This is a genomic window from Proteus sp. G2669, assembly GCF_009915245.1.
Lineage (GTDB): Bacteria > Pseudomonadota > Gammaproteobacteria > Enterobacterales > Enterobacteriaceae > Proteus.
On the sequence record NZ_JAABLX010000012.1, the window covers coordinates 57,672 to 115,342 of the forward strand.

Here is a 57,671-nt window from a genome sequence, read left to right on the forward strand (position 1 = left end):
TTGACTACGACCACGTTGCCATTCATTGGTTGTTGCAAAAGGATCGATTAAATAGATATCACCGACAACGGTATATAGCTCACCTAAATAGCGAATTTTTTTTGTACTGCTATTTGAATAATGAGAAAACATAATTTGGTAGGTTTTATAGTGTTCAGGTTGACCATAAGGGCCATATTTCATTGCAATATAACGAATGCCTTGATGATCAGAGTGGTTTGTACCACCAGGAACAGGCATATCAGGGGTGATATTAAAAAGAGTATACCGAGAGCTTGCCGTAGGTTGTCTTAATGCTTGTCGATAGCTTTGTGTATCAAGCCCTGTGGCGTTCCATGTTCTGTCCACCAGTCCATTTCCTGCAAAACAGGAAACAGAGGATCCTAATAATGAAAGAATTATAAATAGGAACTTAGCAAACATAAATACTCCTTTATTGCCATTATGATGCCAGAAAATAAGGTATCTATTCCGTGAAACAGAGATGTAGAACCCGGTTATTTCTTGCTGTAACCCCTATCGATTCCAAATGGTTATTTAAAAGAAAAAATAAGTGATTGTATTTTGAGCAAAAAATACGTTTTTATAATGAGAGAATATGAGAGTTAATAGGTGAAAACGTATGAATACATTCCAAACATTGCGTGTCGCGACAGTACAGTTTCAACATAAGGCGAACGATAAAACTAATAATTTAGCGAAAATTCATCAGTTTATTGATAAAGCGGCGACTGAAAAGGTAAATATTTTAGTTTTTCCTGAAATGTGTATTACGGGGTATTGGCATGTTCCTAAATTATCAGATCAATCAGTGTATGCATTAAGTGAAAGAATTTCGGATAGTAGATCATTAGCATTAATAAAACAAAAAGCGATAGAGCATCAGATGGCGATCGGTGTTGGGTTAATCGAACGGGATGAAGATAACTCTCTTTATAATACATGGGTTGTTTGTATGCCTGATGGTTTATTACATAAACATCGTAAATTACATGCCTTCGAACATCCGATCATCAATAGTGGTGAGCAATACACTGTATTTGATACCCCTTGGGGGATCAAAATGGGGATACTCATTTGCTGGGATAATAATTTGGTTGAAAATGCGCGAGCTAATGCATTATTAGGTGCTGATATTTTGCTCGCGCCTCATCAAACGGGAGGCACAAATTCATGTAGCCCATATAGCATGAAGCCCATTCCTATGGCTCTTTGGAAAAATAGACATCAAGATCCACAATCATTACAAGATGCTTTTCAAGGAGAGCATGGACGAGGTTGGTTAATGCGTTGGTTACCAGCAAGAGCCCATGATAATGGGATGTTTGTGCTCTTTAGTAATGGAGTTGGGCGAGATGAGGAAGAAATTCGCACAGGTAATGCGATGATTATTGATCCTTATGGGAGGATCGTAAAAGAAAGCTGCGCCATTAACGATGATATGGTAATTGCCGATATTGACCTTACATTATTAGAAAACTCTACAGGAAGACGCTGGCTAACAGGGCGAAAGCCTGAACTGTATTCGATTTTGACAACGACATTTGGTAACGAGCAAGATCCTATTTCGGTGCGATTTGGTAAAGCATAATTTAATAAAAAAACAGCTCACATTTTGTTAGCTGTTTTTGTTTTGGCTAGAGAATAATCTCAAAGGAAGATAGAACACTTTATTTATCAGCTTGTTGGTCTTGGTTATTAATTTTATTTATTTATTCTATGATAGAATAATAAAAGGAAAAACTATGTGGGATTAATGATTAATCATGGACACTCGTTTATTGAATGCATTTGTTGTACTGGCTGAAACTGAACATTTTGGTGAAGCATCATCAAGGCTTTGTATTAGTCAGCCTGCACTCACTAAACAAATAAAAACATTAGAATCTCAATTGGGTATTACTCTTTTTCAACGTGGGCGCCAAGGTGCAAAACTTACCCTAGAAGGGCAATATTTACTCAATCAATGTCAATCAGTATTAAGAGAAGTTTATCTTTTAGAAAAACAGGCTCGCCAATTAATTGAGCCTCAAAAGATCGAGCTTTATGCTGGGTTTGGTTTGTCATCATTAAGCTTTATTACCCCTTTATTGGCTAAGTTTAAGCAAGATTATCCAGATATTACGGTTCATATTGATGATATGCCCTCTAATATAATGGAAGAGAAATTACTTTTAGGGGAATTGGATTTAGCTTTTTCACGTTTGCCTATTTCTGAGCCATTAAAAGGTCTCCAATTAGCACAAGAGAGACTAATGTTAGCTGTTCCAATACAAAATATTACGGTATTAGAGGTGGATGATAATCCATTACACTATTTTGAGACGCTTGGGCTTATTCAACTTGTGCCTGAAAAAGGAAAAAAGCTTTATCAGCAGATCCATGATTTTTTAAAATATCATCAAATAAAGCCTCGAGTATTACAACAATCACAAGATATTCAAACACAATTGGCGTTAGTTGCAGCAGGTTTGGGGGTAGCTCTTGTTCCTAAAAGTGCAGAACTTATCTGTGATAAACAAAAAGTAACACTATTACCGCTTTCTGGTTTATATACACAATGGGAAATAGGTATTATTTGGAATAATAATATTAAAAATAAAGAGCGTGATCTTCTTATAAATATAATTTCTTAGGAAATAAATAAAATCTTATGAATAATAATGGTTTTTAATTTTAGTGATGATTGTATTTTTAATATATAGCCTTATAGTAAAGATAAAACACCTAATAAATATTAATTAGTTTTAAAACAAAGTGATTTAATTAATTGCGAGATTGCTCACAAAAAATAACATAAAATAATAATGACTTTTTAACGTGTTTTAATAAAAAGTTAAATTAAAACATCATATTAAATTTATCTCCCTGACATAAATAAGGCTAATTAAAATCATTGTTATTAAAAAGAGTTATTTACAATGAAAGAAATTTATTTAATATAGTTCACCGACAACACAGCAAGCTTTATATTCGCCAGTGAAGTTGAAAAGATAAAATATAATTACCTCTGTAAGTGGCTACTTATTATTTTATTTATAATAAGTAGCCACACCCTCCAATGAATAATATGGAAATTATTATGAAAAAACTGAATAAAATAACTTGTGCGTTATTCGTATTAATGGGCACACATGCGGTGCAAGCTGAAATTCATTCTAATCAAAGTGGTCCTTTTACAACAATGGAAGTGGGAGCAAGTGATGCAGTTAATCGAGGTCCTCATCAATCAGTTGGTGGAGAACCAGGTGTTGGGATAAAAACTATTGGGAATGGTGCAAAACTTAGCTTTGCTTCGTTAACATCGCCAAGAATGAGTGGTGGGGCGGACAGTAATGGAATTTATACAGTCCAATCCAATCATCAACATAGTGATATGGGGGTTTTCCACTTTGCCAAAATTACTGATGCCAATGTCTATTTTGGTGACTGGGCAAAAACAACATCAGCAACGGATGCGACACATCAAACCTATTATATCGGTAAAGATGTCACAACCACATTACCAACAGATAGCGCTACTTATACCGTAACAGGTATTAGTCAATATAGTGGTAGTAACCTACTGACTGGTACATTTGATGTTGATTTTTCACAAAAGAAAATTGAAGGTTCATTGGTTAATAGTCAACGTACTGTTGAGTTAGCAGGTGGAAATCTTTATACCGCAAATAATGAAGTGACGTTTTCTGCAGATGCAAATGAAGGGGCAACATCAGGGGTTGTTGAAGGGGCTTTCTTTGGTGAAAGTGCAGAGGCATTAGCGGGTATTATGGTGTTCAGTTCTGACCATACAAAAGATATTAGTTTTGGTGGCACGAAAGATAGTAGTGATAGCGAATAAATGACAGCAGCATGGATGCTTCTTGATTTTTTCAAAAAAGATATTATAAATTTGTCTGGTAATACAATCGGTTAATTCTTTTAAAGTGGTATTAGTGGTCATTATGCTAAATGTTAGCAACAGATAATCTGGTATAGGGTTATCTGTTTTTTTTTATCTAAATTAAGCTGATTTAAAGGAATTATTTTCTTATTATCATAAGGATATGTCATGAATTATTATCAACTCTTAATAAGAGGGGTATTGGCTTTACTGCTCATTTTATTTTCATTTAATGGGAGTGCAAAAGAGAGGCGTGACAAGCCATTTTATTATTTTGAAACAACGAGTACAGCTAAAGTAGGTCAGCAACTTTATCACTATTTGCAACAACAACAGTGGCAAAAAGCAGAAAGTTCACTGCTTTATTATCAACAACAACCCCAACATGAAGTGTTACTTGTTAATTACGCAAAGGCGTTACTGGCACAAAATAGAGGTGATTTTTTAAATGCTGAATTTTATTATCAGCAACAACTTAAGCAAAAAGCCGATTTTATCCCAGCCCAAACCGGGCTAATTCAACTTTATTTTCATTTACGAGAATATAAAAAAGCACAGCAACAACTTAATCAACTGAGCAATATCGTTAATTTATCTAAAAATATTATCCAATCTATTGAGTTTTATAAGGTTAAGTTAGCCTCTTATTTTCAAGGCCAGCGTTTCTATCAACTTGGTTTTTTTTATGACGATAATATTAATCATGCACCTTACTTATCTGAAAAAATTGTCTCTCAATCCACTCAAGGAAAAACGACGCTAAGAGGTGCAAAACCTATTGCATCTACAGGAATTACTCATTATTTTTCTTTTTATCAACCTTTTATTATTTATTCTCACCATACTTTTTCTTCTTATACTTATGCTCGATATATAGATTATCACTCTCACCGTAACGCCAATTTTTTTGCATTATATACACAGCTGGGCTACCGCTATCAAAAACCGCAATATCAATGGTCAATAACACCTTATTACGAAATAAAATCATCACGGAAACAATATGAATATCAAGCATGGGGCAGTGAAACACAATTTTCTTATGTTATTAATAAAAAGCAAACTATTAATTTAAGTTTTGATTATAAAATAAAGAAGTATCAAAAGGCGTTAAATAATCTAAATAGTCAGAGAATTAATTATAATACTAACCATAACTATTATTTTAATAATAAAATGCAGTTAGTTAATCAATTAAATTATCAGTTAGATCGTAAAAAAAATACTTTATTAAATTATCAGCTGTATGGTATAAAAACTGGCGTTTATTATCCACTGTCAGTGAATTGGCATATCTCTCTCTTTTTACAGTATCAATTTAAATACTTTAATAACTATAACTCTTTATTAAAGAAGAGAAGAAAAGATAATGGTTTTATTTTTACAACCAACATTAAAAATAAATCACCTGTTACTTTAGGGTTTTATCCAACAATAGAATTACGTTATACCCGAAGATTAAGCAATGTGGATTGGTTATATCAATATCAGCAACATGAAGTGTTATTTAAATTAGAAAAACAATTTTAATTAAATAAGTTACTTCCTTTATTAATTGAATAGGTAAAACAATGCATGTAATGCTTTTTAGAAAGCGAAAAATTGTTTCAATCTTCGTTTCTCTATCGCTATTTTCTCCTTGCTTTTATCTGCAAGCCAAAGAAGATAAAACCGATCTTGGTCATATTCAGATTTCTGATAATAAAGAAAAAGATAAACAGGGTTATTCACAAGTTTATGAGAAAGATGTCTCTAATGTTTATTTAGGCAAAGAATTACTAGAGCGTTATCAAGGCGTTTCTCCCGCTGATTTACTAAAAAGCGCCATTGGTGTTTATAGTGGTGAAGCGCGTAATGGGGGAGCACTTGATCCTAATATTCGGGGTATTCAAGGGCAAGGTCGAATACCTGTTACTGTGGATGGGACAGAGCAGGCAATTACTGTTTATCGAGGTTATAGTGGTGCATCTAATCGTAACTATATTGATTCTAATCTGATTAGCAGTATCTATATTGAAAAAGGTCCCTCATTAACACCCGATATGAAAACCGGTATTGGCGGGGGTATTGCGGTAAAAACCTTAGATATTCGAGATATTGTGCCTATTGGCGATTCTTTTGGTATCAATTTTAAAGGGGATATCAGTAATAACTCCACACGATATAAAGAAGTCTATTTAGATATGCTTGGAGATTATCGCAATTATCCTTATTTCTATCATCATGGTTCAAGGGTCGTTGATCCTGCTTTAGAAATAACCCCTCAAAAAAATAAAGATTGGAATTTTCATGACCATTCATTTCGACTTGGGATTGGTTTTGAAGAAGAAAAATTTAATTTATTATTTGCTTATGCACTGCGAGAAAAAGGAAATTATTTAGCGGGAAAAAGAAATACAAAAGCTTATCTAGAAACGGATGATATGAAGGCAATCCATTCTATTGATTATAAATTAAGATTAACGCCTTATGTTCCTTTTATTGCTCATATTTATCGTCCTGGTAATGAAGTCCCTAATACCTCCAGTCGTAATCGTTCCTTTTTAGTAAAAGGAACATTATTCCCTGAATCAACACATCGTTTTTCAATTAACTATCGATACACAGACTTACTGTTTGGCGATATTATGCCTCTGAGATTAGAGTGGGCTCGTTACGAAAAAAATGTCGTGACTCAATGGCCACTAGCAACGATTAATCAACAGGCGGGAATATTAACTTATCAGTGGAAACCAGAAGATAAGCAAGCGGATTTACTGTTACGTTTATGGGGTAATTTAACTTCTGGGCATACGAATACTCGTGGTGGTGAACCCAGAGTCTCAATGGAGACTGATTATGACGAAAGGTATTTATCTAAATGGGATGCAAAAGTAGATACCCATTTTATTGATACAGCTTCTCTTTATCAAAAAAATAACCGCTATGGCGTGGATTTATCCTCGATATTTAAATTATCACCTCAATTTTCTATTTCATTTTCCAGTAATTATCAATTTGAAAAATTAGACAGTGATGAAATTAAAATTCCTGAAAATTTTGATTTTGTTACCGCAGGGCGAGCAGGGCAACGTCATGAAATTAATTTAGCCCTTTCCACAGATTGGAAGCCACTTTCTTGGTTAGCCATTACTGCTGGCGGCAAATATCATTACTATCATTTAACCGATACTTTTTTAAATAATAAGCGGCGGAATAACGTAAAAGGTTATGGGAAATCCCCATCAATAAGAGGTTTTATTCTTCCTTATCGACGAACTTTAACTGCTGAGGAATATTTATTATATAGAGCCTACCATAGTATTGATGTAGAGGGTTTACCGGAAGAACTTAAAAATTTTCGACATAATCCAGAAATAGACAAAAAAATACGTAAGTTTATGCAATCTAAGTTTGTTTATCCTGAATATGAAAACTTATCATTAGAAATAAAAGAAAAGACTATTAATAGAAATGAAATAAAAAGAGTTCAAGTTAATATGATGCAGGATGATTTTCTTCATGATGAACAAGGAAATCTCAACATAAAATCTTCTCAAAAACGTCCTATGATCACTGAATATACAGTCTTACTTTATGACAAAAATGGAGAGTTACCTAAAAGTAAAAACATCTTCTTAAATGGCTATGTTGATATTAATGAAAAAGTACCTGATCCAATTACAGGTAAAGCCGTTAATAAATATGAAATGGGTGTTTCTAATCCAATACCTATTTATCTTGATGATAAAGATAATTTTGCACCAGAGCCCAGCTATCATCATGGCGCATTTTCCCCTTTAGTGTCTGCGACGATTTATGCCAACGATATATTGCGTTTTTATGGGCGTTATACTGAGCAGCTACGTTTACCTAATTTATTTGAAGATACCAGTGGTTTTTCTGGGTCAAAAGCGCGTTATTACGGTTTTAAATTAAAACCCGAGCGTGCGAAAAGTACAGAATTTGGGGTTGTTTTCGATTTGACAAATTGGCTAAATGTGGAGCGCCATGCTGATATTAAAATAAATTATTTTCATACCAATATTGAAAATGTGTTTGATAGAGATTCGAATTGGCAAATTAGACAATTTGAAAAGCAAATATTAGAGGGATTAGAGGTTCAAGCTCGCTTTGATAATGGATTTATTTTTATGGATACGGCTTTAGTTTATAGCCATAAAAATAAAGTATGTGATAAAAATGCCTTTAGTCACTATGATCCCTTTGGTTTCTTGGGGATTAAAGAGTGTATGACGGGCGGTTATCCTGGTGGTTTTTTACGTACTTCTATCCAACCTAAATATTCGGTTAATTTACATTTAGGGACTCGTTGGTTCGACAATAAATTAGAAATTGGTAGTCGTTGGCTTTATTCATCAGAAGTGGAAAATAAAGATGAGAAATGGCTAAAAGAAAAATTACCACGAGAAATGTATGGCAGAAATAACAACCCAATGCGTTGGGCAAAAGTCTTTACCGTTGATGCTTATATTAACTATCAGTATAGCCCTAATTTATCTTTTGAAATAACAGGCAGTAATTTATTAAACGAATACTACATTGATCCTTTAACGCGATCAGGTATGCCTGCGCCGGGAAGAACATTCCGATTAGGTGTGACTGCACAATTTTAATTAAAAGAGAGTAAGGAGCTTTTATTTATGTTGGCACTTTCTGTCAGGCATCCGTTTAATATTTATTATTGGCTGATTGGCATATCGTTAGTTTATATCGGCGTATTAAGTTGGGTGTTGCGTTCACTTTCTATGACAGAAAGTGCACACCATATTCATCAGCAACAAGAAAATACATTATCCGTTTACCAAGTGGTATTTTCATCACCTCAACAATCTACAGTGGTGCCTGAGCCGATTGAAAAAATTGAACCTCAAGACAGCGCCATTGTTTTACCAAGTTCAGAAAAAGGGGAGTTTGTTGAAGCACCAAAAAAAACACCTGAAAAAATAAAAGAAAAGCCCATACCTCTAAAACCAATTACACCCGTAAAAAAACAGGTGGTGCAAGAAAAAATAGAGCCGACAAAACAGCGTGATTTAGAAAGCCAAATAGCGCAAACAGCTTCAGAAGCCTCGGCAGAAAGCTTAACGCAACATACGGCAAGCTCGTTAGCAGGAAGAAGTCATGCGTTAAGCGAGAAAGGAATAGGGCAAGGTGAATCTGACAATCACTATATTAGTTCACTGCGCCGAGAAATAGAGCGTCATAAACGCTACCCATCACAAGCTCGTCGCATGCAACATGAAGGTCAGGTGGTGGTGAGTTTTTCACTAACATCAGAAGGTACAATTTCAAGGGTTGAGATAGAAAGTACCTCAGGTATTTCTTCTCTTGATAATGCGGCTATTGCTGCGGTTAAACGTGTAAAGCCCATAGGCCCTAAACCTGAAAACCTATTGAACCCTTTAATTGTCTCATTAGATTTTCAATTAAATTAGTGAGCTAGCGAAAGCACTTAAGTTGAATTTAGACTTAAGTGCTTTTTTATAAAGTTGTTTTTTGTGCACTCATTCGCATTTTTCCAATTACAAGCACATAAATGTTTGTTGTTAATGATATTGATTATGATTAACATTAATAATTATATTTATTATTTAAAGTAAAGCTTGCTTACTTGGAAATTAGTTATGTTTAAATCCGCTGTTTCTACTACCTTTTTTTTCCTTTTCTCTCTCTTTGTTAATACCGCTAGCGCTTCTGATGTGGGTGCAGATAGTGAATCTTGGCCTCGTACATTTACTAGCGTGGATGGTTCTAAAGTTGAAATAAAAGCAAAACCACAACGTATTTTATCTGCATCGGTTTCTATCACTGGGACATTGCTTGCAATGAAAGCGCCCGTTGTTGCAAGTTCAACTGCGGCAAATGGCCAGTATTTTGCTCAGTGGGATAAAGTGGCAAAAGAAAGAGGAGTTGATAAATTATGGTCAGCGGGCGGTGTTTCATTAGAAATGGCTTATCTTTATACACCTGATTTAATCGTTGTTTCCGTAAATGGTGGTGATACGGTTTATCCACAAGTTGAACAATTTCAACAAATCGCGCCGACTATTGTTTTAGATTACGGCAAACAGAGTTGGGAAAGCTTGGCTTTACAATTGGCACAAGCGACAGGCCAAGAAAAAGAGACGGATATACTATTGCAGCATTTTGCAAGCTTAGTAAAAGAAGGGAAAGAGGCGCTACAACTGCCGGAAGGTCAGGTCAATATTATCTCTTATTTTGGTGCTGGTACTGTTAATCCCGTTTCATTACCTACCAGTCCTCATGCAGTACTATTACAACAACTCGGTTTCACCATTGAAAGTGCAGATCTTGCTTGGCAACCGAAAGATAAACCCGTTTCAGATTTTGTGTGGGCTCAATATGAGCATTTAACACAACTCACTGCACCTACAACGTTTCTATTAAGTGGAACCGCTAAAGAAGCCGATATATTTATGGCTGATCCTATTCTTGCAAATCTGCCTTCTGTTAAAAATAAGCAAGTTTATGGTTTAGGTGCAAACTCGTTTCGTATTGATTATTACAGCGCGCAAGAAATTATCAGTGATATGGTCGCGCGTTTTAGTCAGCATAAGTAATAACGTATGTTTACTTCTCACCACAGCATAAAGTGGGGAATAAGAGGCGCTATTCTCCTATTGTTCTTTTTTGCACTATTAAGCTTATTTGTTGGAAGCAGGCATGTTTCTATGTATACAACATGGCAGGCTTTTGCCAATTTTGATACGACAAATAGTGAGCACTTATTAGTACGTTATCTACGCTTTCCTCGCACATTATTAGCAATAGTGATTGGTGTCGCATTAGGTGGAGCAGGAACGTTAATGCAAGCTTTAACACGTAATCCACTTGCCGATCCGGGGCTGTTTGGCATTAATGCTGGAGCAATGGTGGCGATCGTCTCTGTTATTGCATTAACGGGGATCACTGATGTCACTATTTATATGTGGTTTGGTTTATTAGGGGCATTCTGCGCGGGTGTTGGTGTTTATCTTCTTGGTGGTGTAAGACACGGACTTAATCCTGTGAGAATGGTGCTTGCAGGTGTTGCCCTTTCTGTCGTTTTACTCGCTATTACTCAACTTATTACGGTCAATAGTGATGAACGTGTTTTTGATCAATTCCGTCATTGGGTTGTGGGTTCATTGCAAGGGCGTAGTTTCGATGTTCTGTACCCAATTACTGTGTTGGTTGTGATTGGAAGTGTGATTGCTTACTCGCTAACACGCTCGTTAGATATCGTGACATTAGGTGATGATATTAGTCATGCGTTAGGTGCAAACCAAAAACGAGTTTGGCTATTGTCGGCATTTTCAATAGTTCTTCTAGCTGGAAGTGCTACCGCAGCGGTTGGCCCTATTAGCTTTTTAGGCTTAACAGCCCCTCATTTTGCTCGTCGTTTAGTCGGTGCTGAATATCGGCGGATCTTACCCATGTCGATGTTAATTGGTGCGTTAGTCATGCTGATGGCAGATTGTTTAGGGCGATTAATCGGCACACCAGGAGAAATTAGTGTCGGTATTATGATTTCACTGATTGGTGGGCCTTTCTTTATTTATCTGGTTAAACGTTGGCGGATCATTACATTATGAAACCTAAAAATAATGAGATTATCTGCCAATTGGGTACATGGTCTTGGCGCTTCTCTCTTAAAGATATCGTCATCGCTTTTATCTTGTTTTTATTGGTGATTTCTCTCGCCTTCTTTGCACTGACAACGGGCAAGTTTCCCATCGAGTTTTCTACATTAATAGATATTGTTGTCGGGCAATCAGAAGGTGGTATCAAAGAGAAAATTGTCATGGATATCCGTTTGCCTCGTCTACTTACTGCTATGGGGGTTGGAGCTGCATTAGGTATTTCAGGCGCTATTTTCCAGTCGATCTCTCGTAATGTTTTAGGTTCACCGGATGTTATTGGTTTTACAACAGGTGCAGCAACAGGGGCATTACTTCAAATCATTATTTTTAATGGCACGGTTGTGGATATCGCTATTTCTACATTAATAGGCGGAATGGCAACGGCGTTAATTGTTTATCTACTGTCATTAAAAAATGGTGTTATGTCTGGTTACACCATGATTTTAATCGGTATTGGCGTCGGTGCCATTTTACATGCCTTTAATAGTTTATTGTTGGTAAAAGGCAATATTGATAATGCCATTATGGCTAATCTTTGGCTTGCTGGTTCACTAAACGCTCGTACTTGGCAGCATGTTTACCCTACTTTTATCGGTTTACTGCTGCTTGTTCCCCTCGTTGTTTTTTATGCTAAATCACTCACTTTAATGGAAATGGGCGATGATATGGCCCAACAATTGGGCGTCAATGTTGGCCGAGTAAGATGGGTGATGATTTTTAGTGCTGTATTACTCGCTTCATTAGCGACTGCCAGTGCAGGGCCGATTGCTTTTGTTGCACTCGCGGCACCTCAATTAGTGATCCGATTAAGCCACTCAGGAAAGCTACCCATCGTAGGCTCTGCATTAATGGGAGCACTTCTTTTGCTTTCTGCTGACGTATTGTCACAACGCCTACCTATTGATGTCACGATGCCTGTTGGTTTAATGACGGGTGTTATTGGTGGGCTTTATTTGTTGTGGTTACTGACAAAAAAACAGAGAACTTAAAATAATAATAAAGGAAATAAATATTTAATAACTTAAGGATAAGTCATGGGATGGTCGCCAGAAAGACTAATTAAACGTTTGGGATGTAATGTGGGTATTTTATAAATCGTCTAATGGCATGCTCTATGGCATGAAAGGTATAGACTTATGTCTACTGTTCTTACACTACGCGCTAAAAAAGCCACAATAACAACACTAGTGCAAACGGCTTTATTAGGAACTTTATGTATTGCTGTTCCTAATGTAAATGCACAAGAAATAGAAAAAACATCAACGTCACAAGATAACAAAAAACACGACGAAAAAGTGGATGTGTTAATTGTAACTGGTGAAAAACTCAATAAATCTATCTATGACACAGGCTCGAGTGTCACGGTTTATGATGCGAAAAAAATAGAAGCCACACCGAATGCAGATGTGAATACATTACTGCAAATGACACCGAATATTGTTGATAACGGAAACAGCAATGCTTTACCTGCTATTCGTGGTGTTGATGGCTCAGGGCCAGCTCAAGGTGCTATTGCTTTCCTCGGTGGTACTCGACCTAGAGTTAATTTCTCTGTTGATGGGCGCTCATTTACCTATAACGAATTTGGTTATGGTGCTCAATCCTTGTGGGATGTGAATACGGTTGAAATTTTCCGTGATCCACAAAGTTATGTGCAAGGCCGTAATGCTATTGCTGGTGCAATTTTGGTTAAAACTCAAGACCCAACATTCTATTGGGAAAATGCAGTAAAACTGGGTGCAGGTCAGCAAGATCTTCGTGAATATGCAGTCATGACTTCTGGGCCACTGATTGAAGATAAATTAGCGTTTCGTTTTACCGCAGAAAGACAAGAGCGTGAAAGCTTTGTGCATATGGATAAATATTCACCAACGGGTGATCCGCGCGATATCCATTCCAATACATTCCGTGGGAAACTACTTTATGACTCTTTAGATAATCCTGATTTTAAGGCCAAGCTAACAGTTAGCCATCTTGATAGTCGATCACCGCAAAATGAAGCCAATATGGCAAGTAATTTAGCGCCAAATGCCCCTTCACGTTTTCGTCCTGTGATTAAACGTAAAACAACCAGTGGTATTTTAAATACTACATGGGAAGCGAATGACAATTTAAGTGTTGAAAATACACTGATTTATACTGATTTTTCAACACGTCGCCTAACGGAAGCACAAAGCCCTCGTGCAGATATTGATGCTAAAGAGTTTGAATTTGAACCTATGCTCCGTTTTAAAACGGACAGTGAAGCATTAAGCGGGATTTTTGGTTTACGTTATTTCCACGCCAAACAAGATGAATTTGTGAATATCTTTGGGGGTAGCTATTTTGATGATAAAACAGAAACGGCTTCCGCTTATGGTTCATTAACTTACGCACTATTTCCTGAAATTGATGTCACGTTATCAGGACGTTTTGAACGAGAGCACCACACTCGTAATGGGGGAAGTGCGGCTGTTGCTATCGATTTTGATGAAACCTATAACACCTTCTTGCCTAAAGCTGATATCGCATGGAAACCGGGTGTGAATCAAACCGTCGGTTTTGCTGTCGGTCGAGGCTATAACGGTGGTGGCGCAGGTGTGACGATTGGTAAGCCAATTGTCACTTATGTTTATTCTCCAGAATATGTGTGGAACTATAGCCTTTATACACGTAATAGCCTGTTGGATAACAAGTTAAGTGTGATGACAAACTTGTTCTACAACGACTATAAAGATATGCAACTGCCATTCTATTTAGGACCAAACTCTTCCACTATTCGTAATGCGAAAAAGGTTGAAACTTACGGTGCCGAATTAACAATTGCTTATCAACCAATAGACTCGCTTGAATTAAATACAGGTGTTGGTTTATTAAAAACTAAAATCAAAGATTTTGGTAACAGTGGTATTGAAGGCAAAGAGTTAGCTCGAGCACCAAGTTATACTGCGAATGTCGGTGCTAAATATCAATTAACTCAGGCGATGGATATTAGCGGTAATGTTCAGTTCTCGGGAGATTATTTCTCGAATGCAAATAATGCAGATAGCGGCAAAGTAGATAGTTTTTGGTTAGCTAATTTACAGCTTGGCTATAATTTTAAATGGGGTAGAACGACGTTATTTGCTCAGAATTTATTTGATTCTGATAAACGAATTCTTATTCCAGATAATAATAAAGATACTGCCATTTATCAGCGTCCTCGTATGGTTGGTGCTTCAGTAGAAGTTCGTTTCTAAATATAAATCACAGCAAAGGGTGATGCTAATTTATCACCCTTATTTTGCTTAATGTGATCATTCAATAAAAAGATAATGTTATGCATAATAGCCGATTACAGACACACAGTTTAAAGTTGGGATATCAGCAGACAACAATTTGCCAAGATATTTCGCTTTCTATTCCTGATAAAAAGGTCACCGTCATTATTGGTCCCAATGGTTGTGGTAAATCAACGCTACTGCGTAGCTTGTGCTGTTTATTAAAACCATTATCAGGCCATGTTTCATTAGATGCTCAGCCTTTAACGTCATTACCGACTAAAAAACTCGCTCGTCAAATCGCGTTATTACCACAAACGATGCAAGCACCTTCTGGGATCACTGTGGCTAATTTAGTCGCAAGAGGACGATTTCCTCATCAAAGTTTTATGCATCAATGGAGCCGAGAAGATAAGTTAGCCGTAGAAACGGCAATGAAAGAGACTGGAATTGTGGAATTTGCAGATAAAACAGTGGATTCGTTATCTGGCGGTCAACGGCAACGTGTTTGGGTGGCGATGATATTGGCGCAACAAACTGAGATTTTACTGCTAGATGAGCCAACAACATATTTAGATATTGCTTATCAAATTGAGTTACTCAATATATTTCGAAAACTTAATCAGCAGCAAGGACGCACTGTCGTTGCTGTTTTACATGACTTAAACCAAGCGTGTCGTTATGCCGATAATTTAGTGGTGATGGTGAAAGGAAAAATCATTGCGCAAGGAGAGCCAAAATCTATTATCAATCAAGCGTTAATCAAACAGGTTTTTGATTTGGAATGCCAAATTATTCCTGATCCTGTTGTTGGGACACCGATGATTGTGCCTTGCTAACTATATAACCAACTATATTGCTGGCTATATAGCTAAGAAATAAAAAAGCGGCTTTAGCATAACTAAATACCGCTTTTAGATTTGAGTTAGCATAAACAAATTACGCTGTTTTTGGCCATTTGTTGGCAACCCAAAGTCCACTCATTTTCATCGAATACCCAAATAGAACGCCAACGATTAATGAAGGGATGGTTTGATAGAGATCCCCTTGAGCGGCAAATATAGTACATGCTCCAATAAAGGTGCCGGGAATATAAGCGAGTAGTGCACTTTTAGCTTGAATACACATCACAAAGGCAATAACACCAGTGACAGCATAGCCAAAAATAGAAATATCACTAAAGACTTGGCTACCATAAATAATCGCCAATGCCCAAATCACGCCACTCATAATGGTAGCCATGGTGACAGCTAATCCTTTAATACCTTCTTTAGGATAAGCAAAATAGGCGGTACAACCCAAAAAGCCAGCCCAGCTTAATAAATCAAATTGATTAGCAACAAATGCCCAAATGGCAGAAAGAATGCCTGTTGTCAGCGCAGTAAAATAAAGCGTTCTCACGGTAGACTCTTAAATATAAGGGGGATATTTACCCAGTTAACTAAAAACGAAGTTTAGCATTGTCATTGACTGGTTTTCTATATTTAGATCATTAAAAAGCACATTTAATAATGATATTAATACGTGTTAGATATATTGATTTTTATTCAAGATAGAAAAAGTAAAAAGTAAACGATTGCGTAATCAGTTTTATTTATTAAATGTAAAAATAAATATTTTAACTAAGTATTATTTATTGATATTTAATTTATTATTATTCTTCAATAATATGAATATAAAGAGTGCGGAGAGAATAAGGACAATTGTTCTCGGTTTCAATTAGTGTAAAACCATGTCTTTCATAAAGTTGAACTAGATTTTTATTATTTTCGCATTCTAATATAATGATCCTACCACCAATAAGGGCTTTTGCTTCTGATAAGACAGCATAAATCTCATTCAAGATTAACTTTAAAGAAATAGAGTTATTTATTATAGATGTGTTTTTCCCAATTTGACCAATAAGAAAAGCTTTAATTCTTTCAGCTTTTTTAGAAATTCCATCGAGTTGTTGTATTTTTGTTTTACTTATTTTTGCATTATCAAGAATAAGTTCTTTAAAGGATAAAGAGAAGTAAGCAAGAATTTCACCATTATCATTTAATATTAAATAGGTTCGTGCATTATTAGTTTGCTCAAATCTTATTGCTTTAGTAGAAGAAGTTAAAAATTTCTCAACATCACAATTTAAATTATTAGAAAAACTACTTAAGAGTTTAATTGTTGTTTCTTTATCAAACTCTTTTAGTAGTTTTCCAAGTTGGACAATCGTTGTTTTAATAACGCAATTCCTTGTCTATTTTCTGTTTCGTAATTCCGTTTTACTATTTTTATATGTCGAGGATAACTTAAAGCATTCTGTATAAGTTCAATAGACTGTTTGTCCTTAACAATAAAATTTTTGCTAAAAGAAGTCGTGGCCATAGATATCTCCTATGATTTTCTTTCCGGAAAATATAGCAATGTTGATTAGTATAAACAAAGATTAATTGTTTGAAAAATGAACTACAAGGAGGAGTAAAACTATCACTTAATTATTAAAAAACGACTATAGTGTGTAAATCGAACTCTACCTGCCATAACCGTTAAATTGAAAGTTACACGGTATAGCAGGTAAGATTTAGTGGTTACTTCCCGATACAGAAACTAGAGAAAATACGACCCAATAAGTCATCTGAGGTAAATTCACCGGTGATCTCACTTAATGCTTGCTGAGCCAGTCTTAACTCTTCTGCCAACAATTCACCGGATTTTGCATAAACCAGTTGTTCATGGCCTTGCTGTAAATGTTCTGCAGCGGTATTTAATGCCTGTAAGTGGCGGCGACGAGCCAAGAAACCACCTTCAGTATTACTATTAAAGCCCATTGCTTCTTTTAGGTGGGAACGAAGTAACTCAATACCCATTCCATCACGAGCAGATAAGCGGATCATCGGGTAGTTACCTTGTGCCGTGATCTCGGCATTCTCACCAGTTAAATCTGATTTGTTACGAATAACAGTAACAGGCAAGGTGTCTGGCAAACGTGCCATAAATTCAGGCCAGATATCTTCAGGCGCTGTTGCATCGGTTGTGGTGCTATCAACCATAAATAGCACTCTATCTGCTTGTTCAATCTCTTTCCAAGCTCGTTCAATACCAATGCGTTCAACCTCATCACTGGCCTCACGTAAGCCTGCAGTGTCGATAATATGCAAAGGCATACCATCAATATGAATATGCTCACGTAATACATCACGAGTTGTACCAGCAATATCCGTGACAATAGCCGCTTCTCGACCTGCTAATGCATTTAATAGGCTTGATTTACCCGCATTTGGACGACCCGCGATCACCACTTTCATTCCTTCTCGTAACAAGCTACCTTGGCGAGCTTGAGCACGAACATCATCTAATTCAGCAATAACGGTATTAAGTTTTCCTTCAATGATACCGTCAGAAAGAAAATCAATCTCTTCATCAGGGAAATCAATAGCCGCTTCAACATAGATACGTAGATGAGTTAACGACTCTACCATCTCGTTAATATGAGAGGAAAATGCACCTTGTAATGAATTAATTGCTGAACGTGCTGCTTGTTCTGAGCTAGCATCAATTAAATCAGCAATCGCTTCTGCTTGTGCTAAATCGAGTTTGTCATTTAAAAATGCACGTTCAGAAAATTCCCCAGGGTTTGCAATACGCACACCAGGAATTTGTAAAATACGTTTTAGTAATAAATCTAGAATAACGGGGCCGCCATGGCCTTGTAGTTCTAGAACATCTTCACCTGTAAATGAGTTCGGATTAGGGAAGAAAAGGGCGATACCCTGATCAAGTACTGAGTTGTCATCATTGCGAAATGGCAGATAATCAGCATAACGAGGTTTAGGCAACTTACCTAGAACGGTTTGTGCCACAAGAGCCGCTTTTGGGCCAGAAACGCGTAGGATACCAACACCGCCTCTTCCCGGAGGTGTGGCCTGAGCGACGATAGTATCAGTGCTATGCATGGTGTACTCGCTTAATCAAAATAATCATATCAATATAAAAAACAGAAGGCGGTCATTGTAGACCGCCTTCGCTATTTTATGTCACTTTCCTTTGAATGTAACCAAGGAAGAGGTTTTTCCTCATGTGACCTTATTTTTTGTCTCTGCTGTGTAAGCCACGTTTTTCCAGACCGCGGTAAATTAACTGCTGCTGGATAATGGTCACTAAGTTACTGACGATATAGTACAGAACCAGACCTGATGGGAACCACAGGAAGAATACAGTAAACACAACCGGCATAAAGGTCATGATTTTTTGTTGCATCGGATCAGTTACTGCTGTTGGAGACAGTTTCTGAATGACGAACATCGTTACACCCATTAATAATGGCAGGATGTAGTATGGGTCTTGCGCAGACAAGTCTTGGATCCATAACATAAATGGAGCATGACGTAATTCAACTGAGCCCATCAGCATGTAATACAACGCAAGGAAGATTGGCATCTGGATAATCAGTGGTAAACAACCACCCAGAGGATTCACTTTCTCTTGTTTGTATAACGCCATCATTTCTTGGCTCATACGTTGTTTGTCATCACCAATACGTTCACGCAGAGCAGCCAGTTTTGGTTGCAGTAAACGCATTTTCGCCATGGAGGTGTACTGCGCTTTGGTCAGCGGGTACATGATACCACGAACGATAAAGGTGATCATGATGATGGAGAAGCCCCAGTTACCGATAAAGCTGTGAAGGAATTTCAACAGTTTAAACAGTGGTTGAGAGATAAACCATAACCAACCGTAGTCTACAGACAGGTCTAAATGTGGCGCGATAGCGGACATTTCAGACTGAATTTCAGGGCCAACCCATAATGTAGAGGTGATGTCAGCTGTACTATTTGGTGCAATAGTGACAGGTGCTGATTTATAACCAATCAGAGCAATGGATTTGTTTTCTAAAGTAATTGAGTAGAAGTTATTGTTCTGACTATCTTTAGAAGGAACCCATGCTGTTGCGAAGTATTGTTGTAACATCGCAACCCAACCATTATTCGTGGTTAGAGATAAGTTTTTATCTTCGATATCACCAAAACTATATTTTTTATAGTTGGTTTCATCTGAGGAATATGCCGCACCACGATAAGTGTGTAGCGCAAAGTTGCTGCTACCAGTATCACGGCTTTCTGGCAATTTAACAGATTGTTTTAACTGACCGTAGAAGTTCATTGTCAGTGTTTTATCTGTTGTATTCTCAATTTTGTATTCAATACCGATATCGTACTGACCTTTTTTCAGAATAAAGGTTTTGACGAATTTTACGCCTTCTTCATTCACAAAAGTCATAGGTACACGTAATTCATCCTGATTTTCACCAAGTATGAATTCGTTTTTATCAGCAGTATAAACTGGGCGAGATTTCTGATCTGGACCATCTGGGCCAATTAAGCCGCTTTGAGCCTGATACAGGAATTGAGGTGTAGTTTCCAGTAAACGGAAAGGTGTCTGTGAATTAAGCTCGGCGGGATAGGCTAACAAATCAGCCTCATCGATTGTACCGCCCTGAGTATTGATACTAAGATCAAGTACATCAGTTTTTACGGTAATCAATTTTGCCTGCTCATTGCTGTTACCAGTTACAGCAAGACTATCACTACTTGGCATGTCCGCTTGTTGCGAGATCTGAGTAGTAGTGGTGGTGTTTTGTGAAACTTTATCACCCTCCCACTGCTGCCAGATCAGGAAAGAAACGAACAGCAAAGCGATGAATAGAAGATTGCGTTGCGAATCCATCGTTAATTTTCTCTGTTATCGTCGTTTTTTCTAGGTGGGACAGGATCATCACCACCTTCGTGTAAAGGGTGGCATTTTAATATGCGTTTCACTGTTAACCAACTACCTTTTATCATTCCAAACCTGCGCAATGCCTCAATTCCATAATGAGAGCACGTAGGATTAAAACGACAACGAGGCCCCAACAGAGGACTAATCCCCAGTTGATAGCCCCTAATCAGCAAGATCAGGACTTTTGAGCCAAGCGACAATGACGACGCCATAATTTACCCAACACTTCCGTCAATTGGTGGTTATCAAGTTCAGCAACCCCTTTTCTTACTAATAACACAAAATCCATCGGCGGTAATTCATGCTGATGTAAACGAAAGTATTCACGGGCTAATCGTTTAATACGATTGCGCTCATGAGCACGTTTAACGTTTTTCTTTGCGATTGTTAGACCGATGCGGGGATGCCCCAGCTCATTCTGGCGACCCAAAATAGTAACTTCTGGTGAACTCGCGCGTTGTGGCTGCTGGAAAACAAAATTGAAATGCTTGGGAGTTAACAAACGTAACTCCCTTGGAAAAGCGAGCTTAACCACGGAATGGTTAGCTTTTATTATTTCGAAGAAACGGTCAGACGAGAGCGGCCTTTCGCACGGCGGCGAGCCAGAACCTGACGACCATTTTTAGTGGCCATACGAGCGCGGAAGCCGTGGTTACGGTTGCGCTTCAGTACAGACGGTTGAAAAGTGCGTTTCATGGCGATTTCTACCTACTTAATATAATTACTGATTCAGCAAATGCGTTGACAGACAGGCGTGCAATAAATAAACAAACCGGTACTTCAATCGCAGCATCAATGATGGAAAGATGCGGGATTGTAATAAAATCACTCAAATGCGTCAATCAAGATGACGCTTTAAGTACCGATTTTTGTCGTCTTTTTTAGCAAACCCGATAATCAATCCTGACTTATGCGCAACGAGTACGCTTATTAGCGACCTAAAAGAGAGCCTTAATAAGTGACTTTGTTGGTACAAGCACGCAGGGTGCAAGATTATACGGACTCATGGTGAAAGCGCAAGGATCTTTGGTGGATCAAGTGAGAGATATTTGATCACTTACTATAAGAAGGAGAGATTTATGCAAAGAGAAAGTTATCCCCAATTGCTATTTATAGGGCGACTCAAGTACACTAGAACGCCTTTGCATATTTCATTTGGTGAATTATCACAAATCATCAAGCCTGTGGATAAAAACCATAAAAACTGTGCAAAAGAAAGAGGATCTTCGTTTCATTTTGCGATATGATCCCCCGTCACGATCAGAATAGCCAGTCTGCGATCGTGAATCACGATGTAAATAAATCGTTGTCACCAAGAGTTGTTCCTTATTAAGAATTGAAGAGGAACGATGTTGTGCACTTTGTGTTTAAGCACGCTGTGTTTAGCTACATTGTACAACTGCATTTTTCCTGTTTATTTTTTAGTCTTGTTTTTTTAGGGGAGTCCGCCGTGTCACTTTCGCTTTGGCAGCATTGTCTTGCCCGATTGCAGGATGAGTTACCTGCCACTGAATTTAGTATGTGGATACGTCCCTTGCAGGCAGAATTAAGCGATAATACGCTGGCGCTGTATGCACCTAATCGTTTTGTTTTAGATTGGGTAAGAGAAAAATACATTAATAATATCAACGCATTATTAGTGGATTTTTGTGGCTCTGAAGTCCCTTCTTTGCGTTTTGAAGTGGGTAATAAACCTGCATCGACACGTACACCGGAAAGTGTTCCTAAAGCTGTCGTACATCCGACAGTAAATACGGCACCTACGTATAGTCAGTCCGTTCGCCCTAGCTGGGATAATCAACCCGCGTCTCAACTGCCTGAGCTGAATTATCGCTCTAACGTTAACCCAAAACATAAGTTTGATAACTTTGTTGAAGGTAAGTCTAACCAGTTAGCGAGAGCTGCAGCAAGACAAGTTGCTGATAATCCTGGTGGTGCTTATAACCCACTCTTTTTATATGGTGGAACAGGGCTAGGTAAAACGCACTTGTTACACGCAGTGGGTAACAGCATTATGGAACGTAAAGCGAATGCAAAAGTCGTTTATATGCATTCTGAACGTTTCGTACAAGATATGGTAAAAGCGTTACAAAATAATGCGATAGAAGACTTTAAACGCTATTACCGTTCTGTGGATGCACTATTAATTGATGATATTCAATTTTTTGCCAATAAAGAGCGTTCACAAGAAGAATTTTTTCATACCTTTAATGCATTGTTAGAGGGTAATCAGCAAATTATTTTAACCTCAGACCGTTATCCTAAAGAGATTAATGGTGTTGAAGATAGATTAAAATCACGCTTTGGTTGGGGATTAACGGTGGCGATTGAACCACCAGAACTTGAAACCAGAGTAGCGATTTTGATGAAAAAAGCGGATGAAAATCAAATTCAGTTACCTGACGAAGTGGCCTTTTTTATTGCTAAAAGACTTCGTTCTAACGTCCGTGAGCTTGAAGGTGCATTAAACCGAGTGATTGCTAACGCGAATTTTACAGGTCGTGCGATTACTATCGACTTTGTACGTGAAGCATTACGTGATTTACTCGCTCTACAAGAAAAATTAGTCACTATCGATAATATTCAAAAAACAGTTGCTGAATATTATAAAATTAAAGTGGCCGATTTACTGTCGAAGCGGAGATCCCGATCGGTTGCCCGTCCGAGGCAAATGGCAATGGCGCTGGCAAAGGAACTCACAAACCACAGCTTGCCTGAAATCGGGGATGCCTTTGGTGGTCGTGATCATACAACTGTTCTTCATGCTTGTCGTAAAATAGAGCAATTGCGTGAAGAAAGTCACGATATCAAAGAAGATTTTTCTAACTTAATCAGAACATTATCATCCTAGCGCTATGAAATTTATCATTGAACGTGAACAGCTTCTTAAGCCGCTACAACAAGTGAGTGGCCCTTTGGGTGGTCGTCCTACCTTACCTATTTTAGGTAACTTATTGCTTAAGGTGACTGAAAACACCTTATCACTAACAGGAACTGACCTTGAAATGGAGATGGTGGCAAGAGTTAACCTCAGCCAATCTCATGAAATTGGCGCCACAACTGTTCCTGCGCGTAAGTTTTTTGATATTTGGCGTGGGTTACCTGAAGGCGCAGAAATTAGTGTTGAGCTTGATGGTGATCGCCTTTTAGTGCGCTCAGGTCGTAGCCGTTTTTCATTATCAACCTTACCAGCATCTGATTTTCCTAACTTAGATGATTGGCAAAGTGATGTTGAATTTACCTTGCCTCAAGCAACATTAAAACGCCTCATTGAATCCACTCAGTTTTCAATGGCACATCAAGATGTGCGTTATTACCTCAATGGTATGTTGTTTGAAACTGAAAATACAGAATTACGCACAGTTGCAACAGATGGGCACCGTTTAGCCGTATGTTCGATGGATATCGGGCAATCTTTACCGGGTCACTCGGTTATTGTTCCTCGTAAAGGTGTTATTGAATTAATGCGTCTACTGGATGGTGGTGGTGAAAGTTCACTACAACTGCAAATCGGTAGTAATAATATACGGGCGCATGTCGGTGATTTTATTTTTACCTCGAAGTTGGTTGATGGTCGTTTCCCTGACTATCGTCGTGTATTACCGAAAAACCCAAACAAAACAGTGACTGCGGGTTGTGATATTCTTAAACAGGCATTTTCTCGTGCTGCAATTTTATCCAATGAAAAATTCCGTGGTGTGCGTATAAACCTCACCAACGGTCAATTGAAAATTACAGCAAATAACCCTGAGCAAGAAGAAGCAGAAGAGATAGTTGATGTTCAATATCAAGGTGAAGAAATGGAAATTGGCTTTAATGTCAGTTATCTCCTTGATGTATTGAATACATTGAAATGTGAAGAAGTTAAGCTGTTACTAACTGATGCCGTTTCAAGTGTTCAAGTTGAAAATGTGGCGAGTTCTGCGGCTGCTTATGTTGTTATGCCAATGCGTTTATAATAGTCACTAACATGATTTTATCCCGTTTATTGATCCGCCATTTTAGAAATATCGAACAGGCGGATCTGCCATTAGCGGATGGCTTTAATTTTCTTGTTGGACCAAACGGGAGTGGTAAAACAAGTATACTTGAAGCGATTTACACCTTAGGACATGGACGAGCATTTCGTAGTTCTCAAGCAAATCGCGTGATCCAACATGATGAAAATGAATTTATTCTTCATGGGCGTTTAAGTGGGCTTAATGAAGAGAGCCGTGGCTATGCGATTGGATTGAGTAAAGATCGCGAAGGTAATAGCACGGTACGCATTGACGGAAGCGATGGTCATAAAATTGCAGAATTAGCCAAATTATTACCCATGCAATTAATTACACCTGAAGGTTTTACTTTACTGAATGGTGGACCTAAATATCGTCGCGCGTTTATCGATTGGGGTTGTTTTCATAATGAACCTCGATTTTTCGCTGCATGGTCGGATTTAAAACGTGTTTTAAAGCAACGTAATGCGGCACTAAGGCAAGCAACGTCTTATCGACAGCTAATGCCTTGGGATAAAGAACTTATCTTATTAACGCAACAGATAAGTGAATGGCGAGCTCAATATACCGAAGATATCGCTAAAGATATTGAAGAAACGTGTCGTCTGTTTTTACCAGAATTTTCGCTGAAAGTCAGTTTTCAGCGGGGCTGGGATAAAGAAACTGATTATGGTGAGTTGCTAGCACGTCAATTTGAACGTGATAAAATGTTAGCCTATACCTCACTTGGTGCTCATAAGGCAGATCTACGCATTAGAGCAAACGGCACGCCAGTAGAAGATATGTTGTCACGAGGTCAGCTCAAGCTATTGATGTGTGCTTTGAGACTGGCACAAGGTGAATATTTCACTCGTAAGAATGGGCAAAGATGCCTGTATCTGCTCGATGATTTTGCTTCCGAATTAGATGCAAGTCGGCGTCAGTTGTTAGCCGAGCGTCTAAAATCTACGCAAGCTCAGGTGTTTGTCAGTGCGATAACACAAGGGCAAGTGAAAGATATGCTAGATGTAAATAGCAGGCTATTTAGCGTAGAACGTGGCAAAATAGAGGTTAAACCATAGGAATAAAGCGAGAAACGTTGATGTCGAATACATATGACTCCTCAAGTATCAAAGTATTAAAAGGGCTGGATGCGGTGCGTAAGCGCCCGGGGATGTATATCGGGGATACAGATGATGGAACCGGTCTGCATCACATGGTCTTCGAGGTGGTCGACAACGCAATCGACGAAGCCCTCGCGGGTTTCTGTGATGAGATTATTGTCACTATCCATTCAGATAACTCCGTCTCTGTTCGAGATGATGGTCGTGGAATTCCAACCGGCATTCACCAAGAAGAGGGTGTTTCAGCAGCAGAAGTTATTATGACAGTTCTGCATGCTGGGGGTAAATTCGATGATAACTCCTATAAAGTCTCTGGTGGACTTCATGGTGTAGGGGTTTCTGTTGTTAATGCGTTGTCTGAAAAACTCGAACTGACTATTCATCGCGATGGAAAAATCCATCAGCAAATTTATCGTCATGGTGTACCTGATGATCGCTTAAAAGTGATTGGCGATACCGAAAAATCAGGAACATTTGTTCGTTTCTGGCCAAGTCTTGAAACCTTTAAGGGCGAGACTGAATTCCAGTATGAAATTTTAGCAAAACGTCTTCGTGAGTTGTCATTCTTAAACTCAGGCGTTTCTATCCGTTTAATTGATAAACGTGATAACCGTGAAGATCATTTCCACTACGAAGGCGGTATTAAGGCATTTGTTGAATACTTAAGCCGTAATAAAACGCCAATTCACCAAAATGTATTCTACTTCTCAACAGAGAAAGACAATATTGGTGTAGAAGTTGCGATGCTGTGGAATGATGGTTTCCAAGAGAATGTTTACTGCTTTACCAACAATATTCCACAACGTGATGGTGGTACACACTTAGTTGGTTTCCGTACTGCAATGACACGTACGTTAAACAACTATATGGATAAAGAAGGTTTTAATAAGAAATCGAAAATCAGTGCAACGGGTGATGATGCTCGTGAAGGTCTGATTGCGGTTGTCTCTGTTAAAGTACCTGATCCTAAATTCTCATCACAAACAAAAGATAAACTGGTTTCTTCTGAAGTTAAAACAGCAGTAGAAACGCTGATGAATGAGAAGCTGGTGGAATACCTGTTAGAAAATCCAAATGACGCCAAAATCGTTGTTGGAAAAATTATTGATGCTGCTCGTGCTCGTGAAGCTGCGCGTAAAGCGCGCGAGATGACTCGTCGTAAAGGTGCTTTAGATTTAGGTGGCTTACCAGGTAAATTAGCAGACTGTTCTGAACGTGATCCTGCTTTCTCTGAACTGTATTTAGTGGAAGGGGACTCTGCGGGCGGTTCTGCAAAACAGGGGCGTAACCGTAAAACGCAGGCTATTTTGCCGTTAAAAGGTAAAATCCTAAACGTTGAGAAAGCGCGTTTTGATAAAATGCTGGCGTCTCAAGAAGTAGCAACATTAATCACAGCATTAGGTTGTGGTATCGGTCGCGATGAATATAACCCAGATAAACTGCGTTATCACAGCATTATCATCATGACGGATGCCGACGTCGATGGTTCTCACATTCGTACTCTGCTACTGACATTCTTCTATCGTCAAATGCCAGAAATTATCGAGCGTGGTCATATCTTTATTGCTCAACCACCACTTTACAAAGTGAAGAAAGGGAAGCAAGAGCAATACATCAAAGATGATGACGCGATGGACGAATACCTGATGTCGATAGCACTTGATGGTGCAGCACTTTATATCAGTGAACATGCGCCAGCAATGCACGGTGAGCAACTTGAAAAACTGGTTGTTGATTACCATGCTGCACATAAAATTATTCGTCGTATGGAGCGTATTTATCCACTGAGTATGTTAAATAGCTTGGTGTATCACTCAACGCTCACAGAAGATGCGTTATCTGATAAAGCTAAAGTCGAAGAGTGGATGAGTGGCTTGGTTAACCGTCTAAATGAAGCGGAAGATCAAGGCAGTACTTATAGCTATACTATTGCTCAAAACGATGAAAATCGTCTATTCGAACCTGTATTACGTATTCGTACTTACGGTGTAGATACAGACTACAAATTGGATTATGACTTTATCCACAGTAGCGAATATCAACGTATTACCCATTTAGGTGACATTATTGGTAACCTAATTGAAGAGGGTGCGTTTATTGAGCGTGGAGAGCGTCGTCAGGTGATTTCAAGCTTTGAAGAAGCACTTGAGTGGCTAACGAAAGAATCTCGTCGTGGCCTTGCTGTACAGCGTTATAAAGGTCTTGGGGAAATGAACCCAGAACAATTATGGGAAACCACCATGAACCCAGATACACGCCGTATGATGCAAGTAACCGTTAAAGATGCGATTGCAACGGATGAGCTATTTACTACGTTAATGGGCGATGCGGTTGAACCTCGCCGTGCCTTTATCGAAGAGAATGCGCTGAAAGCGGCAAATATTGATATCTAATTACGTGTGATTTCATCACGAAAAATAAAAACCAGCTAATTTAATTAGCTGGTTTTTTTTATATTTATAGACGATATTTTATCGAAAGATTAACGCAGAATATTCAGCATACGGCGTAAAGGCTCTGCGGCACCCCATAACAATTGGTCACCGACAGTGAAGGCTGAAATAAATTCAGGGCCCATATTCAGTTTACGAATACGGCCTACAGGTGTGCTCAATGTACCTGTAACTGCGGCAGGTGTTAACTCTCTAATAGTCAATTCACGATCATTAGGAATGACTTTTACCCAGTCGTTATGGCTGGCAAGTAATTGTTCAATTTCAGCAACAGGTAAATCTTTTTTCAGTTTTAGAGTAAATGCTTGGCTATGGCAGCGTAATGCGCCAATACGAACACAAAGACCATCAACAGGGATAATATTTGAACCTGTGTTTAAAATCTTATTGGTTTCAGCTTGTCCTTTCCACTCTTCACGGCTCTGGCCGTTTTCTAATTGTTTATCAATCCAAGGGATCAAGCTACCTGCTAGAGGAACACCAAATTGCTCAGTTGGCATCGTACCACTGCGCGTAAAGTTAGTGACTTTACGTTCAATATCTAAGATGGCGGAAGCTGGGTTTTCAAGCTCTTTTACTACTTGATTATGTAGAGAACCCATTTGTGACAGTAGCTCTCTCATATGACGAGCGCCAGCCCCAGAAGCTGCTTGATAGGTGGAGACACTTGCCCATTCGACTAAGTTGTTCGTAAATAAACCCCCTAATGACATCAGCATTAAACTGACCGTACAGTTACCACCAACAAAAGCTTTGATGCCTTTGTTTAAGCTGTCTTGAATATGTTGACCGTTGACAGGATCGAGAATAATCACAGCATCATCATTCATACGTAATGCAGATGCGGCATCAATCCAGTAACCTTGCCAACCTGCTTGGCGCAGTTTTGGATAGATTTCATTGGTATAGTCACCACCTTGGCAACTAATAATAATATCGAGTGATGCTAGCGTATCAATATCATAAGCATCTTGCAGAGTGCTACGGTGATTACCATAAGCAGGTGCTGCTTCACCTAATTGAGATGTGGTGAAGAAAACAGGGTTTATCCCATCAAAATCACGTTCTTCAACCATTCTTTGCATTAAAACGGAGCCGACCATACCACGCCAGCCCACAAAACCAACATTTTTCATTGTAATTACCCTGTCTTTGTCTGTAGGAATAGTGAGAGACCTCACACTAACCTGACAAAATATAGAGATAGGTGCAAGTGAATTTATTGATTATTTACCAAAGAATTAGAAGTGTTTCTTATAGTCTTCGTAGAGTTAACAAAAGAAAGCCACAGAACGAACAAATATCAATGAGTTGTTAAAAAAGAAAATAGGTTCGCCATAAAAATGTAAGAATATTCTGTTATATCTTATTTTGTTTTTTTGGATAAACAAAAATATATTCTTGTTTAAGAAAATAGAGTAAAAATAGAAAAATGTAAAATAGTGTAATATATAAGAAAAACGTATTTACTTAGAGGTCACTCCAAGCTTTATACTAAATGCTACTGTTTAATAGATGATGTATTTTCATAAATAAAAAATAATGATGAAGGTTCTTCATTTTATTTGAATTTTATTTTACCGCTTATTAAGTGGTGTTAGGAGGCGAAATGGATATATCAACAGTCATTCCATTATCTACGTACTACTCGTATTTAAAACGGTTTGTGATTTCACCAACCACGATGGGTACTATCGCGCCTTCATCTCGTTGGTTATGTTATGAAATGCTGGATAAACTCAATTGGCAACAGGACATTCAAGTTGCTGAATTAGGTGCTGGCACAGGGGTTATTACCCAACAAATTTTAAAAAGAATGTCGGTGAGTTCCTCATTAGATGTTTTTGAAATAGAACCTAGTTTTGCAACAGAATTAGATAAAATCGATGATAATCGATTAAAGGTTTACACTGCATCTGCGGAGAAATTAGACAGTCATTATAATATGATTATTTCAGGATTACCTTTTTTATCTATACCAAAGAAAACAGGCTTAAGAATTTTAAAACGAGTGCATAAAGAGTTATTAAAAACACAAGGTTGTTTTGTGTTATTTCAATATACTACTCGATATGAAAAAACGTTATCTCGTTATTTTCATTTAGAAAAGAAATTAGTCTTGCTTAATGTTCCTCCTGCTTGGGTTTATTATTGCACGCCTAAAAATAATATAGGGTAAATGTAAGGCTTGCTCGCTTTTTATATTGCAAATAACAAATAAGAATAGATGTTATTTATTTAGATAAAGTTTGAGCAAGCAAGATAATACTCTTTTCAATTTCATTTGGATTATGAGCAGCATATCCTAATAAAACACCTTTCTTTGGATATATTTGAATACAGTAACGCGCCAAAGGCTGTATGGCTAATCCTATTTCTCGCGCTTTTTTAACGACATATTCTTCTGTATAACCTGATTTTAGCCAGCAGACAATATGGATGCCCGAATCCGTGGGCTCAACATGAAAAACATGAGATAAATGTGTTTTTATAGCATTAGTTAACACTTGATAACGTTCATAGCAGGTTTTTCTTATTCTTCTTACATGGCGGGCGTAATGCCCTTGAGACATAAATAGCGCTAATGTTGCTTGTTCTAGAAAACCTGAATGTGAATCGGTGTAGTATTTAGCGACTTTAAAGGCTTCGATTAAGGCTTGAGGTACGACTAAAAAACCTAAACGAAATCCGGGATACATCATTTTTGAAAATGTTCCAGCATAGATAACTCGCTGATATTTATCTAACCCTTGTAGGGATTGGATAGGTTTAGTGTGATAGCGAAACTCATTGTTATAGTCATCTTCAAAGATCCATACATTATTGGATGATGCCCACTCTAACAACGCAATACGGCGTGAAAGTGAGAGCGTATTGCCCAAAGGGAATTGATGAGAAGGTGTGGTAAAAACAAGTTTTGCTTCAGGGCACTGCGCTATTCCTTGAGAAATATCCATTCCATCAATATCTGAACTTATTGGATGTGGTTTTATACCATAAGAAGTGAAGATACCCCGTGCACTGTCATAACCAGGATCATCTAGCCAAATGGTATCTCCCTCTTGTAATAGTACTCTAGTGGTGAGATTTATCGCTTGCTGCGTACCATTTACAATAATGATTTGCTCAGGCTGACAAGAGAGCCCTCGAGTTGATTGAACATATTGGCATATCATCTCTTTTAAAGGAGTGTAGCCTGTTGGCGAATTAAATGTTGCGAGTGCTTTTTTTGATTGTCGCCAAACTCGCCCTAATAATCTTCCCCAAAGTTCATGAGGAAAAAGATCCACACAGCCAACGCCAACATGAAATATAGGACTGCTATTGATATTGGGTTGTGACTGTTGCCAAAAAGCGTGTGCTTTTTGCATATTGGGGTTTAGTGTTTCTAATGGGTTTTTGATGTGTGATGAAGAAATAGAGCGGATGGTTTTGGCCCACTTATCCGAAATAATGGCATCTGGGATTGTATTTGCAACAAAAGTTCCTGCACCACGACGAGTAAATAAATAACCTTCATCAATTAAACGTTCAAAGCCTGCAATAACAGAGTTACGAGAAATCGACATCATTTCGGCTAATGTGCGACTTGATGGTAGACGGCTACCTGATGTTAAGCGCCCATCTAAAATCGCCTTTCTAATCGCGTGATAAACCTGAGAACCAATGGGTCCTTCTTCTAAAACAAGATTAGGGAAATACGCAGTTTTTTTCTGTTTCATAAAGTGGATCCTATAAAAACACAAAAAGTGTACCTTATTGAGAACCAAAATTAAACGTACCATGACCACGATTAAAGGCAGGTGATACTTTTTTATAGCATTGATGAAAGTAGAAGGAAGTGAAGAGATGAGCACAACACCAATAACTGTTTCAATCCAGTTTGTTGAGCAAGAGCATTATGCTCAATGGTTGCCACATTGGTTAAGTTATCAAGCATTTTATAAAGTTGAGTTATCAGAAGAGATAACATTAAAAACATGGGCACGTTTTTTTGATGAAAAAGAACCTGTTTATTGTGCCGTAGCAATGGAAGGTGAAAAGGTATTGGGTTTTGTTCATTATCTTTTTCATCGTTCAACATGGGCTGAAAGTGATTTTTGTTATTTAGAAGATTTATTTGTTTCACCAGATACACGTGGTCGCCATGTAGGTAAGCAACTTATTGAGTTTGTTCATCAACAAGCAAAACAGCGTGATTGTGCTCGTCTATATTGGCATACACAGGAAACTAATTTACGTGGTCAGCGCTTATATAATTGGGTAGCAGAAAAACCGGGGGTGATTGAATACCGTATGGCGCTATAAAAGAATGTTAGATAGGACAGGCCGGGTATAAAAGAGATGGCGATATTTACCATCTCTTTTCTGAGTTAGGGTTATTTATTTGATTTTGGGTTAATTAAACTCTTGTTGGCAATAAAACTCATTGCCAACTTTTTTTGCTTCTTCACAAGCCTGTTTCATTAATTCATCTGCTTTTTGCTTGTTAGGCTCAATAATATGATATTGGGCAGAGAACATAAAAGAAGCCATTGCTTGAGCGAATCCTTCAAAAGTCATTTCATTAGCTTTTGCAAACCACATATTCGCTTTTTCAGTATCTACAGGCACATTGCCAACCCCACTATAAAGAACACCTAACCAAATCGGAGCGTAAACAAGCTCTGGTTGATGAATCGCTGCGACTTCTTCTAATAATACAATCGCTTTTTTGTGATCTGTTTCTCCAGATAATGGCGCAATAAGAGCTGTTGCTAAACTTATTTTTCCTCTTATGCTTCCTTTATTTACTGCGAGAGTAGCTAATTTTTTTGCTTCGATATAATTATTTTTAAAATAAGGGTCGGCATTAAATAAGTAAATATCAGCAAGCAGTGCGTAGGCATCGGCATAATCATTTTTTATTGCTTCATTTGCCCACAATTGTGCATTAAGAAGGTTTTTTTCTACACCGGCTCCCATCGAATACATTTCAGCTAATTGATATTGAGCTTGTGCATTATGGTTTAGTGCTTCTTTGCGAGTATCTTCAAATTTTCTTTTATCTTGCTCTTCAAAATTAGCATGTAAAGAAAACGAGCAAACAAGAGTAAGTAGGCTGATAAGAGTCGAAATATATTTAATAAATGTCATGTAGAGTACCGTTTGTAATGATTTTGAAAATCTTACCAATAATAATGGTATAAAAGCAGTTAATTTCTTCGACTTAATCATATGAATAATATTGGGAGAGCCAAAATGGCTATTGATCTTAGCAATCTAGTGACTGAAAGTAGGAATCATGACAGTGAGAATATCGATACGCTTTCAACGTTGGATATGCTAAGTGTCATTAATAATGAAGATAAAAAAGTACCATTAGCCGTCGAAAAAACGTTACCTGAGATTGTTCAATTAGTTGATAAAGTTGCGACCGCTTTTTCTCAAGGTGGTCGTCTTATTTATTGTGGCGCTGGTACGTCGGGGCGATTAGGGATTTTAGATGCCAGTGAATGCCCGCCAACCTACGGTACTCCTCATGAAATGGTGGTTGGTTTAATTGCGGGTGGGCATAAAGCGATTTTACAAGCTGTCGAGAATGCAGAAGATAATGCGCAATTGGGTGAAGAGGATTTACGCCAACTTAATTTTAATGAGCAAGATATCTTAGTGGGTATTGCGGCAAGTGGTAGAACGCCTTATGTGATGGGCGCTTTACAGTATGCAAAATCACTCGGGGCAATAACGGGAGCGATTAGTTGTAATCCTGAAAGCCCGATTGCCAAACTTGCTGATATTGCTATTACACCAGTTGTGGGTGCTGAAGTGATAACCGGATCATCACGTATGAAAGCGGGTACAGCACAAAAACTTATCTTAAATATGATAACCACAGGTGCGATGATAAAGATTGGCAAGGTATTTGGTAATTTAATGGTGGATGTTGAAGCGACCAATGCCAAATTGGTTGAACGCCAAATTCGTATTGTGATGCAAGCAACCGAGTGTGAAAGAACTATCGCTGAAGAAGCGTTATCACAATGTCATCGTCATTGTAAAACGGCAATTTTAATGATCCTAGCAAATGTAGATGCACCGCAAGCCACACAGATGCTTAATCAAAACAAAGGATTTATTAGAAAGGCATTGGGTGAGTGATTTTCATTTATTAAATAGAGAGTTAAATTTTATTCTTGATTAAAGCCAGCAAATACAAGGTATCTACTGGCTTGGTGATGGGTTGTAAACAGCTAAGAAATCTTACTAATTATTTTTCAATGTGTTATATGGAATGTGTTTTTTAAGCTCTCTTTTCTCCAGAATCCGAAAACTGTTAAAAGTCACATTTAGGATATTGAGGTTCGTTTTAGTACAAAACAGGCATTATTATCTTTGGTATATGTGTTTGTATTTTTTCTATTTTCTTGAAACTGAGTAGCATCTGAGCCTGATTGTTTCCATGTTGGCCAGTCAGACACAGTTTTACTTGCTTCAGTGAGGTATTCGAATAAATCTGGCTGATTATCTATTGACATTTTAATTTCTCCGTAACGATTTTGTTTAAACTGTCTGCTGCTTTGAGTTCTTTTTCAATATAAGAAGAAGGTAGCATTTGTATGCGGAGTCTACCATTTTTTCTTTCCCACCTTACAGCTGTTCCATCACTCTCTTTTCTTATTACTTTATAACCAGTTCCTAAATTTATTGAAAAAAGATTGAAAAAACATCTTGGTCCAACACCAACAAAAGGTTCAAATATAACTTTTGTTGAGTTCTCGGTATTTTTACTATTTTCCGAGGACTCAATAGAGTCTTTATGAAATAATAAAGCTTTACTTTTAGGATAAGGTTCTATATAGAAAACTTTCTCAATGCCACTTGCTACGATGTGTTTTGCACAATTATGACAAGGGAATGTTGTACAGTAAAGTGTTGTTTTATATGTATTTATCTCACTTCTTGCACACGATAATATGGCTTCCATTTCAGCATGTACTACTCTACCATATTCGGTGATATCTTTTATTTTACTATTCTGTAGAGTTTTAAGTACTAGATCTGATATTTTTTCTTTATGTTTTTTAAATATTTTATCGTTTGTTTTATCAATCTGTTCAGATAGTTTATTTATTATATCTGCAATAATGTTTTTTTTCTCATCCGCATTAGAATCATACCCTATAGTATAATCCCTCCCACCATCAATATCTTGTATTTTATCATTAATGATTTCAGGCCAATATAAACCTCCACCAAAAGAAGGTATATCGTTAGCACCGGTAGTCAATATCATTTTATTTTTTGTTAAAACGGCTCCAACTTGACGAGAGAGATCAGCAGATCTTAATGATGCAGAATAAGCCATCGACATTGCGTATTCATCAAAGGTTGGGCTTATATTAGGTTTTCCAAAAATCAAGTCAAAAAAACGCCAAAGGTGGTTGGTCACTCTATCGTAATTATTTCCATGATTAATAAAAAAATCGGCAAGTTCATATGTGTCTCTAGTATGTTGTCCCCATTTATCACCCTCATGTGCATCTCTTTTGATCAACTCATTAGCTTCTTTTTCAGAAACAGATTTATGGTTAATAAGAAAATCTCTTCTTCTATCTTCATCAGAGTAAACTCCAATTAAATAAAATCCATTAGTATATATATCTCTTAATAAGTTAACCTCATCAGGATGTTTTAATGAATGAATAATATAAGCTTTTCTAGGCTTTGGTTTTGGAAGTCCTGATATTTCTTTTTCTCGATTACTACTGATTATGGCTGATGCTGCCATGGAAAGAATGGCATTATTTTTACTTTTTTCTCTAAGTTCATTTCCAGCAGTCATTAAATTATTTATATTTTTATAGTTTTCATCACATTTTTTTGTCGAATTTAATTTATTTATTATGTCTGAAGATATCCTTATTTCCATGACATCATAAGAGTATGTTAAAAACATCTCTTTAATAGAACTCTTTATTTGATCAAGGTTTGTGCCAATAGCTCCAACCAAACCAATAATAACCTCTGGATCATTATCCTGACCTTTGATTAACTCCGCACTTTTTATTTCCATTTTAATTATTACCTTAAATTTTGATACTATTTTATGATTTTTTTATCTCTTTATGAAGATAAAAAAATAAAATATGTTTAATGTGTCACATGGAAATTTAATAATATTGATTATGTTAAATTGATCTAGTTAATTATTTTAAAATAAAAATATTATTATAGTATCCTACTGGCTTCTAAATATAGAATCTAATAAAGACATTTAATGTTATAATTATATTAATTAGTTATTTATAAAAAAATAAATTGAAAACATTTCATGAATAAAGCATGTATCTATAATGTAAGTTATTATTTTGTTATTAAATAAATTTATTATATTTTCCTAATCTCTATTATCCTTGATTTAATTTTTTATTCATAAGATTATGTGCAATTGTGACTCACTCTGCAATCCTCTGATAACAAAAAAGCCAGCAAATACAAGGTATCTACTGGCTTAATGATGGCTTGGTGATGGGTTGTAAACAGCTAAGAAATCTTACTCAATGTTTTGGATCTGCTCGCGCATTTGTTCAATTAAAACTTTTAATTCAATGGCTGAATTAGTGACTTCTGTATTAATTGATTTTGAGGCTAACGTATTAGATTCACGGTTAAATTCTTGCATCATAAAATCAAGACGACGACCTACCGCTTCCTTTTTCACAAGAATTTTGCGTGTTTCTTTAACGTGAGCTTCTAATCTATCAAGCTCTTCAGCAACATCTAAACGTTGCGCTAACATCACTAACTCTTGCTCTAAGCGATTATTATCAATTTGAACTAGAGCTTCTTCTAATTTGTTGGTTAAGCGTTCACGTTGCCATTGTAAAACTTCTGGCATTTGTGCTCTTACCTTAACAACTTCTTCGCAAACGGCATCTAAACGCTGTTCGATAAGTACTTTTAGTGATTGCCCTTCAGCTTCACGGCTTGCAATAAATGCGTCAATTGCTAAATCTAATTCAGCTAAAAGCTCAGTACCAATGGCATCTAAATCTTGCTCTTGTGCTGAGATAACACCTGGCCAACGTAAAATATCAAATGGGCTGATAGTGCCTTCATGGCTGTGGCTTTTTACCCAGTTGGCAGAAACAATCAGTTGTTTTGCCAAATTTTCATCAAGATTAAGTTCACCTTGAAAACGAGCGTTAAGATCAAAGCGTAAATTACATTCAATTTTACCACGGGTTAAGCGATTACGTAGACGTTCACGAATAACGGGTTCTAAACTACGTAATTGCTCAGGTAAACGAATATAAGTTTCAAGGTAACGTTGGTTTACGGAACGCAGTTCCCATGCAGCGCTACCCCAGTCTTTTTTGATGTCTCGGCGAGCAAAAGCGGTCATGCTACGGATCATAATAGGGTCTCAATAGTGTAAAAGATGATACGATTATAACCCTAGGCATCGATACAGGATAGGCATAAGCCATTTTAGGTCGTATAATGCGCCCCCAATATGTCAGAGAAAGCGGAGATAACACCATGCGTCCAGCAGACAGACAAGCAGACCAAGTACGTCCTATTACCATAACTCGCCATTATACAAAACATGCTGAAGGTTCTGTATTAGTTGAGTTTGGTGATACTAAAGTCTTGTGTAACGCCACTGTAGAAGACGGTGTACCACGTTTTCTTAAAGGACAAGGGCAAGGATGGGTGACCGCAGAATACGGTATGCTGCCTCGTGCAACCAATAGCCGTAATGCACGCGAAGCGGCTCGCGGTAAACAAACCGGCCGCACTATGGAAATTCAGCGTTTAATTGCTCGTTCATTACGTGCAGCGGTTGATTTAAAAGCATTGGGTGAATATACCATCACTGTTGATTGTGATGTTATTCAAGCTGATGGTGGTACACGTACTGCGTCTATCTCTGGTGCTTGCGTAGCATTAGTTGATGCATTAAATAAAATGGTTGAAGAAGGTAAGCTGAAAAAAAGCCCCCTAAAATCAATGGTAGCCGCAGTTTCTGTGGGTATTGTTGATGGTGAACCATTATGCGATCTTGAATATGTTGAAGATTCTGCAGCAGAAACTGATATGAATGTGGTGATGATTGATGATGGTCGTATGATTGAAGTTCAAGGTACGGCAGAAGGCGCCCCATTTAGCCATGAAGAATTACTTGCTTTACTCGCCCTAGCGAAGGGGGGATTAGAGAAGATATTTGAAGCGCAAAAAGAGGCGCTTAAGCAATAGATTTTATATTTAAGGCGACTGAGAAGTCGCCTTTTTTATGCCTAAAATTTGTCATCAAGTAACGTAGAGAGGAGAAAAAAATGAAAGCCTACCAACGCCGCTTTATCGAACTAGCATTAGCAAAAAATGTGCTGAAATTTGGTGAGTTCACACTAAAATCAGGACGAGTGAGTCCTTACTTTTTTAATGCCGGTTTATTTAATACAGGGCGTGATTTGGCTTTACTGGGGCAATTCTATGCGCAAACATTATTAGATAATAATGTGCCTTGTGACGTGTTGTTTGGGCCTGCTTATAAAGGTATCCCCATTGCAACTACAACGGCAGTCGCATTAGTTGAACATCATGATATTGATATTCCTTATTGCTTTAATCGTAAGGAAGCGAAAGATCATGGTGAAGGGGGAACATTAGTAGGAAGTCCTTTAAAAGGTGATGTTGTGATTGTTGATGATGTTATCACAGCAGGTACAGCTATTCGTGAATCAATGGAAATTATTAAACAGCATGATGCAACGCTTTCTGCTGTGTTATTAAGCTTGGATAGACAAGAGAAAGGGCGAGAAGAACTTTCTGCAATACAAGAGTTAAAACGTGACTATCAATGCCAAGTGTATTCGATTATTACTCTAGATGATTTAATTAACTACCTAAGTGAGAGTGAAACGTTATCTGAGCATTTACCTGCAGTTAAAGCTTATCGTGAGCGCTATGGCGTTAATTAATAAAGTTAAAATACGATAAATAAATGGTTGATTATAGGTAAAAAAAAGCCCTCGCCCAATAATGGGCGGGGTGAGTAGTACAATGAATCTTCTGTGATAATTACCACAGATATTGAAATATAAAAAGGACTTTTACAGCAGGGGCAAAGCGATTCGCTAATGCCACAATGTAGGAATTGCACAAATGCCATTCCTGATAAATACATTGAGGTACTTATGTACCAGAGGACGCATGTTAACACAAATAAGAAAAAAACGGCATATATGTCAATTTCAAATTCTTGAGTTAAATCACGAGTCCATCATTTCATTGTAATTGTGCCAATATTAATGGCCAGCGAGCTTCAAATTCCAGGGTCGGTTGATAACGAAATTCAGTACGCACAAAACGCGCTAACATACCTTCACAAAAAGCGAGTAGTTGTGAAGCAAGTAAGGCTTCATCATGTAAAAATGCACTACCTTCACGAATTTTTCGCTCTTTGATAACTTGTCGAAGCTGAACTTCAATACGCTCATAAAGTTGATTTATGCGGCCTTGTAATCTGTCTTGCTCAAACATCAAAGCATGACCCGTTAAAATACGGGATAGCCCTGGATTTTTTTCAGCAAAACCGAGGATCAAGATGAGAATTAAGCGAATTCTGGCTATTGTTTCTTTTTCATCTTTTAAGATCAAATTAATACGAGAAACTAAGCTATCTTCGATAAACTCAATCAAACTATCAAACATTTTTGTCTTACTTGGGAAATGTCGATAGAGTGCCGCTTCAGATACGCCGACAGTTGCAGCTAGTTTTGCCGTTGTAATGCGTTGGCTACCATCACTTGACTCTAACATTTGAGCAAGTGATTGTAAGATTTCATCCCGTCTATTTCTTTTCTTTTTGGTTTCTTTTTCTTCTGCCATGACTGATAAGGCCCCTGCTAAAAGCAAAACAAATCAGTAAACCTTTGCACTCAAATTTTAAGTGCAAAGGGAGTGATATCGTCATTGATATAATTAATGCAAGACGTCGTTATTATTGGCGGCCGGAGTGACCAAAGCCACCGCTACCACGTTCCGTTGCGGTAAAATCTTCAACAATATTAAATTCAGCTTGAACGACAGGTACGATAACCATCTGAGCAATACGCTCGCCTGGTTCGATGGTGAACGCCTTCTGCCCACGATTCCAAACTGACACCATCAATTGACCTTGGTAGTCAGAATCAATCAGTCCAACTAAGTTACCTAATACAACACCGTGTTTATGGCCCAAGCCTGAACGAGGAAGCACCATTGCTGCTAAACCTTCATCGGCAATATGTACAGCGAGACCTGTCGGTAATAATTCAGTTTGCCCTGGTTCAAGTACCAATGGTGCATCAAGGCAAGCACGTAAATCTAAACCAGCAGAGCCTGTTGTGGCATAAGCAGGAAGTGGATATTCTTGACCAATACGAGCATCAAGAATTTTAACATCAATTTTTTTCATCATAGTGTTTGGCTATCTCGTCAAGTAGGCGATGGCTAAGTTGTGCTTTACTACTGTGTGGTAAACGCGTTTCTCCATTAGCCCAAATAAGGTGTAATGCATTGTTGTCACTGTTAAAGCCTTGATTTTCTAATGAAACATCATTGGCACAGATTAAATCGAGCTGTTTCTGTTCTCGTTTTTTGCGGGCATATTCTTCCACATTCTGGGTTTCGGCTGCAAATCCAACAACAAAAGGACGGTGCTCAATCATTTTTCCGACACTGGCGACAATATCGGGGTTTTTTACCATAGTGATGGTGACTTCATCACCTTGTTTTTTAATTTTTTCAGTCGCAATAAGTTTAGCGCGATAATCTGCAACGGCTGCACAACCAATAAAAATATCTTGTGAAGGCGCTAGCATCATCACTTGTTCATACATGTCTTGTGCGCTTTCAACGTCGATACGTTTAACACAAGCGGGTGTCGGTAATGTGACAGGGCCTGCGATAAGTGTGACATCAGCTCCACGTAGTGCGGCTGCTTGTGCAATTGCAAAGCCCATTTTTCCAGAGCTATGGTTGCTGATAAAACGTACCGGATCTAGCGCTTCACGAGTAGGCCCTGCGGTGATTGTAATTTTTTTACCCGCCAAATCTTGTTGCTGTAAAGTAAGTTGTTTTTCAGCTAATGCGACGAGCTCTAAAGGATCGAGCATTCGTCCCGGCCCTACATCACCACAAGCTTGACTACCAGAGTCAGGCCCCCAAATTAAACAGCCACGTTGCTCTAAAGCGGATAAATTTTCTTGTGTAATTGTGGCTCTGTACATTTGCTGGTTCATTGCTGGAGCAATGGCAATCGGTGCGCTACTCGCTAAACAGAGTGTGGTGAGTAAATCATTTGCCATACCCACTCGCAAACGTGCAATAAGATCGGCAGTAGCGGGTGCAAGTAGAATTAAATCAGCCCATTTGCCTAATTCAATATGCCCCATAGCGGCTTCTGCTGCAGGATCAAGTAAGTCATCTGCTACAGGGAAGCCAGAAACGGCTTGTAATGATAATGGTGTGACAAAAGCATGTGCCGCAGGTGTCATTACAACACGGACAATAGCACCTTTATCACGTAAACGGCGGACAAGTTCAGGTGCTTTATAGGCCGCAATACCACCACTAATACCAAGAATAATCTTTTTGTTGTGAAGTGTAGTCATGATGAAATGCCTAAGTACATAAATAATTGTCCGCAATTTTACCACAAGGTATCCGTGAATTCGGAATTCTATGTAACTTCATGTTTTATTGATTAAATTTTTGTGGGTCATCTCGCACAATTTTGATATGTGTCTTTTTCATACAATATAAGCAGTTTATAGTAAATTGACTGTATAAAACAACAGTTGTTTTATGATTGGCGTTTTATGATGTGCAATGAAAAAACAATAATGCGATTAATGTAAATAAAATCAATTACTAACCCTAAAACCTTTACTTAATAAGGAGCCCAAGGATGGAAAATCAATCGGTTAGTGCGCTTTTACCCAGAGAGAAATTGTTACTTTATGGCGTGGGATCCCTTTCGGATATTGAGTTACTTGCGCTTTTTTTACGTACCGGCACTTATGAAAAATCTGTATTAGAATTGGCGGCTTTTTTACTTAAAGAGTGTGGTTCTCTTTATCATGTTATTAATGCTGATTATGAAACGTTAGGGCGCTTTAAAGGTGTAGGGATCGGTAAATTTACCCAGCTACAAGCGATTAATGAGATGGCACAGCGCTTTTCCACAACACAATTTATGTATAAAAATGTATTATCTTCTTCAGAAGATACAAAGCATTACTTACAAAAATTATTGCATTGGCGAGACAGAGAAGTGTTTGTGGTACTGTTTCTTGATAATCAAAATCAATTGATTGCATTTGAAGAGATGTTTAAAGGTACAATTAATCGAGTAGAAGTTCATCCCAGAGAAATTGTTCGTCAATCAATAAAAAAGAATGCAACATCTATTATTCTTGCTCATAATCACCCTTCTGGTATTTGCGAACCAAGTCTCGCAGATAAAGAAATAACAGAAAAAATTTTTGCTGCTTGTCAATTAGTGGGCGTAAATGTACTGGATCACCTTGTGATAGGGCATGATAATTGTGTTTCTTTCGCAGAACGAGGTTGGTTGTAGCAAATATTTTTGTAATTATTGTCAATCTTTATTTGTACGGGTCTTGAGCGTTGAGGCCATTGGGCGTATACTACGCCACCTTTGAGGATCTTGGGTTTGGCGAGAAGAGCCTATCTCAGCAAGTTTTTTCTGAGGTGTTTACACAGTTTTTCAATCGTTAAAAGTTGCTGAGATGGGCTCCAAAGCCTGACGAGGCGGTCAAACCTGATATTAAAGCTCGAGCTGATTAGATTTTTGGAGAATAGACATGTCCCGAGTCTGCCAAGTTACCGGCAAGCGTCCTGTGAGTGGAAACAACCGCTCTCACGCATTAAACGCGACTAAACGCCGTTTTCTGCCAAACCTGCACTCTCACCGTTTCTGGGTTGAGTCTGAGAAACGTTTCGTAACTCTGCGTGTATCTGCTAAAGGTATGCGTGTGATTGATAAGAAAGGCATCGAATCTGTATTAGCAGATTTACGTGCCCGTGGTGAGAAGTTCTAAGGAGCTGAAAAATGGCTAAAGGTATTCGCGAGAAAATTAAACTCGTCTCTTCTGCTGGTACAGGTCACTTCTATACCACTACGAAGAACAAACGCACTATGCCAGAAAAACTGGAAATGAAAAAATTCGATCCAGTTGTTCGTCAACATGTGCTTTATAAAGAAGCTAAAATTAAATAATTTTAGTTTTCTTAAAAAACCCGACCTTAGTGTCGGGTTTTTTGTTATCTGAAGCCTGCTAAGTATAACAAAGTAAAGCTATTGTGATCTTCGCTCGCTCTTTAGTTATACTGTGGCTCTTTTTGAATCATCAGGTGAATGGATTGCGGATGAGTAAGTCAGTGTTATCAATATTACATACAGAATCATCTTGTGGGTGGGGTGGTCAGGAAATTCGTATACTGACAGAAGCTCAAGGCATGATCCATAGAGGGCATAAAGTTGCACTGGTGTGCTGCCCAACATCTAAAATTGCTAAAGCAGCACCTGATTATGGCATTGATGTTTTTACATTACCTATTGAAAAAAAACGTCTCTCTGCATTAAAAGCACTCCGTCAGTGGCTGAAATTACATCATCAACAATTTGATGTTATTAATACTCACAGCTCTACCGATGCATGGCTAGTAGCTGTTTCTTGTGCCACATTACGCCATTCACCCGTTGTTGTCCGAACTCGTCATGTTTCTACTGATGTTTCTCGTTCACTACCTACTCGCTGGCTCTATCTTTCATCTAGTGCCCATGTTGTGACAACAGGTGAGAAATTACGTCATACACTGCATCAACATAATCGATTTCCGTTAGAAAAAATGACATCAGTACCTACTGGTATTGATTTGCAACGTTTTTTTCCACAGGATAAACAGCATGCCAGAGCGAAAATAGGTATCCCTAATAAACCAACATTAGGGATAGTGGCGACTATGCGAGTGTGGAAAGGGCATAAATATTTAGTTGAAGCATGGAAATCATTACATCAGCAGTTTCCCGATTGGCAATTAATTTTTGTCGGTGATGGACCTCAGCGTAAAAATTTAGAGCCAATGGTTGAAAATGCGGGATTAGCGCAAAGTATTTTCTTTTTAGGTAATCGTAATGATGTGCCTGATTGTTTAAATGCAATGGATCTCTTTGCATTACCTTCTTTTGGTAATGAAGGTGTACCTCAAGGCATTATGCAAGCAATGGCTTGTGGTTTACCTGTTGTTTCTACAACGGTGGGAGCTATTAGCGAAGCTGTTATTGATGGTAAAACGGGTTTTACATTGGCGCCGCAAGAACAAGAAGCACTAACAAGCCATTTAGCTAAATTAATGGGCTCAGAACAATTACGTGAACAGATGGGAAAAGCCGCGCTTGAACATGCTGTTTCACGATTTGGCTTGGATAATATGCTAGATAAGATGGAAAGGATCTTTATTCAGGCAATTAACGATAAAAATAAATCAGTATGATTAATGTTGATAATAAAGTCGTGAAACGATTATCTCTACTCATCATACTTTAAGTTGTCGTATGGTTGACTACATTTATTCGTACTAGGTACACCTTGAATGACTTAGAGTCTCTATTATAACTTAGTGTATTCATCTTATTGATGAATATTTGTAATACTTTTTAGTGTATAGTCTGAGAAGTAAATGTATCATTTAAGCCAAATAAAAAGCATATGGATCCAAATAATATATTGGTTATAGCGATAGCCCGTTTCGGTGATACATTACTTATCACACCGGTTATCCATGCATTAAAACAGCGTTGGCCTAATGCTCATATTCATGTGCTTGCACATAAACGTAGTGCATGCATTCTTGAGCATAATCCTGATATTGATTGTATTAGACATTTTTCTAAAAAAAGAGCTATTTGGGCAGGCTGGTTACCTCATAAGCCTTATGATTTAGCGCTAGTATATGGCAATGATAGTGAGTTGGTGAACTATGCACGTCGTCAATCTCACCATACTGTGGCTTTTTCTGATAAGTCGCAACAGCAAACTGATGTGACTTGGGTTGAACGTCCCAAATTGCCGATGGTTGCACAAAAAGAACGTGCCTTATTAATTAATGTGTTAGGGATTTATCCGAGTTGTTGGCAGTTACGTTACTTTATCAGTGATGAAGAAGCGAGTTTTGCACAACAATTTTTAAAAGATAATTCATTAATTAATAAGAATATTATTGGTTTTCAATTACAGAGCTTTCCGGCTAAGGCCTATAGAGATTGGCCGGTGGAAAATTTTCTACAATTAGCAAAGCAGATAATTTCCCATGACGCGAGTACGTATTTCTTGCTATTAGGTAGTAAGGAAAGTGAACAACTCTCCATTGATTTAGCTAAAAAAATGGGTGAAGAGCGCTGTTTAGCCTTAGCTGGTCGAGTTTCAATGCGACAAAATGCGGCAATTATGGCAAATTTATCGCTTTATGTAGGGGTAGATACAGGGCCTACACATTTAGCAGGGGCTTTAGATATCCCAATGGTGGCGTTATACCATAGCTATCACCCAGGATGCTATTTAGCGCCATTACAACATTCTTGTTGTCAGGTTATCCAACACCCAACCTCGTTGGAAAATGCTCGTCGCGAAGACAATATGGCTGAAATATCAGTTGAAGAAGTGTGGAATGCAGTGCGTAATATCATTGATGGAATGAAGGTGAAAAAGTAATTCATGAAGATCGGTATAATTGATGTCACAATCACCATGTCTTATGGCGGGATCCAAGCAGCGGTTTGGGAACTGGCTAAGCAATTGCATGATGCTGGTCATGAAGTTCATCTTTATGGTGGCAATGGCGATATTCGACACAATCTGGCAGGACGCCAAATACAGGTTCACACTTACCCTTATACCCCAAGAGATAAAGTGATTGATCTTGGTGGGCGTTTTCGTCGTATTGTTGAGCGTTATACTTTTGCGCGACATGCCAAAAAAGAGGTGATCAGCCAACATTTTGATTGGGTGATTTTAACGAAGCCTTTTGATTTTTTTTGGCCTTCTATGATGCCTAAATCATCATCAACTCGCTTTTGTTATATGAGTGGGGGAACCAGTTTTTTTAAAGGTGATCGCAGGTTAGGTAAAAAGATTTCAGCATGGGTTGCATGTAGCCATTTTAATGCTTGGCAAATCCAACATCATTTTAAGCAGTTTCCAAACGTGATTTATAATGGTGTGGATATTGAAAAGTTTAAACCTATGACCACGTCATTGCGTGAGCAATTAGGGATCAATGAGTCTACTTTTTTACTCTCATTTGCAGGACGGTTAGTGGGTTGGAAGGGCTTGAGTGTCGCAATTGATGCCATCGAGCAGTTAAAAGGTGAAGATGTTAAACTTCTGATTATCGGTGCTGGTGATGATCTTGAACGATTAAAAAAGAAAGCAATTTCTAAAGGCATTGCAGAACAAGTTATTTTTCATCAACCTGTCGAACATAACGTATTACCAGAATTTTATGCAGCAAGTGACGCAGGTATTTTTCCGAGTACAGGAGATGAAGCTTTCGGTATTACGATTGCAGAAGCGATGGCGTGTGCAAAACCTGTTATTGCAAGCCATATCGGGGGTATTCCTGAGGTGGTAGGTAATGAAGGTACCGCTGGGGTTCTCGTCGCACCAGGTAATGCCGATGAAATTGTGATGGCGATTAATCATCTGCGCACATTACCAGATAGAGGTAAAAGCATGGGAGAGCTGGCTCGTCTACGCATTGAATCACGTTATACTTGGCAACACTCTGCGCAACGTTTATTGCAGGCATTGGCGTCATAATTATGAAAATTGCCTATCTTGATCCTTATCCAGTGCCTGACTTACGTGTGGCTTCATTACAAATTTTACAAAATGTGGATGCATTTGCTCGAGCCGGTGCTCAAGTGACATTAGTCACACCTAAAGGGCAATATCGAGATAGTGATATATTAGGTCGTTCAATTCATACTAATGCGAGTTTAGTTTCTTTAAGAGATATTCGCCGTAAATGGTATTTTCCATTTAATTCACAAAAACTTTTCTCATTACAGATCACTCGTTGGGTAAAGCAAAATAACGTTGATGCGTTGTTTACCCGTAATTTAAAACTAGCTTGTTATCTTTGTGAAAATTATCCAGAAATTCCTCTCTTTTTTGAAAGCCATGAAATTTTCGCTCAATCTTTTGCAGAGTCTCATTCATTTGAGAAAAAAAAGAATCGTGCTAAATATCATAAGCTATTAAAAATGGAGAAATTAGTTTACAGCCGAGCGACGGGTATTTTTGTTCTTACTTCATTGTTAAGAGATGATATTGTTTCGCAGTATCAAGTTACTACGCCAATAACAGTGGTTCCTGATGGAGTTGATTTACATGCTGTGGCTGATTATCAGGTCAAGCCGCTAATTTCTGAGAAAAACTTTACTGAGGTATTGTATTTAGGGAGTTTGCATAAATGGAAAGGCATTCCAACCATGATGCGAGCAATGAAATATCTTGATAATGCACGACTTAATATTGCGGGTGGTACACCAGAACAGATTGAAGGATTAACTTTATTAGCTCAAGAAATGGATGTAAAAGATAAAGTGAATTTCTTGGGATTTATTGATCCCAAAAAACGCTTTGAAGCAATTGGTCAACACGATATCTGTGTACTTCCGCTTACATTAACTAGCATTGGAAGTCGTTACACTTCACCTCTTAAGTTATTTGAATATATGGCGATGGAAAAACCTGTAGTAATTTCAGATTTTCCTTCAATTCGTGATGTTGTGGATGAGAAAGCGGTGAGTTTCGCCGATAGTGGTGATGCGCAGAGTTTTGCAAAACAGATAATACAGCTAAGAGAAAACCCGCAACGAGCTAAAGAAAAAACAACTCATGCCCGCTCTCTAGTTGAAAACTATTACAACTGGGATAAGCGGGCAGAGACTATATTAAAAACAATAGAGAAGTTAATTAAGTAACCTATTGTTGTTTATCTGATGGTGAGACTGATTGATTATTGAGTAAGGCATGACGTAATGCTAGCATTAATCCTACCAAAATACCCACTTGATTGATATAGGCATTTTCAAATAACCCTCGCAATACATAGACTCCTAAAAATGACATCAGTAGCACCAAGGAGGCTTGACGAATAACCCCTTGGTTTTTTCTTATTAGTTGGATACCTTGGGCAATTATTGAAGAGCAAAAATAAAGAATACCAAATAGCCCTAAAACACCACCGGCAAACCAGAAAGCTAAAAAGATATTATGAGGACCAATGGATTTTTTAAATTTCCAATTAGGATAATCTTTAACTTTTTCATTATAGACGTTATGGTAAAGCTGATTACCATAGCCATAACCTTTTATGGGGTGTTCTAAAATAAGATCTAAAGCTGAGCCCTGAGTGCCATTGTTAAATCTATGACCACTATTTACGTTGGTTAATTTATACTGAAATTTTTTACTAAAAATTTGGTTAGTGAATATTTGTGTTGTATTAAAATACAAAAGAGTGCAAGAGATTAAACAAATTAGAAGTAAAAGTCTTTGACGGTTAATAATTAAGATAAGTAATGTACTAATCGCTAATGCGACCCAAGCACCTCGTGCTAAGGTACCCAATATAGTAAAAAGGAAAAATATACTTACAAGAATCAATAATAACCAATTAATAACGGAGTTATTTTTTTTTGTTGACCATAGAGATAATATTATTGGGAAGAAAAACAGGAGTGTGTAGGATATTTCTCTATGTTGTAACTGGCTTTGAGTCGTAAATGGTAAGATATTCCTTTGATACTCCAAGTAATACTGCACCAGTTCTTTTGCCATAATCACCAGCAACCCAATCGCAAAAGCCACCATCACCATCTTGGCAATATCAGCAGGTTTCTCTTTGTACAGCACAATTGGGAAGGTCACGGCAAAAAGTAGTAATCCATTGAGTATCGGCTTATTAATCTCTTTTATACTGATATTAGGCTCGACAGAAATTAGTATGGAATAACCAATTACCAGCAATAAAAATAGCAGTGAAAATGACAGATTATTTTTAAATATTTTACCGATAGCCTTAAAATCACGCACCAGATACCACAGTGCCGTTGCACCGATTAATCCCATTACAATATTTTTATAACGGGTGATATCCGGTAAGTAGATCAATATAATGTAAAGCCCGATAATGGATAAATTCCAAAGGGATTTTTTACTATAGTCTTTAAACAACATCATAATAATCTGCTATCGTCCTTTCTACTTTTAGGGAAACTGATCATACAATAAAAATGATGTTATCGCTGTATCTCTTATCTGATAATAATGGAGCCACCTGTGCCTGAATTGCCAGAAGTTGAAACCAGTCGCCGAGGTATTGAACCTCACATTGTGGGCAATGTGTTGCACTATGCCATTGTGCGTAATAGTAAATTACGCTGGCCCGTTTCTGAAAAAATAAAAACCTTACTGGATGAGCCTATTTTAAGTGTGAAACGTCGCGCTAAATACCTATTAATAGAGCTTAATACAGGATGGATTATTATCCATTTAGGAATGTCAGGTAGTGTGCGTATTTTATTAGAGGAACAGCCTGAGGAAAAACACGATCATATCGATTTAATTTTTCGTGATGGCAAAGTATTGCGTTATACCGATCCACGACGCTTTGGTGCTTGGTTATGGTGTGAAGATTTGACAACCTGCTCAGTATTAGCTCATTTAGGGCCAGAGCCACTTTCTGATGAATTTAACGCCGAATACCTATATCAACAGTCGAAAAATAAAAAAACAGCTATCAAACCGTGGTTAATGGATAATAAATTAGTCGTTGGTGTCGGCAATATTTATGCTAACGAGGCGCTATTTTCATCGGGAATTATGCCTGATAGAAAAGCTAATAGCTTAACGCAAGAAGAGTGTACGGTGCTGGTGGCTGCGATTAAACGAGTATTGACGCGCTCCATTGAGCAAGGTGGCACAACACTTAAAGATTTTCTGCAGTCTGATGGTAAGCCTGGCTATTTTGCACAAGAGCTCTTTGTTTATGGGCGTAAAGACAAACCTTGCTTAATTTGTGGGCAACAGATTGAAAGTATAAAGCAAGGGCAACGTAGCACATTTTTCTGCCGACATTGCCAACATGGTGACAACGAGCGTTAAATTTTGCCGAGTTTTTTTAGCATTGCAGTGGTGACAACTTCAGGTAAAAACGTAGAAACATCCCCGTCATGGCGTGCCACATCTTTAATTAAAGATGAAGAGACAAAAGAAAGGTTTTGAGAGGGCAGTAAAAATACACTATCAAGATCAGGTGCAAAATGACGGTTCATATTCGCCAGTTGCCATTCATATTCAAAGTCAGAAACGCTACGTACACCACGAATTAAAATCGTTGCTTGTTGCTGTTTAGCAAAATTTGCCATTAGCTCACTAAAACCCACCACTTCAACATTCGGTAAATGATCTGTGACTTCTCTGGCTAAATTGACGCGTTCTTCTAAGGTAAACATCGGATTTTTACGGGCGCTATCCGCAATAGCCAATAAAACGGTATCAAACATGCCTGCCGCACGAGTTAAAATATCGATATGACCATAAGTGATAGGATCAAAGGTTCCGGGGTAGATAGCTTTATTTTTCATGATTTACAGTATTCTGGCTGAGTTCCCATAAAGAGGCGTATTTATTAAAGGTATACTGTGCATTAACAAATGCCAATATTAAACCTTGTTTTCCATCTAAAAACCCCATTCTTAACAACCAAGTCTTAAAAAAAGCACCTAATGTATGACCTAAGATAGCGCCATAACGGGTTCTTTTACCTTGTTGATAACGCTGTTTTGCCCATTCGGTGGCATATTTTAGCTGTTTTTGCTGAAACTCCATTAAATCACGGCAAGTTAGATGTAAAAGATCACCTTGCAATGTTTTGACTGTTGCGCCTTGAGTTTCTAACGATTCATGAACCAAATTATTGTTGTATTGATAATGTTCACGAGCATATAAACGTGTGACTTTATCGGGATACCAACCGCTGTGTTTCATAAACCGACCCATAAACAAGTTACGGCGAGCACAGTTATAAACCACATTTTCTTCAGGTTGTTGCAGTATCGCGAGGATACTGTTTTTTAGCTCAGGAGTGACACGTTCGTCACTATCGATCATAAAAATATAATCACCCGTGGCATATTGTTGTGCTAATTGACGCTGTTTACCAAATCCTGGCCACTCACTGTTGACAAAGACTTTCGCCCCTTTTTCTATTGCAATATGACAGGTGTCATCTTGACTTCCCGAATCTAACACAATGATTTCATCCGCCCATTGCACAGAGTCTAAGCATTCACCAATGACATCAGCAACATTTTTACTGATCATCACCACAGAAAGGCGCTTACTCTGGCTCATTAGTGACTCCGAGGGGGAAGATAGGGTGAAAGTAAGGTGAGTAAACGTAGTAATGCACCTTGATTTTCATGAAGCACTTCAACAGCATGGCGACCATAATAACGACGATAATCTTCATCGTTAAGTAATGAGGCAATAGCCGTCGCCATCGATTCACTGTCTGTAACAGTAATTAACCCTTCAGCTTGATCGAGTTTGGCACAGATATTTTTAAAATTAAAAGTATGAGGCCCCATAATAACTGGGATAGCATGAGCTGCAGCTTCTAAAGGATTATGACCACCACGCTCGACTAAACTTCCCCCCACAAAAGCCAGATCTGCAATGCCATAGAGCAACATCAGTTCACCCATGGTGTCGCCAATAACGACTTGAGTTTGTGCATCAGGAACAGCATCAGTACTGCGTAAGGTATACTTTAACCCCGCATCGCGTGTTAATTGTTCAGCTTTAGGAAAACGTTCTGGGTGTCGAGGAACTAAAATTAATAAAAGTTGTGGAAATTGTGTCAGAAGCTTTTTATGTGTCTCTAAAATAATGGTTTCTTCACCTTCATGCGTACTGGTTGCAATCCAAACAGGGCGGTGAGCTGCCCACTGGCGACGTAAAGCAACGGCTCTTGCGGCTAATTCAGGGGTAACAGAAATATCAAATTTTAGGCTACCTGTAACATGTAAATGTGAACGTTTAAGCCCTAATTCGATAAAACGCTCACCATCTTCTTGGTTTTGAGCTGCGATTAAGGTGATTTTTTGGAGCATTGTTTTGACAAAACTACCTAATTTTTGATAACCGGCAGCAGAGCGTTCTGATAAACGTGCATTGGCAATAATCAACGGAATTTTTCGTTGATGCAGTTTTGAAATCAGATTAGGCCACAATTCTGTTTCCATAATGATAACCAATTTGGGATCGACCGTTTTAAGAAAACGATTAACTGAGCCTGGTAAATCATAAGGAAGATAGACATGGTAAACATCATCACCAAACGCAGAACGCACACGCTCTGAACCTGTCGGAGTCATGGTAGTGACTGTTATAGGTAAATCAGGATAGTGATGGCGAAGGGCACGAACAAGCGGTACTGCGGCGAGAGTTTCACCCACAGAGACGGAATGCAATAATATCCCTTGAGGCACGACTTTGCCTTTGCAAAAGCCATAGCGCTCACTCCACCGTTTTCGGTAGGCGGGTGCTTTACGGCTGCGTAATAAAAGACGCAACCAAATCAGAGGTTGAATAAGGTAAAGAAGTACCTGATATAAACGCAACAACATGCTATCAAATTCACTTATCTGGACGAACGCTTATAGTATCACACTGTGTAGTAGAAAGTGTGTAAAAACAAACGTTGTGGCATTAAACAACGCGGTATAATGCTTTTTTATTAATTTTAACAGGCTTTATTCAGGAAACTTGATAGAATTTTTTTTATAATCAAATCACATTGCTAATTATTCAAGTCCATTTGGAATGTTATGAGTGAAAAAATGAAGTTAATACAAAGGATTCTTATTATTAAGTTACGACATCATGGTGATACTTTGTTGATTACTCCTGTTATTAATACATTAAAAGCTAACTTTCCAAATGCTGACGTTGATATCTTAATCAATAAAGAAACGATACCAATGATCGAGCATTTTTCCTCTATTCATCATATCTTTGTACTAGACAAAGCATGGAAAAATGAAGGGAAGCTGGCAAGGTTACGCCATGAATGGAAGTTAATAACCGATTTAAGAAATCAACAATATGATGTTGTTATAAACTTAGCTGATCAATGGAATAGCGCAATAATAACCCGTTTTACGGGGGCTAAAATTCGTGTTGGATATGATATTTATAAACGTCAAAGCCCTATTTGGAAAAAATGTTTTACCCATTTGATCCCGCTAGGCTCTGTAGATGAAAAACATATTGTTGAGCAAAATTTAGCGCTCTTGCAACCATTACAGTTACCTAAAATAGATACTCAAGTATCAATGGCGTACAGTGAACAAGATAAATATATTGTTACCGAAAAATTAAAAGTACATAAAGTATTGGGGAGTTATATTGTTATTCAACCTACATCTCGATGGTTTTTTAAATGTTGGGATGAAAATAAATGGTCGAAATTAATTGATGCTTTAGAACAAGAAGGAAATCAAATTGTTTTAACATCTGGCCCCGACCCAAGAGAGCAAGAGATGGTTGAAACTATAATTAAAGGGTGTACTTCAAATAGTGTGGTTTCATTATCAGGACAACTCTCTTTACCGCAACTTGCTGCGTTAATTGATCATGCTCGTTTATTTATTGGGGTTGATTCCGTTCCCATGCATATGGCCGCAGCACTTAAAACCCCCCTTATTGCACTCTTTGGGCCTTCAAAATTATTTCATTGGTCACCATGGGAACATATTGGCGAAGTGTTATGGGCGGGAAATTATGGTGAACTCCCCGATCCTGATGATGTCAATACCAACACACAAACGCGTTATCTCAGTTTAATACCTGTCGAAGATGTACTGAATGCCGTAAGGGGACAACTAAAATGAATTCATTCCGATTGGCTATAGTGCGTCAAAAATACCGACCTGATGGAGGCGCTGAACGATTTGTTTCTCGAGCACTTGAAGCATTAGATAATCAAGCTGTAGAACTTAATGTGATCACGCGTTCATGGATTGGTGCAGTACAACCTCAGTGGCATATTCATATTGTCAACCCAATGAAATGGGGGCGAATTAGCCGTGAAAAAGGCTTTGCTCGAGCAGCAAGACAGTGTTGGCAAAAAGAAAAGTTCGATTTAGTACAAAGCCATGAACGTATCGCTGGATGCGATATTTATCGTGCAGGAGATGGTGTTCATCACCGCTGGTTATTACAGCGTTCGCGTATTTTAAGCCCATTACGTAGTCAATTATTGCTTAATAGTTGTTATCACCGCTATGTAATGAAGGCTGAAAAAGAGATGTATCATTCACCAGAACTAAAACGCGTTATATGTAATTCAGAGATGGTAAAACGTGAAGTGATGGAAGACTTTGGAATTGAAAGTGAGCGCATTAGTGTAATTTATAATGCGATTGATAATCAGCGATTTTTTCCAGCAACAACACTTTATCGTGAGCAATTACGCCAGCAATACCATATTCCTGTTGAAGCAAAATGTTTTATTTATGTGGGTTCTGGGTTTGAACGTAAAGGCTTAAAAGCGGCTATAGAAGCAATCAGTTGTACAAGTGCACATTTGATTGTGGTTGGACAAGATAAAGAGCAGAAAAAATATCAGCAACTTGCTCATCAATTAAAAAGTCATGATCGAGTTCATTTTTTAGGTGTGCAAAAAGACACCTTACCTTTATATCAAATGGCAGATGGTTTATTGTTACCAACTTTATATGATCCTTTTCCTAATGTTGTTTTAGAAGCAATGGCATGTGGTTTACCAGTGATCACTAGTTATACTTGCGGTGGCTCTGAATTTATTGAGCAAGGTGTTAACGGTTTTGTCACTGATGCACTAGATATTTCGGCAATGGTCAGTGCAATAGAGACAATTTCTGCCGATAATCTTGATAATAGAATGTCTAAAGCCGCCCGAAATAAGATATTGCCTTATACGCCAGAGCATTTATCTCAACAACTGATTGGGCTTTACCAAAAGGTTCTTAGTTTATGAAGGAACATATCCTTTTTATTATTGATGGATTACCAGGTGGTGGTGCTGAAAATGTCACTATCAGGTTATGTCATGGTTTAAGCCAACGTGGTTATACCGTTACGTTACTCTCTTTAGCTGAAAAATGTGATTATTCTATTCCCGCTAATATTGAATTATTGATTGATGCAGATAGTTACCGTGGGTTGTTTCATCGACAAACTGAACTGAAACGTCGGGCAAAATCAATGGATAATACGCTAAAATCGTTATTTGCACGTAAAGGTATTCCATCACTTGTTGTTTCGAATTTGCATAAGACAGATAGGATTGTTGCTTTATCTAAAGAGCTGGCAGATAAAAATACGTGGTATTGCATTCATGGTATATTTTCCCAATCTTATTTAGGTAATAAAACCGGTTTTTCTCGTTGGTTAAAACAAAAGAAGATCCAAAAAGTATATCAAGGGAAAAATATTATTACGGTTTCCAATGCGGCTGGGCAGGATTTGATCCAAAACGTGGGGATATCACCACAACAATTAAAAACAATTTATAATCCGTTTGATATTCAAGAAATTAGAAATTTAGCTTTAGAAAGTAATTCTTATCAAGGGCAAGATTATTTACTACATATTGGTCGTTTTCATGAAGTTAAACGACATGACAGATTATTAGAAGCATTTGCGTTAGCGGATTTACCTTGTAAATTATTTATTGCAGGACAAGGCTCTTCTGAAGTGACAACTAAAATTAAAAATAAAATAGCAGAGCTTAATTTAGAAGATAAGGTGAGTTTAATTGGTTTTTTATCAAACCCATTTGCTGTTATTAATGATGCAAAAGCGGTTGTTTTAAGCTCTGACAGTGAAGGTTTAGGCAATGTATTGGTTGAATCTTTGATTTGTAATACACCGATTGTGAGTACCAATTGTCCTGGTGGCATTGGTGAAATTATGGAAGGTGAGCTTGCTAATTATAAAGCAGAACTAAATGCAGCATCGTTAGCAGAAAAGATGCGATTGGTTTATTTTACGCCGCCTGAAATTACACCAGAAATGTACCAAAAATTTGATATTGATGAAGTGATTGATCAGTACATATCACTTATTAAGTAATAAAGTTATTTATTTCTAAAGAAGGCGTAAGGTATTTCAATGGCTAAACCAGCATTTATTATCACTTTAGATACCGAAGGCGATAATCTTTGGGAAAATGAGGGTGAGATCACCACTCAAAATACACACTTTCTTCCTCGTTTTCAGCAACTTTGTGAGCGCTTTAATTTTAAACCTGTTTGGCTAACAAACTATGAAATGGTTATGGATGAAGCCTATATTGAGTTTGCTCGTGATGTTATTGCACGTAATACCGGTGAAATTGGTATGCACTTGCATGCATGGAATAGCCCACCATTAACACCTTTAACGGACAACGATTTATGTTATCAGCCTTATTTAATTGAATATCCCAAAGATCAAATGCGAGAAAAAATCGCATTAATGACGCATTTACTTGAAGATAAACTGCAAACTAAAATGTTAAGTCATCGTGCGGGGCGTTGGGCATTTAATGAGATTTATGCACAACTTTTAGTTGAGTTTGGTTATCAAGTTGATTGCTCTGTGACGCCTAAAGTAGATTGGCGATTTACTAAAGGTGATCCCGCACAAGCAGGTGGAACAAATTATACCGATTTTCCAAGCCATGCTTATTTTATGGATCTAGAGGATATCACTAAAACAGGTAATTCATCGTTACTAGAAGTGCCAATGAGTATTCAATATAAGCACTCGCCTTTAATGAATAAATTTAAGCAAGGCTACGATAAGTTAAGAGGTAAGCAACGAGCCCCTTCAGTAAATTGGCTTCGCCCTAAAGGCGGAAATGCCCAACAGATGATTGAAGTTGCTGAAAAATCGTTAGCTCAAGGCCACTCTCATATTGAATTTATGTTGCACTCATCTGAATTTATGCCAGGTGGAAGCCCAACATTCCGTACCGAAAAAGATATTGAAGGGTTATATCACGATTTAGAAACGTTATTTAGTTTCTTGTCAGATAAAGTGCAGGGAATGACGTTAGCAGAATATTATAGAACAAAAAATAAGGCATCATTATAATGTTTTTTAAGATGGGTTGGCAACAAGGTTCAGAATCGGAATATCGAGAAGCATATACTAAATTTGGGGGGAGTATTATTACTTCCCCAGACTTGCTTAATTTTATTCATCAGCGCTTTAATTTGGATGAGAAATTTTATATAAGAAAAGATAGAAATAATCAAATTATAGGTGCTTTTTGTACTTGGCATGATAAGTATTTAGCGGGAGAACAGAAAATAGCACATAATTTAGGACTTTATCGTTATATGCTAAATTTCGATGAAATTATATTACCATTGTCGACAGAGGAAAAAGTATTTTTACCTGCAAAAAGTAAATTTTTATCCGAAAAACATAA

Annotated in this window: 55 protein-coding genes (2 of these 55 cut by a window edge); 34 read left to right on the forward strand and 21 right to left on the reverse strand. The window is 37.8% G+C overall.

Annotated features, from left to right (window positions below; genetic code table 11):
• Positions 1–423, reverse strand: the 5' portion of a protein-coding gene (gene umoA / locus GWI68_RS02440) for a UmoA family flagellar biogenesis regulator (RefSeq protein WP_166539266.1). The gene continues 114 nt to the left of window position 1, outside the view; 423 of the gene's 537 nt are visible here — the first part of the coding sequence; the start codon lies at positions 421–423; its stop codon lies off the left edge, out of view.
• 199 nt (positions 424–622) lie between these two features.
• On the opposite strand from umoA, the gene GWI68_RS02445 reads away from it, so the two are divergent.
• From GWI68_RS02445 to GWI68_RS02495, 11 genes are all read left to right on the forward strand, one after another.
• A complete protein-coding gene (locus tag GWI68_RS02445; protein WP_166539267.1) occupies positions 623–1,591 on the forward strand; it encodes a nitrilase family protein in 969 nt (322 codons plus the stop codon).
• A gap of 175 nt (positions 1,592–1,766) precedes the next feature.
• Positions 1,767–2,636, forward strand: a complete 870-nt coding sequence (locus tag GWI68_RS02450; RefSeq protein WP_166539268.1) for a LysR family transcriptional regulator — start codon at positions 1,767–1,769, stop codon at positions 2,634–2,636.
• 446 nt (positions 2,637–3,082) lie between these two features.
• Positions 3,083–3,844, forward strand: coding sequence for a Slam-dependent surface lipoprotein (locus GWI68_RS02455; RefSeq protein ID WP_166539269.1), 762 nt, complete (start codon positions 3,083–3,085; stop codon positions 3,842–3,844).
• A 210-nt stretch (positions 3,845–4,054) separates the two neighbouring features.
• Positions 4,055–5,416, forward strand: coding sequence for a porin family protein (locus GWI68_RS02460; RefSeq protein ID WP_166539270.1), 1,362 nt, complete (start codon positions 4,055–4,057; stop codon positions 5,414–5,416).
• A gap of 41 nt (positions 5,417–5,457) precedes the next feature.
• The gene (locus tag GWI68_RS02465) at positions 5,458–8,502 is read left to right on the forward strand and encodes a TonB-dependent receptor (RefSeq protein WP_166539271.1); all 3,045 of its coding nucleotides are present in this window, start codon (positions 5,458–5,460) and stop codon (positions 8,500–8,502) included.
• A 27-nt stretch (positions 8,503–8,529) separates the two neighbouring features.
• Positions 8,530–9,324, forward strand: coding sequence for an energy transducer TonB (locus tag GWI68_RS02470; RefSeq protein ID WP_166539272.1), 795 nt, complete (start codon positions 8,530–8,532; stop codon positions 9,322–9,324).
• A 189-nt stretch (positions 9,325–9,513) separates the two neighbouring features.
• Complete coding sequence (fepB, locus tag GWI68_RS02475; protein ID WP_166539273.1) at positions 9,514–10,470, forward strand: Fe2+-enterobactin ABC transporter substrate-binding protein; 957 nt, start codon at positions 9,514–9,516, stop codon at positions 10,468–10,470.
• Between the two features lie 6 nt (positions 10,471–10,476).
• A complete protein-coding gene (locus tag GWI68_RS02480) occupies positions 10,477–11,484 on the forward strand; it encodes an iron ABC transporter permease (RefSeq protein WP_166539274.1) in 1,008 nt (335 codons plus the stop codon).
• Positions 11,481–12,521, forward strand: coding sequence for an iron chelate uptake ABC transporter family permease subunit (locus GWI68_RS02485; protein ID WP_166539275.1), 1,041 nt, complete (start codon positions 11,481–11,483; stop codon positions 12,519–12,521). Before GWI68_RS02480 ends, GWI68_RS02485 begins: the two co-directional genes overlap by 4 nt.
• 147 nt (positions 12,522–12,668) lie before the next feature.
• Positions 12,669–14,750, forward strand: a complete 2,082-nt coding sequence (locus GWI68_RS02490) for a TonB-dependent receptor (protein WP_166539276.1) — start codon at positions 12,669–12,671, stop codon at positions 14,748–14,750.
• Between the two features lie 80 nt (positions 14,751–14,830).
• Positions 14,831–15,610 (forward strand): ABC transporter ATP-binding protein, encoded by a 780-nt coding sequence (locus GWI68_RS02495; RefSeq protein WP_166539277.1) that lies wholly within the window; start codon positions 14,831–14,833, stop codon positions 15,608–15,610.
• A gap of 100 nt (positions 15,611–15,710) precedes the next feature.
• Here GWI68_RS02495 and GWI68_RS02500 read toward each other — a convergent pair whose 3' ends face one another.
• From GWI68_RS02500 to rpmH, 7 genes are all read right to left on the reverse strand, one after another.
• Complete coding sequence (locus GWI68_RS02500; protein ID WP_166539278.1) at positions 15,711–16,172, reverse strand: DUF1097 domain-containing protein; 462 nt, start codon at positions 16,170–16,172, stop codon at positions 15,711–15,713.
• 783 nt (positions 16,173–16,955) lie between these two features.
• Entirely contained in the window at positions 16,956–17,135 is a 180-nt protein-coding gene (locus tag GWI68_RS02505) for a hypothetical protein (protein ID WP_088494147.1), read from the reverse strand.
• Between the two features lie 203 nt (positions 17,136–17,338).
• Positions 17,339–18,703, reverse strand: a complete 1,365-nt coding sequence (gene mnmE / locus GWI68_RS02510) for a tRNA uridine-5-carboxymethylaminomethyl(34) synthesis GTPase MnmE (RefSeq protein WP_109409832.1) — start codon at positions 18,701–18,703, stop codon at positions 17,339–17,341.
• 130 nt (positions 18,704–18,833) lie between these two features.
• Positions 18,834–20,474, reverse strand: a complete 1,641-nt coding sequence (gene yidC, locus GWI68_RS02515) for a membrane protein insertase YidC (RefSeq protein WP_166539279.1) — start codon at positions 20,472–20,474, stop codon at positions 18,834–18,836.
• Between the two features lie 2 nt (positions 20,475–20,476).
• A complete protein-coding gene (gene yidD, locus GWI68_RS02520; protein WP_072070482.1) occupies positions 20,477–20,737 on the reverse strand; it encodes a membrane protein insertion efficiency factor YidD in 261 nt (86 codons plus the stop codon).
• Positions 20,701–21,060 carry a ribonuclease P protein component gene (rnpA, locus tag GWI68_RS02525; protein WP_071788569.1) on the reverse strand — a complete coding sequence of 120 codons (360 nt, stop codon included), beginning with the start codon at positions 21,058–21,060 and terminating at the stop codon, positions 20,701–20,703. Before rnpA ends, yidD begins: the two co-directional genes overlap by 37 nt.
• A gap of 17 nt (positions 21,061–21,077) precedes the next feature.
• Positions 21,078–21,221, reverse strand: a complete 144-nt coding sequence (gene rpmH, locus GWI68_RS02530; RefSeq protein WP_036933424.1) for a 50S ribosomal protein L34 — start codon at positions 21,219–21,221, stop codon at positions 21,078–21,080.
• Between the two features lie 383 nt (positions 21,222–21,604).
• Between rpmH and GWI68_RS02535 the strand changes: the two genes are divergently transcribed.
• The 5 genes from GWI68_RS02535 to gyrB all read left to right on the forward strand — a co-directional run bounded on the left by GWI68_RS02535 (position 21,605) and on the right by gyrB (position 28,019).
• Positions 21,605–21,772: a hypothetical protein gene (locus GWI68_RS02535; RefSeq protein ID WP_162557025.1), complete on the forward strand. Its 168-nt coding sequence runs from the start codon at positions 21,605–21,607 to the stop codon at positions 21,770–21,772.
• 203 nt (positions 21,773–21,975) lie between these two features.
• On the forward strand, positions 21,976–23,376 hold the full coding sequence (dnaA, locus tag GWI68_RS02540; RefSeq protein ID WP_166539280.1) for a chromosomal replication initiator protein DnaA: 1,401 nt from the start codon (positions 21,976–21,978) through the stop codon (positions 23,374–23,376).
• Positions 23,377–23,380: 4 nt separating this feature from the next.
• Positions 23,381–24,484: a DNA polymerase III subunit beta gene (gene dnaN, locus GWI68_RS02545; RefSeq protein ID WP_166539281.1), complete on the forward strand. Its 1,104-nt coding sequence runs from the start codon at positions 23,381–23,383 to the stop codon at positions 24,482–24,484.
• Positions 24,485–24,495: 11 nt separating this feature from the next.
• On the forward strand, positions 24,496–25,584 hold the full coding sequence (gene recF, locus GWI68_RS02550) for a DNA replication/repair protein RecF (protein WP_072070479.1): 1,089 nt from the start codon (positions 24,496–24,498) through the stop codon (positions 25,582–25,584).
• A 20-nt stretch (positions 25,585–25,604) separates the two neighbouring features.
• Positions 25,605–28,019, forward strand: a complete 2,415-nt coding sequence (gyrB, locus tag GWI68_RS02555; RefSeq protein ID WP_166539282.1) for a DNA topoisomerase (ATP-hydrolyzing) subunit B — start codon at positions 25,605–25,607, stop codon at positions 28,017–28,019.
• Positions 28,020–28,108: 89 nt separating this feature from the next.
• On the opposite strand, the gene asd is transcribed toward gyrB, so the two are convergent.
• Entirely contained in the window at positions 28,109–29,215 is a 1,107-nt protein-coding gene (gene asd, locus GWI68_RS02560) for an aspartate-semialdehyde dehydrogenase (protein ID WP_115351322.1), read from the reverse strand.
• Between the two features lie 473 nt (positions 29,216–29,688).
• Between asd and GWI68_RS02565 the strand changes: the two genes are divergently transcribed.
• Positions 29,689–30,258 carry an rRNA adenine N-6-methyltransferase family protein gene (locus tag GWI68_RS02565; RefSeq protein ID WP_166539283.1) on the forward strand — a complete coding sequence of 190 codons (570 nt, stop codon included), beginning with the start codon at positions 29,689–29,691 and terminating at the stop codon, positions 30,256–30,258.
• 55 nt (positions 30,259–30,313) lie between these two features.
• Here the strand turns inward: GWI68_RS02565 and GWI68_RS02570 are convergent, their stop codons facing one another.
• Positions 30,314–31,801 carry a PLP-dependent aminotransferase family protein gene (locus tag GWI68_RS02570; protein WP_166539284.1) on the reverse strand — a complete coding sequence of 496 codons (1,488 nt, stop codon included), beginning with the start codon at positions 31,799–31,801 and terminating at the stop codon, positions 30,314–30,316.
• 127 nt (positions 31,802–31,928) lie between these two features.
• On the opposite strand from GWI68_RS02570, the gene GWI68_RS02575 reads away from it, so the two are divergent.
• Positions 31,929–32,387, forward strand: a complete 459-nt coding sequence (locus GWI68_RS02575; RefSeq protein ID WP_109409873.1) for a GNAT family N-acetyltransferase — start codon at positions 31,929–31,931, stop codon at positions 32,385–32,387.
• A gap of 90 nt (positions 32,388–32,477) precedes the next feature.
• Here the strand turns inward: GWI68_RS02575 and GWI68_RS02580 are convergent, their stop codons facing one another.
• The gene (locus GWI68_RS02580; RefSeq protein WP_166539285.1) at positions 32,478–33,215 is read right to left on the reverse strand and encodes a tetratricopeptide repeat protein; all 738 of its coding nucleotides are present in this window, start codon (positions 33,213–33,215) and stop codon (positions 32,478–32,480) included.
• Between the two features lie 105 nt (positions 33,216–33,320).
• Between GWI68_RS02580 and murQ the strand changes: the two genes are divergently transcribed.
• Complete coding sequence (gene murQ / locus GWI68_RS02585) at positions 33,321–34,220, forward strand: N-acetylmuramic acid 6-phosphate etherase (RefSeq protein WP_166539286.1); 900 nt, start codon at positions 33,321–33,323, stop codon at positions 34,218–34,220.
• 188 nt (positions 34,221–34,408) lie between these two features.
• Here murQ and GWI68_RS02590 read toward each other — a convergent pair whose 3' ends face one another.
• The 3 genes from GWI68_RS02590 to GWI68_RS02600 all read right to left on the reverse strand — a co-directional run bounded on the left by GWI68_RS02590 (position 34,409) and on the right by GWI68_RS02600 (position 37,479).
• Entirely contained in the window at positions 34,409–34,597 is a 189-nt protein-coding gene (locus GWI68_RS02590) for a hypothetical protein (RefSeq protein WP_109409845.1), read from the reverse strand.
• Complete coding sequence (locus GWI68_RS02595; protein WP_166539287.1) at positions 34,588–36,135, reverse strand: anti-phage dCTP deaminase; 1,548 nt, start codon at positions 36,133–36,135, stop codon at positions 34,588–34,590. The genes GWI68_RS02590 and GWI68_RS02595 overlap by 10 nt, the downstream gene beginning before the upstream one ends.
• A gap of 480 nt (positions 36,136–36,615) precedes the next feature.
• On the reverse strand, positions 36,616–37,479 hold the full coding sequence (locus GWI68_RS02600) for a YicC/YloC family endoribonuclease (RefSeq protein ID WP_166539288.1): 864 nt from the start codon (positions 37,477–37,479) through the stop codon (positions 36,616–36,618).
• A 125-nt stretch (positions 37,480–37,604) separates the two neighbouring features.
• On the opposite strand from GWI68_RS02600, the gene rph reads away from it, so the two are divergent.
• Positions 37,605–38,321 (forward strand): ribonuclease PH, encoded by a 717-nt coding sequence (rph, locus tag GWI68_RS02605; RefSeq protein ID WP_072070469.1) that lies wholly within the window; start codon positions 37,605–37,607, stop codon positions 38,319–38,321.
• Between the two features lie 80 nt (positions 38,322–38,401).
• Positions 38,402–39,046, forward strand: coding sequence for an orotate phosphoribosyltransferase (gene pyrE / locus GWI68_RS02610; protein ID WP_166539289.1), 645 nt, complete (start codon positions 38,402–38,404; stop codon positions 39,044–39,046).
• Between the two features lie 307 nt (positions 39,047–39,353).
• On the opposite strand, the gene slmA is transcribed toward pyrE, so the two are convergent.
• The 3 genes from slmA to coaBC all read right to left on the reverse strand — a co-directional run bounded on the left by slmA (position 39,354) and on the right by coaBC (position 41,722).
• The gene (slmA, locus tag GWI68_RS02615) at positions 39,354–39,956 is read right to left on the reverse strand and encodes a nucleoid occlusion factor SlmA (RefSeq protein ID WP_166539290.1); all 603 of its coding nucleotides are present in this window, start codon (positions 39,954–39,956) and stop codon (positions 39,354–39,356) included.
• Between the two features lie 112 nt (positions 39,957–40,068).
• Positions 40,069–40,527 (reverse strand): dUTP diphosphatase, encoded by a 459-nt coding sequence (gene dut / locus GWI68_RS02620; protein ID WP_109409849.1) that lies wholly within the window; start codon positions 40,525–40,527, stop codon positions 40,069–40,071.
• A complete protein-coding gene (gene coaBC / locus GWI68_RS02625; protein WP_166539291.1) occupies positions 40,511–41,722 on the reverse strand; it encodes a bifunctional phosphopantothenoylcysteine decarboxylase/phosphopantothenate--cysteine ligase CoaBC in 1,212 nt (403 codons plus the stop codon). The genes dut and coaBC overlap by 17 nt, the downstream gene beginning before the upstream one ends.
• Before the next feature lie 296 nt (positions 41,723–42,018).
• Between coaBC and radC the strand changes: the two genes are divergently transcribed.
• The 7 genes from radC to GWI68_RS02665 all read left to right on the forward strand — a co-directional run bounded on the left by radC (position 42,019) and on the right by GWI68_RS02665 (position 48,123).
• Positions 42,019–42,690, forward strand: a complete 672-nt coding sequence (radC, locus tag GWI68_RS02630) for a DNA repair protein RadC (RefSeq protein WP_166539292.1) — start codon at positions 42,019–42,021, stop codon at positions 42,688–42,690.
• 247 nt (positions 42,691–42,937) lie between these two features.
• Positions 42,938–43,174 carry a 50S ribosomal protein L28 gene (gene rpmB / locus GWI68_RS02640; RefSeq protein ID WP_036914542.1) on the forward strand — a complete coding sequence of 79 codons (237 nt, stop codon included), beginning with the start codon at positions 42,938–42,940 and terminating at the stop codon, positions 43,172–43,174.
• Positions 43,175–43,185: 11 nt separating this feature from the next.
• Complete coding sequence (rpmG, locus tag GWI68_RS02645) at positions 43,186–43,353, forward strand: 50S ribosomal protein L33 (RefSeq protein ID WP_006534250.1); 168 nt, start codon at positions 43,186–43,188, stop codon at positions 43,351–43,353.
• Positions 43,354–43,502: 149 nt separating this feature from the next.
• Positions 43,503–44,630 carry a glycosyltransferase family 4 protein gene (locus GWI68_RS02650; protein ID WP_166539293.1) on the forward strand — a complete coding sequence of 376 codons (1,128 nt, stop codon included), beginning with the start codon at positions 43,503–43,505 and terminating at the stop codon, positions 44,628–44,630.
• Between the two features lie 215 nt (positions 44,631–44,845).
• On the forward strand, positions 44,846–45,847 hold the full coding sequence (locus GWI68_RS02655) for a glycosyltransferase family 9 protein (protein WP_166539294.1): 1,002 nt from the start codon (positions 44,846–44,848) through the stop codon (positions 45,845–45,847).
• Positions 45,848–45,850: 3 nt separating this feature from the next.
• The gene (locus tag GWI68_RS02660) at positions 45,851–46,954 is read left to right on the forward strand and encodes a glycosyltransferase family 4 protein (protein WP_166539295.1); all 1,104 of its coding nucleotides are present in this window, start codon (positions 45,851–45,853) and stop codon (positions 46,952–46,954) included.
• Positions 46,954–48,123: a glycosyltransferase family 4 protein gene (locus tag GWI68_RS02665; RefSeq protein ID WP_347877516.1), complete on the forward strand. Its 1,170-nt coding sequence runs from the start codon at positions 46,954–46,956 to the stop codon at positions 48,121–48,123. Before GWI68_RS02660 ends, GWI68_RS02665 begins: the two co-directional genes overlap by 1 nt.
• A gap of 1 nt (position 48,124) precedes the next feature.
• Here GWI68_RS02665 and rfaL read toward each other — a convergent pair whose 3' ends face one another.
• Positions 48,125–49,384 (reverse strand): O-antigen ligase RfaL, encoded by a 1,260-nt coding sequence (rfaL, locus tag GWI68_RS02670; RefSeq protein WP_166539297.1) that lies wholly within the window; start codon positions 49,382–49,384, stop codon positions 48,125–48,127.
• A 99-nt stretch (positions 49,385–49,483) separates the two neighbouring features.
• Between rfaL and mutM the strand changes: the two genes are divergently transcribed.
• Complete coding sequence (mutM, locus tag GWI68_RS02675) at positions 49,484–50,308, forward strand: bifunctional DNA-formamidopyrimidine glycosylase/DNA-(apurinic or apyrimidinic site) lyase (protein ID WP_166539298.1); 825 nt, start codon at positions 49,484–49,486, stop codon at positions 50,306–50,308.
• Here mutM and coaD read toward each other — a convergent pair.
• The 3 genes from coaD to waaA are packed head-to-tail and all read right to left on the reverse strand — an operon-like array spanning position 50,305 to position 52,836.
• The gene (gene coaD / locus GWI68_RS02680) at positions 50,305–50,790 is read right to left on the reverse strand and encodes a pantetheine-phosphate adenylyltransferase (RefSeq protein ID WP_109409857.1); all 486 of its coding nucleotides are present in this window, start codon (positions 50,788–50,790) and stop codon (positions 50,305–50,307) included. The two genes, mutM and coaD, sit on opposite strands and share 4 nt — an antisense overlap.
• Positions 50,780–51,559, reverse strand: coding sequence for a glycosyltransferase family 2 protein (locus GWI68_RS02685; RefSeq protein ID WP_166539299.1), 780 nt, complete (start codon positions 51,557–51,559; stop codon positions 50,780–50,782). Before GWI68_RS02685 ends, coaD begins: the two co-directional genes overlap by 11 nt.
• A complete protein-coding gene (waaA, locus tag GWI68_RS02690; protein ID WP_166539300.1) occupies positions 51,559–52,836 on the reverse strand; it encodes a lipid IV(A) 3-deoxy-D-manno-octulosonic acid transferase in 1,278 nt (425 codons plus the stop codon). Before waaA ends, GWI68_RS02685 begins: the two co-directional genes overlap by 1 nt.
• Before the next feature lie 201 nt (positions 52,837–53,037).
• Here waaA and rfaQ point away from each other — a divergent pair, with 201 nt between their 5' ends.
• The 5 genes in view from rfaQ to GWI68_RS02715 are tightly spaced (at most 39 nt apart) and all read left to right on the forward strand, a layout consistent with a single transcriptional unit that may run on beyond the window.
• Positions 53,038–54,102, forward strand: a complete 1,065-nt coding sequence (gene rfaQ, locus GWI68_RS02695; protein WP_166539301.1) for a putative lipopolysaccharide heptosyltransferase III — start codon at positions 53,038–53,040, stop codon at positions 54,100–54,102.
• Positions 54,099–55,229, forward strand: coding sequence for a glycosyltransferase family 4 protein (locus GWI68_RS02700; RefSeq protein WP_166539302.1), 1,131 nt, complete (start codon positions 54,099–54,101; stop codon positions 55,227–55,229). Before rfaQ ends, GWI68_RS02700 begins: the two co-directional genes overlap by 4 nt.
• Positions 55,226–56,326: a glycosyltransferase gene (locus tag GWI68_RS02705; protein WP_166539303.1), complete on the forward strand. Its 1,101-nt coding sequence runs from the start codon at positions 55,226–55,228 to the stop codon at positions 56,324–56,326. The genes GWI68_RS02700 and GWI68_RS02705 overlap by 4 nt, the downstream gene beginning before the upstream one ends.
• Positions 56,327–56,365: 39 nt before the next feature.
• Positions 56,366–57,331, forward strand: coding sequence for a polysaccharide deacetylase family protein (locus tag GWI68_RS02710; protein WP_166539304.1), 966 nt, complete (start codon positions 56,366–56,368; stop codon positions 57,329–57,331).
• 11 nt (positions 57,332–57,342) lie between these two features.
• Positions 57,343–57,671: the beginning of an antimicrobial resistance protein Mig-14 gene (locus GWI68_RS02715; protein ID WP_243733282.1), read on the forward strand. It continues 547 nt past the right edge of the window; only the first 329 of its 876 coding nucleotides appear in the window; it begins with the start codon at positions 57,343–57,345; the stop codon falls past the right edge of the window.

What these genes read in the sequence shown, in the direction of transcription:
- GWI68_RS02445 (WP_166539267.1), top strand. Translation starts at nt 623, where the DNA reads ATGAATACATTCCAAACATTGCGTGTCGCGACAGTACAGTTTCAACAT.
- GWI68_RS02450 (WP_166539268.1), top strand. Translation starts at nt 1,767, where the DNA reads ATGGACACTCGTTTATTGAATGCATTTGTTGTACTGGCTGAAACTGAA.
- GWI68_RS02455 (WP_166539269.1), top strand. Translation starts at nt 3,083, where the DNA reads ATGAAAAAACTGAATAAAATAACTTGTGCGTTATTCGTATTAATGGGC.
- GWI68_RS02460 (WP_166539270.1), top strand. Translation starts at nt 4,055, where the DNA reads ATGAATTATTATCAACTCTTAATAAGAGGGGTATTGGCTTTACTGCTC.
- GWI68_RS02465 (WP_166539271.1), top strand. Translation starts at nt 5,458, where the DNA reads ATGCATGTAATGCTTTTTAGAAAGCGAAAAATTGTTTCAATCTTCGTT.
- GWI68_RS02470 (WP_166539272.1), top strand. Translation starts at nt 8,530, where the DNA reads ATGTTGGCACTTTCTGTCAGGCATCCGTTTAATATTTATTATTGGCTG.
- fepB (WP_166539273.1), top strand. Translation starts at nt 9,514, where the DNA reads ATGTTTAAATCCGCTGTTTCTACTACCTTTTTTTTCCTTTTCTCTCTC.
- GWI68_RS02480 (WP_166539274.1), top strand. Translation starts at nt 10,477, where the DNA reads ATGTTTACTTCTCACCACAGCATAAAGTGGGGAATAAGAGGCGCTATT.
- GWI68_RS02485 (WP_166539275.1), top strand. Translation starts at nt 11,481, where the DNA reads ATGAAACCTAAAAATAATGAGATTATCTGCCAATTGGGTACATGGTCT.
- GWI68_RS02490 (WP_166539276.1), top strand. Translation starts at nt 12,669, where the DNA reads ATGTCTACTGTTCTTACACTACGCGCTAAAAAAGCCACAATAACAACA.
- GWI68_RS02495 (WP_166539277.1), top strand. Translation starts at nt 14,831, where the DNA reads ATGCATAATAGCCGATTACAGACACACAGTTTAAAGTTGGGATATCAG.
- GWI68_RS02505 (WP_088494147.1), bottom strand. Translation starts at nt 17,135, where the DNA reads ATGGCCACGACTTCTTTTAGCAAAAATTTTATTGTTAAGGACAAACAG.
- mnmE (WP_109409832.1), bottom strand. Translation starts at nt 18,703, where the DNA reads ATGCATAGCACTGATACTATCGTCGCTCAGGCCACACCTCCGGGAAGA.
- yidC (WP_166539279.1), bottom strand. Translation starts at nt 20,474, where the DNA reads ATGGATTCGCAACGCAATCTTCTATTCATCGCTTTGCTGTTCGTTTCT.
- yidD (WP_072070482.1), bottom strand. Translation starts at nt 20,737, where the DNA reads ATGGCGTCGTCATTGTCGCTTGGCTCAAAAGTCCTGATCTTGCTGATT.
- rpmH (WP_036933424.1), bottom strand. Translation starts at nt 21,221, where the DNA reads ATGAAACGCACTTTTCAACCGTCTGTACTGAAGCGCAACCGTAACCAC.
- GWI68_RS02535 (WP_162557025.1), top strand. Translation starts at nt 21,605, where the DNA reads ATGCAAAGAGAAAGTTATCCCCAATTGCTATTTATAGGGCGACTCAAG.
- dnaN (WP_166539281.1), top strand. Translation starts at nt 23,381, where the DNA reads ATGAAATTTATCATTGAACGTGAACAGCTTCTTAAGCCGCTACAACAA.
- recF (WP_072070479.1), top strand. Translation starts at nt 24,496, where the DNA reads ATGATTTTATCCCGTTTATTGATCCGCCATTTTAGAAATATCGAACAG.
- gyrB (WP_166539282.1), top strand. Translation starts at nt 25,605, where the DNA reads ATGTCGAATACATATGACTCCTCAAGTATCAAAGTATTAAAAGGGCTG.
- asd (WP_115351322.1), bottom strand. Translation starts at nt 29,215, where the DNA reads ATGAAAAATGTTGGTTTTGTGGGCTGGCGTGGTATGGTCGGCTCCGTT.
- GWI68_RS02565 (WP_166539283.1), top strand. Translation starts at nt 29,689, where the DNA reads ATGGATATATCAACAGTCATTCCATTATCTACGTACTACTCGTATTTA.
- GWI68_RS02570 (WP_166539284.1), bottom strand. Translation starts at nt 31,801, where the DNA reads ATGAAACAGAAAAAAACTGCGTATTTCCCTAATCTTGTTTTAGAAGAA.
- GWI68_RS02575 (WP_109409873.1), top strand. Translation starts at nt 31,929, where the DNA reads ATGAGCACAACACCAATAACTGTTTCAATCCAGTTTGTTGAGCAAGAG.
- GWI68_RS02580 (WP_166539285.1), bottom strand. Translation starts at nt 33,215, where the DNA reads ATGACATTTATTAAATATATTTCGACTCTTATCAGCCTACTTACTCTT.
- murQ (WP_166539286.1), top strand. Translation starts at nt 33,321, where the DNA reads ATGGCTATTGATCTTAGCAATCTAGTGACTGAAAGTAGGAATCATGAC.
- GWI68_RS02590 (WP_109409845.1), bottom strand. Translation starts at nt 34,597, where the DNA reads ATGTCAATAGATAATCAGCCAGATTTATTCGAATACCTCACTGAAGCA.
- GWI68_RS02595 (WP_166539287.1), bottom strand. Translation starts at nt 36,135, where the DNA reads ATGGAAATAAAAAGTGCGGAGTTAATCAAAGGTCAGGATAATGATCCA.
- GWI68_RS02600 (WP_166539288.1), bottom strand. Translation starts at nt 37,479, where the DNA reads ATGATCCGTAGCATGACCGCTTTTGCTCGCCGAGACATCAAAAAAGAC.
- rph (WP_072070469.1), top strand. Translation starts at nt 37,605, where the DNA reads ATGCGTCCAGCAGACAGACAAGCAGACCAAGTACGTCCTATTACCATA.
- pyrE (WP_166539289.1), top strand. Translation starts at nt 38,402, where the DNA reads ATGAAAGCCTACCAACGCCGCTTTATCGAACTAGCATTAGCAAAAAAT.
- slmA (WP_166539290.1), bottom strand. Translation starts at nt 39,956, where the DNA reads ATGGCAGAAGAAAAAGAAACCAAAAAGAAAAGAAATAGACGGGATGAA.
- dut (WP_109409849.1), bottom strand. Translation starts at nt 40,527, where the DNA reads ATGATGAAAAAAATTGATGTTAAAATTCTTGATGCTCGTATTGGTCAA.
- coaBC (WP_166539291.1), bottom strand. Translation starts at nt 41,722, where the DNA reads ATGACTACACTTCACAACAAAAAGATTATTCTTGGTATTAGTGGTGGT.
- radC (WP_166539292.1), top strand. Translation starts at nt 42,019, where the DNA reads ATGGAAAATCAATCGGTTAGTGCGCTTTTACCCAGAGAGAAATTGTTA.
- rpmB (WP_036914542.1), top strand. Translation starts at nt 42,938, where the DNA reads ATGTCCCGAGTCTGCCAAGTTACCGGCAAGCGTCCTGTGAGTGGAAAC.
- rpmG (WP_006534250.1), top strand. Translation starts at nt 43,186, where the DNA reads ATGGCTAAAGGTATTCGCGAGAAAATTAAACTCGTCTCTTCTGCTGGT.
- GWI68_RS02650 (WP_166539293.1), top strand. Translation starts at nt 43,503, where the DNA reads ATGAGTAAGTCAGTGTTATCAATATTACATACAGAATCATCTTGTGGG.
- GWI68_RS02655 (WP_166539294.1), top strand. Translation starts at nt 44,846, where the DNA reads ATGGATCCAAATAATATATTGGTTATAGCGATAGCCCGTTTCGGTGAT.
- GWI68_RS02660 (WP_166539295.1), top strand. Translation starts at nt 45,851, where the DNA reads ATGAAGATCGGTATAATTGATGTCACAATCACCATGTCTTATGGCGGG.
- rfaL (WP_166539297.1), bottom strand. Translation starts at nt 49,384, where the DNA reads ATGATGTTGTTTAAAGACTATAGTAAAAAATCCCTTTGGAATTTATCC.
- coaD (WP_109409857.1), bottom strand. Translation starts at nt 50,790, where the DNA reads ATGAAAAATAAAGCTATCTACCCCGGAACCTTTGATCCTATCACTTAT.
- GWI68_RS02685 (WP_166539299.1), bottom strand. Translation starts at nt 51,559, where the DNA reads ATGAGCCAGAGTAAGCGCCTTTCTGTGGTGATGATCAGTAAAAATGTT.
- waaA (WP_166539300.1), bottom strand. Translation starts at nt 52,836, where the DNA reads ATGTTGTTGCGTTTATATCAGGTACTTCTTTACCTTATTCAACCTCTG.
- rfaQ (WP_166539301.1), top strand. Translation starts at nt 53,038, where the DNA reads ATGAGTGAAAAAATGAAGTTAATACAAAGGATTCTTATTATTAAGTTA.
- GWI68_RS02700 (WP_166539302.1), top strand. Translation starts at nt 54,099, where the DNA reads ATGAATTCATTCCGATTGGCTATAGTGCGTCAAAAATACCGACCTGAT.
- GWI68_RS02705 (WP_166539303.1), top strand. Translation starts at nt 55,226, where the DNA reads ATGAAGGAACATATCCTTTTTATTATTGATGGATTACCAGGTGGTGGT.
- GWI68_RS02710 (WP_166539304.1), top strand. Translation starts at nt 56,366, where the DNA reads ATGGCTAAACCAGCATTTATTATCACTTTAGATACCGAAGGCGATAAT.